The sequence below is a fragment of the Streptomyces sp. NPDC085944 genome (assembly GCF_040686295.1).
In the GTDB taxonomy this organism is placed as follows: Bacteria; Actinomycetota; Actinomycetes; order Streptomycetales; family Streptomycetaceae; genus Streptomyces; species Streptomyces salinarius.
This window is the reverse complement of record NZ_JBFBJX010000026.1, coordinates 1-55,222: the sequence shown is the minus strand read 5'-3', so window position 1 is coordinate 55,222 and position 55,222 is coordinate 1. Positions and strand designations below refer to the sequence as shown.

Here is a 55,222-nt window from a genome sequence, read left to right as displayed (position 1 = left end):
ACGTCCAGGTTGCTCACTCCCCAGCAGCGGATGGCGCCCTCCCGCTCCAGGGACTCGAACGCCTCGACCGTCTCCTCCAGCGGAACGGCTCCACGCCAGTGCAGCAGGTACAGATCGATCCGGTCCGTGCGCAGCCGGCGCAGGCTCGCCCGGCACGCCTCGGCGACTCCACGGGCGTCCGCGTGGGAGGGGAGCACCTTGCTGACCAAGAAGACCTCGTCCCGCCGGCCGGCCACCGCCTCGGCCACCACTTCCTCCGCCGCGCCGTCCCCGTACATCTCCGCGGTGTCGACGAGGGTCATCCCCAGGTCCAGCCCGGTGCGCAGGGCCGACACCTCGGCCGCGCGGCGCCCGGGATTCTCCCCCATCCCCCAGGTGCCTTGACCGAGCGCCGTGACCTCAACCCCGCTGGGAAGGACGACCGCCCGCGGACCCGCCATGGCTTCCTCCTGGATGTAAAGGCGGCCAAGACCGTCAACCACCAAGTGCATGCCGATGTCAGATCGGAATGGAACCCTCTCAGACAGGAATGGGATTCTCCTGCGGCACGCCCCTGGATTCCCCGCTGGGGCCCGTGGTTCATTCGGCAAAAGTCGTCAGCGTCGCGCTGCCGCCGCTGCCGCACCCGAGGACGCCGGGCAGTCGGTCCGAGGGAACGGAAGGCGAGGTCTTGTTGACCCCGGAGAAGACGAGGCCGCGGGTGGGGTCGCGGAAGACCAGACCTTATTGCCGGAGGGCCCGGAAGACGTTCCGAAGGACGATGTGGATCGAGCGGACCCGGTCGATGACCCGTAGACGCATCTGCTGTCAACGGTCGTGGTCGCCCTGCAGCATGCGGCGACGCTCTTGCTCGCGTTTGGAGTAGGCGGCTGCCCGGATCGCCTCGTCGGTCTCCAAGCCCGATCCAAGGGCGCCGCCCACCGTGGCGATCGAAGCGACGAACCAGGACAGCGTCCAGTACTCCGCGGCATCCAGCGGGATTCGTGTGAAGGAGGCGAACACCCTGTCGTTGAGGATGAACAACGCCCACACGACGGGACCTCTTTCGGTGTCCCGAACAGCACACGTTCAGCACATATGAGCACGGGAAGCCCCGCGAAGACGTGAGAAATAGGGCGTCGTGATTCCCCGACCAGGGCCTGTTCCGCCAGTATTCCCGCAGGTCACGACCCCGCCCATAAGGACCTCCTAAAGCGGGTATCGCAGGTTCGAATCCTGCCGGGGGCACCATGCAGTACCGCTCTGACCTGGGGTTTCTCCCCCGGAGAGAGGTCCTGTTCGGCCTCGGACTCGTCGTCCGGGGCCGTTTGCCTGAGCGGAAGGGCCGCCAGGCTCCGGTATTTCTGCTTGAAGATCAGCACCATCCGGCACACACTTCGGTCGGGATCCTCCGCATCGTCGGGCTCGGACTCCGCTTCGGGTGCGGCGTTCTCGGAGAGGCCTTCTCGGAGAGGCCGTCTCCAAGACGCGGATGCGGTCAGGAACCGCAGCACCTCGGCCGGACACCTAACAGGCTGACGCGGAGTCGACGCGGGCTCCCGCGGCTGTTCCCGGCCGGCGTCATACCGGGCCGAGTTGACAGTCGATGCGGCTGATCAGCTCGGTGCGACGGGCGCGCAGCTCGGCGGGTGCGCAGGTGAGAGCGATTCGGTGGGCTTCGACCAAGGGGCCGAGCTCGGGTGGGGGCTCGACCACGCCGGAGAAGAGCGGCGCCATCCACGCGGCTGTCGGCGCCTGCGTCTCCACTCCGCCCGGCGAGGCGGCCGGGGCGGGCGGAAGGTGGCCGGCCTGTCCGTGGACCATGCGGGCGGTGAGGATGGCCGCCTCCCAGACGCGCATGCTCTCCAGGCGTACTTGCGAGGCCAATTCATCGCGTAGCGCGCACAGGTCGCTCCACGCCCGCTCATGCTCGCGCAGGGCATCGCCGACTCGCCGTACCAGCCAGGCATACGTCAGCCTGGCCCGCAGCAGGCCACGGCGGGCCTCGGCCGCGCTGTCCGCGTAGGGGTTGTGGGCGACGACCTTCATCGCCACGGCGGTGATCGCGAGCACCAGCATCAGTACGGCGACCCAGCCGGGCGCGTAGCGGGCGCCCTCGACCTCCTCCGTTCCCGTGTCACGAGCCCTCAGTACCGCCCACACGGTGACCGAGGACAACACGGCGGCCAGGTAGAGGGCAGGCAGGGCGAGCGAACCGAGCAAGGACAGTCCCGGGCGGCGGTCGCGCAGAGCGTGCAGCCACTCGCGTACCCGGTGCAGCGGGGCCGCGATCGCGTGGCCGGACAGCATCAGGGCCAGGGCAAGGACGACACCGGGCAGGAAGGAGACCGTCTGCTCGGCCCGTGAGACCGCCTCCTCACTGGTGGTGAGGTACTGGAAGACCCGCATGAAGTACCACGCGTCGAACAGGGCCATGGCGGCGATGACCGGCCAGCGCAGGACCCGTATCCACATCTCGCGGCGGCGCCGGTCGTGGGCGCCGTCCTCCGCGTGGCGGGATTCGACTGCCGCGTGGGCCACTCGGCTCGTCCGGAGAGAGGCTGCGGCCTCGAAACGAGCCAGCGACTGCACCGCCTCCTCGGTCCGTGCGTGGGCGTCGATCGTACGGGCCCGGGCAGCGGCGAGTTGCTCGCGGTTGTGGCCGACGAGCTCGGCGACCTCGCGGGCCGCGCGCAGCAACATCCGCATCTCACCGTTGTCCAGGTGTTCCGGGTCCCGTTCCGGACCGTGTTCCGCGCTTTTCACCAGGTGCCGGATATCGCATCCACAGCCGTGGTGGCAGGGGATGCCTCGATGGGTCTGGGACATGGACGACGTCCTTTTCTGCGATGTGCTTCTCGAACGGCTGCGGGCGGAGTCGGGTCGGTCAGCGGCGCACCGTCACGGTGATTTCCACACGGCGGTTGCACGCCATGGCCGCGTAGTCCGGTACGCCGTCGTGGTACTCGGGAGTGCAGCTGGGCCGGTCGTCGGAGTAGCCACGGGCGGACGCCACCGCGGTCCCGCGCTCGCCGAGGGCGGACCGGACGGCCCGCGCGCGGGCCAGCGAGAGCCGCCTGCCGTGCTGTTCGCTGCCGCGGGAGTCGGTATGGCCGGAGACGGCGACCGAGACGGGATCGAGGTCGTCGATGCCCCGGGCGGCGTCGTCCAGCGCGCTCTGTGCCGACCGGGACAGCTCCGCGCTGTCGGTCGCGAACAGTACGGAGCCGGGCAGGATGATCGTGGTGGTCCGCCCGGACCGCTGCTCCGCGACGGCCGGGAAGGTCACCTCCGGTTCCGTCTTGCCGGCCCGCGTGTCCCTTCCCGCCTGGCGGACCCGGGCGGTGGCGGCCACCTCGCGGCTACTACGCGGATGCCGGCCGACGGGGAGGGGCGTGAGCGAGATCAGCGTTCCGGACGGATGGCAGACAGTACGCTGAATCCAGCGGGATCGGGCCCGCAGCACAGTGTCCGGGAGGTGCTTCATGGCGGCCGAGATGGTGGCCCCGGCGTGGATGCATGAGCAGATCACGGCGGAGGAGTACGAGTCCTGGTCCGAGGAGCAGTGCGCCGGCATCGAGATCGTGGACGGGATGGTCGTGGTGAGTCCGAGTGCGTCCAAGCGGCACAACCGGCTGGCCCGGATTCTGGCGAACGCCCTGGACGCCGCCGCGGGCCCGGAGTGGAACGCCGACACTGACTTCGACGTCCGGCTTCAGGACGTCCCGCTCACCAATCGCCGCCCGGACGTCATCGTGTACCGCGCAGACACGATCGACATCACCCCCACCCGCCCCGAGCACGTGCTGCTGGTCGCGGAGGTGGTGTCACCAGGCTCGGAGACCACCGACCGGATCGTGAAGGTCGACCAGTACGCCAAGGCAGGCATCGGCTTCTACTGGCGGATCGAGCAGGCCGCGACAGGCGTCCCTCTCGTGTACACCTACGTTCTCGACCCCGCGACGAAGACCTACCGAGACGGAGACATGCTCACCGGCATCCTCAAGGTAGCGGCCCCCTTCCCGGTGGAGATCGACCTCGGCCAGGTCTGACCACGCGCTGCTCAGCAGCCGCCGGCGCGTGAGCGATGCGTGAGCGGACGGCCCGGTACAGGGCGGCATGAGCCGGATCACGTGGCTCGCCGCGAGCTTCTGACCAGAGGAAACAGCACCGCGCGGCAGCACCAGGCACTCCCCGGCAAGGATTCGATCCCACTCCTGAAGCGGGAGTCGCAGGTTCGAAATCCTGCCGGGGGCACCGGTTCAGAAGGGGTCCACCTACGCATTCTCGGAGGTGGGCCCCTTCTGACATCCACGTCTGACATCAATGCGTGCGGGCGTCCGCCGTCTCCGGTGTCCTCACCTGATGTCGCAGACTCACACCGTCAGACGATCTTCAGGATGCGTCGACGTAGGCGTGGTGGGCGTCGCAGACGGTGCAACGGAAGAGCATGGCGGTCATCCCCTCGCCCAGGTGGGTCAAGAGGCGCTCAAGCCGGCTTTCGTCGTGGTGGCCGTCGAGGCGCAGGTCGGCACGCAGCTGGTCGAGGGCTTCGGGATGCTCCGCCAACTCCGTGTACCCGACTTCGCCCACGAACGCACTCGCGTCGCGGCAGTGGACGAGCCAGTGCGGGTCCTGCCAAGCGTGGAATCCAGGTGTGCGGCGGGTGACCTCGTGCAGCACGTCGTCGCTCACGCCGTCGAGCCCGTAGGAGTCGGTGAATTCACCTTCGAAGCGTTCAGCCGCGCTGCCATCGGCGATGCACCAGGGGCAGAAGCGTCCGCTGACCTCTTGCGCGGAGTAAAAGGTTGCCGTGTAGATCCAGCCCGTGCTGCGGCCGCAGCAGGCGCACGACTCGGCGGACGCGCGGACGGCCCCGCTTGCCAGGGGGTTCGGGTGATACCGGAAGCATGGCAGGTCGGCGCTCATCGCAGCTTCTTGATCTGTGCGTCGGTGGCCATGCCCACTGATCCCATGAAAGACAGCGTGTCAGCGGGAGGACCGTGCGGGCCCCGTTGGCATGCCCCCGATCCGCCCCCGCTCCGTCCTCTCGACGGCCCCGTCAGGCCCCGGCCTCCGCGCCCACCGTCACGTGCTCGCCCGGGACGCACCGCAGCAGGCGGGCGCTGTGGCCCCGGCGGTCGGCCTCCGTGAGGAAGTCGAGGAAGTCGAGGAAGTCGAGGAAGTCGAGGAGCGGGGAGCGGGGAGCGGGGAGCGGGGAGCGGAAGACCGTGTAGTCGTCGTAGTGGACGGGGATGGCCCGGCGCGGGCGCAGGAGGTCGAGCAGGTCGGCGCCCTGTTCGGCGTCCATGGTGACCACGAGACCGCCGGGCAGGGTCGTGCCGCCGAGGTGCAGGACGGCCAGGTGGATGTCCGGGTGGCATACGGCGATCTCGCGCAGGCCCTCGTACATCGGGGTGTCGCCGGAGAGGTGGACGACGAGGCGGGTCTCGCCCGTGCGGTCGCCGAACTCCAGCAGGCTGCCCATCACCGGCGGCAGCAGGAACCGGGCGGGGCCGGGCGGGTGGCGGCCGGGGAGCGAGGTGACGCGGACCGTGGAGTCGCCGTGGCGCAGGGTGTGGGTCTCCCAGGTGCGCAGTCCGGTGGCCCGGCGGAAGCCGTACAGGCCCTGCAGGACGCGGGAGCCGTGCGGGGTGGTGACGAAGGGCAGTCCCCGGTCGATGCCGCGCCGGGCCACCCGGTCGAAGTGGCCGCCGTGGAGGTGGGAGAGGACGACGGCGTCCAGGTCCTCGTGCGGCAGTGCCGTCACGTCTACGGCCGGCTCGGTGACCCGGCGCGAGACCAGTCCGTAGCCGAGGTGCACCCGCCGGCCGCGGTGGAGGAAGTTGGGATCCGTCGGGAGCGTCAGGTCCCCGTAGCGGATCAGCAGGGTGGCGTTGCCGATGAACCGGATGTCCGCGGCACCGTCGGGCGGCTTCGCCGGGTTCGGTGCGTTCGGCGACCGCGTCGCGTTCGGCGGGTTGGCTGAGTGGTGCGGCACGGTGGGCTCCCTCCGTCGCTCGCGGCCTCCCTCGGACGCCCCGGGTGCTCGAAGACCGCGGGGCCGCACCCCCGGGCGCCGGGACGGGTCCGGTCAGGCCCGATCGCGCGTCCCCGGGCCCAGGCGCACCGCCGAGACCAGGAAGAAGACGCCGCCGAGGAAGGCGTACCCCGCGAGGCTCCCCAGCGACGGATCGTCGGCGCCCGCCTGCGTGGCGAACGAGACGCCGGCGAGTGTCGAGACGGCACCGCTGACGATCATCGGCCACTGACCGCCCAGCCGGCGGCGGACGGCGCCCGCGACGAGCTGGACGATGCCCGCGGTGACGGCCCACGCGCCCCAGACGCGCAGGACGGCCGGGATGCCCGAGGTCGCGGCGAGGGCGAGTGCGAGGACCGTGAGGGAGCTGATCGCGATGTTCGCGTACAGGGGCGCGGTGGGGCCGTCGTTCGCCCTCGCCGAGCGTACGTCGACGATCGCGGCCGCGACGTCGAACAGCGGGTAGACCAGCAGGAGCGTGGTGCTGAGCGGGCCCAGCGTGTCGGCGGTGGCGAAGAGCAGGGCGGCCCATGCGGCGGCGAACGCGAAGCGGACGAAGTAGAGCCTGCGCAGGGTGGCGGGGACGCCGGTGGGCGGGGCGGCGACGGCGGTGTCCATGGGGATGGCCTTCCGTGAGGGAGAACGTTCGGTCTCGTTGCCGTGCAGTCAAGAGCCTTCCCGCCTCCGCTGTCAAGACCGAACGTTCTACCTCGCCACTTTGATACGGTGGGTCCATGAGCCCGAGCACAGAAGCCCGCACTCCCTCCGAAGCGCGAGACCGGCTGCTCGGCACCGCCACGAGGATCTTCTACGCGGAGGGCATCCACTCCGTCGGCATCGACCGGATCACCGCGGAGGCGCGGGTCACCCGGGCCACGCTGTACCGGCACTTCTCGGGCAAGGAAGACCTCATCCTGGCCTACCTCGACCAGGCCGACCGGGGGATTCGCGGGCAGGTGGCCGCGGCCAGGGGCAGTACCGACTCGGCCGCCGGGCAGGTCAGGGCCGTCGCGCGGTCCATCGTCGACGGGATCCGGTCCCCCGGCTTTCGCGGCTGTGCCTTTCTCAACGCCGTGGCCGAGTACCCGGACCCCGCCCACCCGGTGCACCGGGCCGTACTGGCGCACCGGCAGTGGTTCCTGGACACCGTCACGGAGCTGCTGGCGCGGGTCGGCGGCGGTGACGGCGAGGCCGCCGGGCGGCACTTCGTCATGCTCCGGGACGGTGCGATGGCGGCAGGGTGCCTCTTCGATCCGGAGCTGGTCTCCGACACCTTCCTGCACGGCGTGGAAGGGGTCCTGAGGGACGCGTCGGAAGAATCTTCCGCCTGACGTCCTCCGCCGTGTCGAGATGCCGCGTCCGGCTCCGTCCCAGGGGTGAGGGCGGCCACAATGGGCCGCACCAGAACCGAGGAGACGTCGCATCATGGCCAAGTACCTGCTGCTCAAGCACTACCGAGGCGCCCCGGCACCGGTCAACAACGTGCCCATGGACCAGTGGACGCCGGAGGAGATCTCGGCGCACATGCAGTACATGAACGACTTCGCCGCCCGGCTCGAGAAGACCGGCGAGTTCGTCGACGGGCAGGCGCTCGCCCCCGAGGGCACCTGGGTGCGCTACGACGGCGAGGGCAAGCCGCCGGTCACCGACGGCCCGTTCGCCGAGACCAAGGACCTCATCGCCGGCTGGATGGTGATCGACGTCGACACCTACGAGCGCGCCGTCGAGCTGGCCGGGGAGCTGTCGGCCGCCCCGGGGGCGGGCGGGAGGCCGATCCACGAGTGGCTGGAGCTGCGTCCGTTCATGGGCGAGCACCACCCGACCGTCACGGAGTGACCCCGCCGATGGACGAGGCTCCGATGGACGAGGCCCTGATCCGGAGCCTCACACCGAGCGTGCTGACCGTCCTCGTCCGCCGCGGGGCCGACTTCGCGGCGGCCGAGGACGCGGTCCAGGAGGCGCTGGTCGAGGCGGTCCGCAGGTGGGCGGACGACCCGCCGCGGGACCCGAAGGGCTGGCTGGTCACCGTGGCCTGGCGGCGGTTCCTGGACGCGGTTCGCGCCGACACCGCCCGCCGTCGGCGCGAGGACCGCGTGGAGGAGGAGCCGGCGCCCGGGCCCGCCCCGGACGTGGACGACACGCTCCAGCTGTACTTCCTGTGCGCGCACCCCTCACTGACCCCGTCCTCGGCGGCCGCGCTCACCCTGCGCGCCGTCGGCGGGCTGACCACCCGGCAGATCGCCCGGGCGTACCTGGTGCCCGAGGCGACCATGGCGCAGCGGATCAGCCGGGCCAAGCGCACCGTGTCCGGCGTACGGTTCGACCGGCCCGGTGACGTCGCCACCGTGCTGCGCGTGCTCTACCTGGTCTTCAACGAGGGCTACTCCGGCGACGTCGACCTGGCCGCCGAGGCCGTCCGGCTCACCCGGCAGCTCGCGGCCTCCGTCGACCACCCCGAGGTGGCGGGGCTGCTGGCGCTGATGCTGCTCCACCACGCGCGGCGCGCGGCGCGGACCGCGCCCGACGGCAGCCTGGTGCCGCTCGCCGAGCAGGACCGCGGCCTCTGGGACACCGCGTCGATCGCCGAAGGGGTGGCGATGTTGCAGGCGGCGCTCGCCCGGGACCGGCTGGGCGAGTTCCAGGCGCAGGCCGCGATCGCCGCCCTGCACGCCGACGCGCCCACCGCCGGGGAGACCGACTGGGTGCAGATCGTGGAGTGGTACGACGAGCTGGCCCGCCTGACCGGCAGCCCCGTCGTACGGCTCAACCGCGCGGTGGCCGTCGGGGAGGCCGACGGGCCGCGCGCGGGTCTGGCGGAGCTCGCCGGGCTGGACGAGGCGCTGCCCCGGTACACGGCGGTGGCGGCCTACCTGCACGAGCGAGACGGCGACCTGGACCGGGCGGCGCGCTTGTACGCCGAGGCGGCCCGCAAGGCGTCCGACCTCGCCGAGCGCGACCATCTGACCCGCCGGGCCGGGCGCCTCAACTCCCGGCGTCGTGCGGGCCGGTGACCGGCCGGGTGGGGGCGGGGGCCGGTGAGGGCGCACCGGCCGCCCGGTCCGGGCGCGCGTTCCGGTCCTGTGCCCGGCCGCCCGGGTGGCGCAGCGCGCAGAAGTAGCGGTGGCGACGGCGACGGCCATGCCGTAGAAGACCCACTGGTTGGCCTCGGCGAAGTCGAGGCGGAGGGCGGGCACCGCGTCCCGCATGGCGGTCTGGGTCGGGCCGTCGCCGGTCGGGGCGCGGGTGTCGGCGTTACCGGTGATCGCCTCGGTGACGTCCCGGGCCATGGAGTGCCGGGCGTCGGGTGGTACGCCGCCGCGGGTGCGCAGGGTCTCCCCGACCCGGTCGGTCATGGAGTGCGCCAGGGTGCCGAAGACGGCCAGGCCGACGCCGGCGGCGTAGTTGCGGACGGTCCGGGTGATGCCGGTGACCTCGCCGTAGGAGGAGTCGATCGAGCGGTTGACGGCGTCCGTCGACGCGGGGGCGAGGACGGAGCCGATGCCCGCGCCGGCGAGGGCGGCGTAGGGCCACTGGTCGTGCGTGCGCATCGGGGACGGCGCGATCGTCGCCGCCGGGTCGCTCGTCACCGCCGACGTACCGCCGTACACCGTAAGCGGGCCCCGAAGCTGTAAGCGGGCCCCGAAGCTCGGCTGGTGCCGGGAGGGCAACCCGCACACCTGGCTCGGCATGGCGTCCGCCGGTGCGCGCCACGCCTGAGCGCCGTCACGCCGGGGCGACGGAGACCCCGCCCTGGTACCGCAGCAGCAGCATCGCCGCGTCGTCGTGGTGGGGTCCCGCCGCGTGCCGTACGAGGTCCTCGCGCAGGGCGTCCAGGGCGCGGTGGGCGTCGGGGTCCTTGAGGAGGTGGGCGCGTTCGGCGAGCGGGTAGAAGCCGCCCCGCTCGTCGCGGGCCTCCGTGACGCCGTCGGTGTAGAGGAGCAGCTGGTCGCCGGGGAGGAAGGGCACCGGGAAGGGTTCGGGGCCGGGGCCGCCGTGCGCGGCCAGGCCCAGTGGGAGGGCGTGCTCGGGCGGCTCCGGGAAGTCGGCGGTGCCGTCGCCGTGGACGAGCAGCGGCGCGGGATGGCCGTAGTTGAGCAGGACGACGCGGTGGTCGTCGCCGATCTCGGCGAGGATCGCGGTGACGAACTTCTCGTCCTCCAGCTCGCGGGCGACGCTGCGCTCCAGCCGCTCCCCCAGTTTGACCAGGTCCTTCTCGTCGTACGCCGCCTCCCGGAAGGCGCCCAGGACCCGGGCCGCGGTCTCCACGGCCGCCAGGCCCTTGCCCTGCACGTCGCCGACGATGACCCGGACGCCGTGCGGCGAGGCCACCACCTCGTACAGGTCGCCGCCGATCCGGGCCTCGGCGACCGCCGAGGTGTACGAGACGGCGGCGTGCAGCGGGCCCGCGGTCAGCGGGACCGGGCGCAGCAGGACCCGCTGGGCCACCTCCGCGATCGAGCGCACGCTGGCCAGCTCGGCCTCGCGGCGCGAGCGCATCACGGCCGCCGCGATGCCGACGCCGGTCACACCGGCCACCGACACCATCGCGGTGTAGCCGCGGGGCCGGTCGAAGAGATCGTTGTACATGCCGAGGCCGACGCAGAGCAGCAGCGCGGCCAGTCCGATCACCGCGGTGCGCCGCCAGCCGCCGACCAGTCCGGCGAAGGCCGGTCCCAGCGACACCAGCGGCAGCAGCCCGACGCCCGGTCCGGCCGTGACGTCCACGACCGCGACCACGGCCATGGCCGCGACGGGCATCCAGGACAGCACCACCGCGGAACCGGACGGCGTCTTCTCAACGGTCATGACTACTCCGGTGTCGCAGCGCTCAAGAGCCGCCCTCTCCCTGTCCTCAGGCGCCCTCCCCAAGCTTCCCAGCCTAGGCAAAGGTCCGGGCACGCAGGAGTTCCCGGACGGTCCTTAACCCAATCGAGGCCGAGTCCTCCTCGCCGGAGCGGCACGTCACACGGACCGCGCCGCCGCCCGCGCCGGCAGCAGCCCGCCGTCGGGCGCGTTCCGCCGGCTCGCCACCGTCAGCGCGAGCGTCACCGTGAGGGAGGCGAGCGCCATCACGGTCATGGCCGTCGCCGGTGAGGTCAACTGGGCCACCGTGCCCGCCAGGGTCGCGGCGACGCCCTGCATGGTGAGCATCCCGGCGGAGTGCAGTCCGAGGGCGTGCCCGGAGAGTTCGTCGGGGGTCGCGGCGATCAGGCGCTCCTGCTGCACCAGGGTGGCGCCGAAGCCCACGGAGGCCACCGCGACCAGGACGGCCGTCAGGGGCAGCGGCGGGCGCAGGAAGAGCACGAGGTACGGGGCGGCCAGCAGCGCCAGGAGGGGGACGCCGAGCCGCGGGCGCAGCCGGGCGGGCAGCAGCCGGCCTACGGTCAGGTCCCCGGCGAGCATGCCCAGCGCCCCGCAGGCGAACAGGGTGCCCGCGGCGCGCGGGTCGTAGGAGACGAACAGCGACTCGCAGCCCACGACGAGGCCGTTGGGAACCCACAGGGCCAGGTACACGTGGCGGCGCGGACGGGCCGACCAGAGCAGGGAGTTGGCCCGCCACGTGGCCCGGACGGAGGGGCGGCCGGAGACCCGGGGCGGACGGCGGGTCAGGCGCAGGGCGAGGGCGGCCGACGTGCCGTACAGACCGGCCGCGAGCAGCAGGCACAGGCGCGGCGACAGCAGGGCCACCAGGACGCCGCCGGTCGCGTATCCGGCGATCTGCATGAGGCCGCTCATCATGTTGAAGAGCGAACGCCCGGTCAGATAGCCGTCCTTGGCGAGGATCTCGGTCAGCAGGCCCCAGCGGACGCCGCCGCCGAGCGAGGCGATCAGCCCCTCGACGAACACGATGAGGAGCATCGCCCACACCGGCAGGCCGGGCAGCGCGAGGGCCGCGGTGGCGGCGGCGAAGGAGAGCGAGAGGCCCGCCAGCGTCGCGCGGGGCGGCAGCCGGTCGGCGCCGGAGAGGAAGAAGGTGGCGCCCAGCACCTGGGCGAGCGCCGGGCCGAACATGCTGACCGCGGAGAGCAGCGGTGACTCCGTCGCCCGGAACACCAGGGTGCCGAGCGCGAGCCCGCTCACCGTCTGGGCGGCGATGTTGGCGGCGGAGGAGAGGAAGAGGGGGCTGAACCCGGGGGTGCGGAAGAGGGCCGCGTAGGTCGTGCGGGGTGTGTCCGGCATGCGGGGAGTGTGGGGTGGGCGGGAGACCGGCCGTTATTGTTTCGCGCGGACGCGAAAGGTCACGAGGGGTACGGAGAGGACGGGCGGATGGGCTGGTGGGAGATCAACGCCGACACCCTCGCGCGCGGCCGTTTCGTCGTGTCCCCGCTCGACGAGACCCTCGCCTGTCTGAAGCTGCTGCACGCGGGGATCGCCGGGCATCCCGGTGAGCGGGCCTGGCTCGACACCCACCGGCCCGCCCATCTGCGCCGGATGGCGGCCGACCCGGTGACCGCACTGCTGGTCGCCTCCGGCCTGGGCCGGGAGTGGAACGCCGACTTCCTCACCCCCACCCCGGTCGAGGGCCTCGGTTTCGAGGAGGGGGTGGCGCGGATCCGGGCGACCCGCCCCGACGAGGCCCGCGCCGACCTCACCGTCTGTCTCGGCGGCCCGCTCCCGGCCGTGCTGGACCGCGACGACCTGCCCGAGCGGGGCGCCGCGCTCCTGACGGAGGTCTGGACGCAGGCGGTACGGCCGGACTGGGACCGGCGCCGCCGGGTGCTGGAGGCGGACGTCGTCGCGCGGACCGCGCGGGTGAGCCGGGGTGGCTGGGCGGCCGTACTGGACGACCTGCGGCCCGGCACCCGCTGGCTGGGCGACAACCGGCTCCAGATCAACCTGAACCCGTACCCGCCGCGCGAGCTGTCCGGGGCCGAGCTGATCCTCGCGCCGATCACCCCGCAGCGGCACGGCTGGGTGGCGTGGGAGGAGCCCGAGCGGTACGCCGTGGTCTACCCGTGCACGGGCGCCCTCGCGGACGACGGCGCCCGGCACGTGCCCGCCGCCCTCGGCGCGCTGCTCGGGCCGGGCCGCGCGACCGTGCTCACGCTGCTCGGCACCCCCATGAGCACCAGCCAGCTGGTCGGCGTGACCGGCCAGGCCCTCGGCTCGGTCGGCCGGCACCTGCGGGTGCTGCTCGACGCGGGGCTGGTGGAGCGGCGGCGCGCGGGCCGCTCGGTGCTGTACTCGCGGACACCGGCCGGGGAGGTGCTCGTCGAGGCGGGAGCGGGCGCGCCGGGTGCCGGGGTACCGGACTAGCATCCGGTCCATGACGACCTCACCGAACACGCGAAGCGACGACAGCCTCCCCCTCGACGTCGAGATCGGCGCCCTCCAGGGCGGGACCGCCGACCTCTCCCAGTACGCGGGCCGGGTCGTGCTGGTGGTCAACGTGGCCTCCAAGTGCGGGCTCACCCCGCAGTACGCCGGCCTGGAGCGGCTGCACGAGCGGTACGCGGAGCAGGGGTTCACCGTGCTGGGCGTGCCCTGCAACCAGTTCATGGGCCAGGAGCCGGGCAGCGCCGACGAGATCGCCGAGTTCTGCTCGGCGACGTACGGCGTCACCTTCCCGATGACCGAGAAGGTCGAGGTCAACGGGGAGGGCCGGCACCCGCTGTACGACCGGCTGACCGGCTTCCCGGACGACGAGGGGCACAGCGGGGACATCCGCTGGAACTTCGAGAAGTTCCTGATCGGCCGGGACGGCAAGGTCGCCGCCCGGTTCGCCCCGCAGACCGAGCCGGAGGCGGCCGAGGTCGTGGCGGCCGTCGAGGCGCGCCTGGCCGGTTGACCTTGCCCCTGGGTCAAGCCGAAGGGTCTGCGTCACCGGGCGGAAGAGCCGCCCGGTGACGGAGGACGACGGCGTGGACGACGGCATGGACGACCGGGGGGGGACGTGCGCGACGACGCGTTGCTGACGATCGGCGCTCTCGCCGCGCGGGCCCGGCTGTCGGCCAAGGCACTGCGGCTGTACGACCGGCTGGGCCTGCTGGCGCCCGCCCACGTGGACGAGGCCACCGGCTACCGGTACTACCGCGCCGGGCAGGTCGAACGCGCCCGGCTCGTGGCCCTGTTGCGCCGGCTGGACATGCCGCTCGCGCGGATCGCCGAGGTGGTCCACGCGGACGGCGACCGGTCCGCCGGTCTGCTCGACGCCTACTGGGCGGACGTGGAGGCCCGGGTGGCCGGGCAGCGCACGCTCGTCGAGTACCTCCGTGGACGGCTGACGGGAAGGGATTCCGACGTGCAGGGAAAGTTCGTGGTCGAGACGGTGGACGTGCCCGAGCAGGTGGTGATCAGCGAGACCCGGCACCTGCTGGCGCACGAACTGCCGTCGTGGATCGGTGCCTCGCTGGGGCGTTTGGAGGAGGCGGCCCGGGACTGCGGGGGTGTGACGGCGGCACCGTTCGTCGCCTACCACTCGGACGTGTCGGCGGAGAGCGACGGCCCGGCCGAGTCCTGCGTGCCGGTCGGCGACGAGGCGGCGGCGCGGGGATGGAGCGAGGAGCGGGGGCGGGCGTGGCAGACGCGGGTGCGGGTGCGGGTGGAGCCGGCCGGACGGCTGGCCTACACCCGGATCACCAAGGCCCAGGTGGCCTATCCGCAGATCCTGGCCGCCTTCGGGGCGGTGGAGGAGTGGATCGCCGCGCGGGGCCTGACGGTGACGGGACCGTGCCGCGAGGTGTACTTCGCCGACTGGGAGGCGGCGGGCCCGCAGGACCCGGTGTGCGACGTGGCGTTCCCGGTGAGGTGACGTGACGTGAGCTGACGGGCGCCCTCTCGGCAAGGTCGGCGAACTGGTCGAGAGGGCTCCGTCGGCGGACCGGGCGTACGGCGCGTGGCGGTGCTACTCCTTGACCGACGTCACGAAGGCGTTCCACGCGTCGGCGGGGAAGGCGAGGACCGGGCCGTCGGTCACCTTGGAGTCGCGGACGGCGAGCGCCGCCACGAGCGGGGACCGGACCTCGACGCACGCGCCGTTGCCTCCGGAGTAGGAGGACTTGGTCCACGATTCCTGGGCGCCCTGAAGAATTGCCATGTCTGCTCCGATGGCGAGTCGCGAGTGTGGTTTACGCCAATGACGTGTGATCTTTGGCGTGATCGACGCTACTCGCTGGCCTCCCCGGTCGGAGCGGCCATTCACCCGGTCGGATGGCATATTCCAGGTGAGTCTTCCAGTGCATCGTGGGAGCCGTGTACTATGCCGCCCCCCGCTCAGCGCGCGTACTCCTTCGCCACGTCCTCGATGCGCTGCCGCGACTGCTCCACGTTCAGGGCCTGCGCCCGCAGGTGCTCGTACATCACCGTGTACTTCTGCACGTCCGGCGCCTTCTCCAGGTACAGGTCGCTGGTCACGCCCTCGATGTACACGACGCTGGAGTCGGCCGTGTCGGCGAACTCCAGGATGGAGTACTGGCCGTTGATGCCGGGGTGCGCCCCGACGTCGAAGGGCAGCACCTGCACGGTGATGTGCGGCAGCTGCGACATCTCGGCGACGTGCTCCAGCTGCTCCCGCATCACCTGCCTGCCGCCCACCACCCGGCGCAGGCTGGCCTCGTCGAGGACCACCCACAGGCGCAGCGGGTTGTGCTCGGCGGAGATGCGCTCCTGGCGCCGTATGCGGACCTGCACCCGCTTTTCGACGTCGGCGACGGACGTCTCGGGCAACGCGCCCTGGATCAGCGCCTCGGCGTAGGGCCGGGTCTGCAACAGGCCGGTGATGATCTGGGGTTCGTAGGTGCGCAGCGACTCCGCGTCGGTCTCCAGGCCGATGTAGACGCTGTACGGGATGTCCCCGAAGGCGTGCCACCAGCCCTGCTGACGCGAGTCCTTGGCCATCTGCATCAGCGAGTCGACGATCCGCTGGTCCTCGACCTCGTAGACCCCGCACAGGTCGCGGACGTCGCGCTGGCTGATGCTGCGCCGCCCGTTCTCCAGGCGGCTGATCTTCGACTGGGAGACCAGCAGCCGCTCGGCGACCTCCTCGGCCGTCATGCCCTTCTGCTCACGGAGCCGGCGCAGCTCCTGGCCCAGCCGACGCCGCCTTACGGTGGGATTGACACTCGACGCCACGGGACGTGCACCTCCGGCTGGGTGACTCGTACTTGCCACTTTGTGTATCTGCTGTTGAGCAGACTGCCACCAAGGTGCTTGCTACCGCTGGGAAACGGTCGATATGCGCCGCGTACACGCCAGTTCGGCACACCACCCCCGGGTGCGGCCGCGCGGGGCGGCGGAACCTTTCCTCTGTCCGGGCGGGCCGGACGTACGGTCGGTTCCGCCGCCCCGCGCGGACCTGCGGCTCCCGTGACCGGGCTTGGGGGCTGGCGGTGCGGCGTCGTGTGCGGCTGTGGTGCGGTGTACTCGCGGACGGCAGGGTCTAGTGGACTGCCGCTCGCGCCATGGATCCGTGACGCGGTTGCGCCGGAACACCGCGGGCGGGTTCCGGGGCGGTCCTCGCCCCCGGTCCCGGGGCCTGGCGGCCGGCCGGGGCCGGACTGCGGCGTGGCTGTGCCGCAGCGCCGTTCTGGACGTCCATCACCGCGTGCGCCACCAGGCCGCCCATGGGGTCGTGCCTGATGAGGTCCCGCAGCCGGGACCGCGACGAGCGTCCTTCGTTGCCCGGGTAGAGGTGCTTGCCGAGTCCGACCGCGTGGGCCAGCGCGGCAAGTGCCGCGGTCCGCGGGTCCGGCGGTACGCCGGTGCGGATCGCCGAGTCGAGCCGGGCCTTGATCTCCCTGCTGATCGCCGTGTCCGTCGCCTGGTAGCGAGTCGTCGGCAGCACCCCGCACATCTGGCCCTCCACGGCATGCACCATGCCGCAGCGCTCCAGATGCGAGAGATAGGTCTGGCGAAGCCCCAGGCGGGGTCCGCCAATCCAGTTGACCGCCCGTACCGGAGCGCCGCGCCTTCGCAGCAACTCCAACGCGCAGTCCAGTGTTGGATCTCCTGTCGGCCGTGGGGCCACCACGGCGATACGATCCCCGTCTGGGGCTATCCGTCCGGCCAGCGCCAGCTCCACCAGCTGTGCTCCGGCCAGACCGAGGTCGAGCGACTGCGGCTGTGCGGTGGTACCCGTGGTCGGGTCCAACGCCAGCAGCAGAAGCTCCTCCGGAAGTGTTCTGCGGCTCCTGCCCATCCATGCCTCCCCGCGTGGATGACAGACAGGGTGACCCCTCTCACATTGGTCTGTCGAGGGTGCGTGACCGCTTCGTAGTGGAACCAGTAGGTATGTCGTTCTCGTCTTCCGCGTGGGTTCCACCCGTACACAGGACACTGGTAGATGGTTTCGGTACGGGTTCGGTAGCGCGCACAGGACGTGCGACGCATGGAGGAGGCATCGGTGGCGGGCGAGTCCCCCGACAGGTCGAAGCAGCGCGAGTCGTCGGAAGAACCGACGTCGGGGAGCGCGGGTCCGGTTCCCGAAGCCAGGACCGGGTCGAGCCAGGCGCGTGATCCGCGGCTAACGGTGACGCGGGAGGAAGCGAAGCGCTCCGCGGACTCCGGTGGCGGCGTCGACACGGCGACGCGGGTGCTGTCGGTCCGCGACACCGAGTCGGACGCGGACGCCTCCGGCGAGGACACCGACGCCACCGGGGCGCCCGAGGCGTCGGCCGGCACCGGGGCGCCCTCGGACGCGTCGGACCCGACCGCCGCGCCGGAGCCGTCCGACGCCTCCCAGGACGACCGCGAGGAGGAGCCTGCCCCCGGGAACGACGGTCGCCTCCGGGACGTCGTCGCGGCCTGGGTGGCCACCGCGGACGAGCGCGCCGCGGCCAACGCCCGGCCGGCGGACGGGCGGGAGGCGGAAGACGCGGAGCAGACTCCGCAGGGCGGCGGCGACGGCGACGCGACCGAGGCCGGGACTGCCTCCCCGGCCGAGGGCGCCGAGGACGGCAAGGACGACGAGGACGGCCCGCGGCGGGAGACCGCGCAGCCTCGGGAGGCCTCCGGCCACACCGCCGACTCCGAGGCCGACGCGACCCCGGTCAAGGACTCCGCCACGGACACGACCTCCGGCTCCGACTCGGGCTCCGACGCGCCCGCAGCCTCCGGAAAGGGCTCGGACACGGGCTCGGCCTCCGGGCCGGGCTCGGCCGTCGGCTCCCATGCCCGCTCCGGCTCGGACACGGCTTACGGCACGGACTCGAGCTCCACCCCGGACCGAACCGCCGGCACGACCCCAGCCTCCGGCCCGGACACGACCACGGACACGGACACGGGCAGGGGCTCGGCCTCCGGGCCCGGCTCGGACACGGGCTCCCATGCCCGCTCCGGTTCGGACACGGCTTCCGGCACGGACTCGAGCTCCACCCCGGACCGAACCGCCGGCACGACCCCAGCCTCCGGCCCGGACACGACCACGGACATGGGCAGGGGCTCGGCCTCCGGGCCCGGCTCGGCCGCGGGCTCCGGTTCCCGCTCCGGCTCGAGCCCGGCCTCGGTGTCCGGCTCGGACACTGCGCCGGACGCAGGCACGGACACGGACCCGGTTACCGGATCGGAGACGGACGCGGACCGGGCTGTCGGCTCGGACGCGGTGCCGGCTGTCGGCGCGGGGCCGGAGCCGGACGGGGGCTCGGACTCGGGCCCGGCCTCGGGTGAGGCCTCGGGGGCGGATTCGCGGCCGGGGACGGTTTCCGGGGCGCAGACGGTCTCGGGGCGGGGCGGGGATGCCGGCAAGGGCGACGGCGCCCCGTCCGTCGATCAGCCCACCGCCGTGTTCAAGACGCCGCGCAAGCCCGCCGTGGACCAGCCGACGACCATGCTGAAGCTGGGGAACGCCGCCTCCGCCGCCGAGAAGGCCGGGCAGAAGGGCGACGCCCCCGCGCGGTCCGAGAGCGACGCCGAGCGGACCAGCAAGTTCGTGGCGCTGCGCAACCCTGACGACCCGGCGAACCGCCAGCCCCCGCAGCCTCCGCAGGCCGCGCAGTCCGCGCAGACCTCCGAGGCGCCCAAGGCTCCGCAGGCGCCCCGTACCGGGGTCACCGCCGCCCGGCCGCACGTCGGGCCCGACCGGACCACGCAGCAGCCGCTGCCGCCGAAGCCGCCGCTGGACCTGCTGGCCGAGCTGACGAACACCCCGCCGCCCCCGGAGACCCCGCTGCGCACGACGATGCGCCGGGTCAAGATCTGGACGCCGCTGGTCCTCCTGCTGGTGATCATCCTCGGCGTCGTGCAGTCCATGCGCCCGCTGCCCGCGCCGACCCTCGACCTCACGGCGCAGGACAGCTTCACGTTCGAGGGCGGCAAGCCGCAGATCCCGTGGCCCGAGAGCGGTCAGGCCGCGCTCGACGTGCAGGGCATCGGCTCGTTCGGCTCGTCCGGCGACCAGAAGCCGGTGCCGATCGCGAGCGTGGCCAAGGTCATGACCGCGTACGTCATCCTGCGCGACCACCCGCTCAAGAGCGGCGCCGAGGGTCCGAAGATCAAGATCGACCAGGCGGCGGAGGACCAGTCGGACGCGGGCGACGAGTCCACCGTCAACGTCTACGCCGGTGACTCGATCTCCCAGCGCGAGGCCCTCAAGGCCGTCCTGATCGCGTCCGCGAACAACGTGGCGCGGCTGCTGGCCCGCTGGGACGCGGGCTCGGAGAAGGCGTTCGTGGCGAAGATGAACGCCGCCGCCAAGGACCTCGGCATGACCAACACGACGTACACCGACCCGTCCGGGCTGAACAACACGACGGTGAGCACGGCCGTGGACCAGGTGAAGCTGGCCAAGGAGGCGATGAAGTCGCCCGCCTTCCGCGAGGTCGCCGCGATGATGTCGTACAACGACTACAAGGGCGTCAACCACGGCAACTGGAACCATCTGGTCGGCCACAACGGCGTCGTCGGCATCAAGACCGGCACCACCACCTCCGCCCTCGGCAACCTCGTCTTCGCGGCGAAGAAGGAGGTCGGCGGGGAGACCCGCACCATCGTCGGGGCCGTGGTGCGCCAGCCGGACGTCGGCGGGGGCATCCTCGACGCCGCGCTGGACGCGAGCGACGAGCTGATCCGGGCCGCGCAGGACACCCTGCGGTCGTCGACCGTCCTGAAGAAGGGGAGCGTCGTCGGGTATGTCGACGACGGCCTCGGCGGCCGTACGCCGGTCGTCGCCACGAAGGACGTCAAGGCCGTCGGCTGGGGCGGACTGACGGTGAAGCTGACCTTCGACGCGGACGAGGTGCCGCACACGGCGAAGGCCGGCACCAAGGTCGGCAGCCTCACGGTCGGCGACGGCGGCACCAGCGGCGCGGTGAAGGTGCCGGTGGCTCTGGGCGAGGACCTCGTCGAGCCCGGCTTCTCGGACAAGCTGACCCGCCTGGGCTGACCTCCGGCCCACCCGGGCCGATGCGTCGCCCCGCGCCCCCGCGGCCACCCGGCCGCGGGGGCGTTGGCGTGCCAGGAGGCCCGGGGAGGCCCCACGAGGCCCCGGGACGGTCCCGAAAGGGAGGAGGAACTGTCCGGGGCCGCGTGCTAGCGTCACGAAACGGGGCAGTCGCCGGTCGTGGGAACGGGACACGGCCCAAAGAAGAAGACGGGACACGGGGAGTGCCTTCAGGTGGCCACTGCGGAGCCGACACGCGCCGACGACGCCGATCCGGGCCAGGGAGCCGGCCCGCGACCACGTGTACCCGAACCCCGCACCCACGGGGCCGACGGTGAGCCCCGGGCTTCCGAGCCTCGTCCCTCCGGGCCCCGGCCTGCCGAGTCACCGGCTGCCCGGTCCGCACCCGTCGAGCCGAAGACTCCGTCGGCCGTGAACACCGCCTTCCTGGCCCTGCGCGAGCGCATGCTGCGCCACCCCGTGCTGTCCGTGACGGCCCTGGCCGGGGTGCTCCACATAGTGTGGTTCTTCACGTTCGCGAACAGTGGCGGCGATCTCGCGGCACAGGACGCGTGGGCCGAGTTCGTCGGCCGGCACCCGGACTCCGCGTACAACCTCGCCTGGTACGGCGGCATGCACCCGGTGTCGTACAGCGTGATCTCGCCGTACCTGATGTCGGTGCTCGGCGTGCGCACGACGATGATGATCGCGGGGACGGTGTCGGCCGGGCTGCTGACGATGATCCTGATCCGCAGCCGGGTGGTCCGCAATCCGCTGTGGGCGTCGCTGGCCGGACTGTTCGGGCTGCTGGCCAACGCGGTGTCGGGGCGGGTGACGTTCGGGCTCGGCATGATGTTCGGGCTCGGCGCGGTCGCCGCCGTCTTCTGCTGGCCCTACCGCTGGCGGTACGAGCGCTGGGCCAAGGGACTGTGCGCGGCGCCGCTGGCCGCCCTGTCGACCATGGCCTCGCCGGTGTCGGGGCTGTTCGTGGGCCTGGTGGCGGTGGCGCTGTTCCTGCAGAAGCGCCGCCCTGGTGCGTGGTCGCTGGGTCTGGCGCCGAGCGCGGTCGTCGCGCTGTCGGCGGTGCTGTTCCCCTTCTCCGGCACGCAGCCGATGGGGTTCGGCTCGGCGCTGCTGCCGCTCCTCTACGCGGGCCTGGTGTGCTGGTTCGTGCCGAGCACCTGGAAGACCGTGCGGATCACGTCGGCGGTCTACGGCCTGTCGGTGCTGCTGGTCTGGCTGATCAGCTCCCAGATCGGCTCGAACATCACGCGGCTCGCGATGCTCTTCGCCGGGGTGGCGCTGGTGGCGGCGCTGCCGTTCACGGTGCCGAAGTCGCGCAAGTGGTACGCGCTGGTGGTCTCGCTGGTCGGCTTCGTGGGCTGGATCGGCTTCAAGTCGGCCGACGACGCCATCCACACCCAGCCCGCCGCCTCCTGGGCGCGCGAGCTGGCGCCGCTCGTCAACGAGCTGCAGAAGGTGGGTGCGGAGCAGGGCCGGGTGGAGGCCTTGCCGGCCCGCTCCCACCGCGAGGCCTCGGCGCTCGCGCCGTACGTGAACCTGGCCCGCGGCTGGACCCGGCAGGCCGACATGGAGCGCAACCCGCTCTTCTACGACGACACGCTCAACTCGGCGAACTACCACGAGTGGCTGAAGCGCTGGGCGGTGCACTACGTGGTGCTGCCCAAGGGCGAACCGGACGGCGACGGCGGCAAGCGCGAGCGGGAGCTGCTGCAGCGGGGTCTGCCGTACCTGCAGCAGATCTGGGGCGACGCCAACTGGCAGCTGTTCAAGGTGACCGATCCGACGCCGTTGGCGGAACCGAACGCGGTGGTCCGGCGGGCCGAGCAGGACGAGTGGGTCATCGACGTGCAGGAGCCCGGCCGCGTCCTGGTCCGGATGCCGTACTCGCCGTGGCTGAGCCTCGTCGACGAGGAGGGCAAGAAGCTGAAGCCGCCGCAGGAGACGGAGGCTTCCAAGAGCGCCCCGGAGGGCACGCCGAAGACGTACGACAACGTCAACGGCTGTGTGACGGAGACCGAGGAGACCGCCGACGGCGACGTGTGGACGACGCTCGTCGCCCCTCAGGCGGGCACGTACCGGCTGGCGGCGCCGTACGGGCTGAAGCGGGGCACGCCGTGCCCCGACGAGCTGAAGTAGCCGGAGCGGCCGAGAGCAGCGGACCGGGCGGCCCCTTCGGGGGCACCCCTTCTCGTTCACGTAGGTGAACGTAGGTCAGCAAGTCGAACCTTTTTACCTCCTCTTGACCTTCCCCTTCCTTGTCGTGCCCACGTCGGCGCACCCACGATGAGCGGGCACTTCGCGGCCTGCCACGCCCCTACCCCGCTCAAGCGAAGTGCCAACCGGCTGAGCGGAGTTCACAAGGCGGACCCCGGAAGGGGGCACATGAACGGTCTCGACTGGTCCGTGCTCATCGGCTACTTCGCCGTCATGGTGGCGATCGGCGTGTGGTCGCACAAACGCGTGGACGACGTCAGCGACTTCTTCACGGCCGGCGGCAGGATGCCCTGGTGGCTGTCCGGCATCTCGCACCACATGTCGGGCTACAGCGCGGTGATGTTCACCGGCTACGCCGGCATCGCCTACACCTACGGCGTCACGTCCTTCGTGACGTGGTCGTTCCCCATCGCGCTCGGCGTCGCCATCGGCTCCAAGCTGTTCGCGCCGCGCATCAACCGGCTGCGCTCACGGCTGCACGTGGCCTCGCCGCTGGAGTACCTCAAGAACCGGTACAACCTGCCCACCCAGCAGGCGCTGGCCTGGTCCGGCATGCTGCTGAAGATCGTGGACGTGGCCGCGAAGTGGGCGGCCATCGCCACGCTCCTGTCGGTCTTCACCGGCATCTCCCTCAACCAGGGCATCCTGATCACCGGTGTCATCACGGGCATCTACTGCACGATCGGCGGCCTGTGGGCGGACGCGCTGACGGAGCTGGGCCAGTTCGTCATCCAGCTGCTGGCCGGTGTCTCGATGTTCGTGGCCGTGGTCCTCAAGCTCGGCGACCACGGCGGCTTCTTCGGCGTCTGGGACGAGCCCGCCCTCCAGGGACACGGAAAGCCGCTGGTCGGCCCGTACGGGACGGTGTTCCTGCTGGCCTTCCTCTTCATCAAGCTCTTCGAGTACAACGGCGGCATGCTCAACCAGGCCCAGCGCTACATGGCCACGCGCGACGCCCGCGAGGCGGCGCGCGGAGCACGGCTGTCGGCGGTGCTGTGGCTGGTGTGGCCGGTGGTGCTGTTCTTCCCGATGTGGATGTCGCCGCTGCTGGTGGAGTCGCAGAAGGCGGACGGTTCCGACTCCTACGCCCTGATGACCGAGCAGTTGCTGCCGCACGGGCTCCTCGGGCTGGTCATCGTCGGCTTCTTCTCGCACACCATGGCCATGTGCTCCTCGGACGCCAACGCCATCGCCGCGGTGTTCACCCGTGACGTGGCGCCGGTGCTGTCGAAGCGGGCCCGGGGCTGGGGGCGGCGGTCGGGTCTGCTGGCGGCCCGGCTGACTACGGTGATCTTCCTCGGTCTTTCGATGGCGGTGGCGACGCAGGTCGACTCGCCGACGTTCAAGGACATCATCACCGTGGTCATCAAGTGGGTCGCCGGTCTGATGGGCCCGATCGCGATCCCGATGATGCTCGGACTGCTGCGGCCCTTCCGCCGCTCGGGCCCGACGGCGGCGCTCACCAGCTGGGGCCTGGGCCTGGTCGCGTTCTGGCTGGTCAACTACCCGATCAACTGGAACGTGGACGGCGGGGTACCGCTCGAGTACCAGGTCTCCGTCCCGCTGGCGGTCTCGCTGGTCCTGTACGTCGTCGTCGGCTACCTGAGGCCGGAGGACACCCCGGAACGGCTCGCGATCATCGAGCGCGTCAACACGGACGGGGACGGCGACGACGCCTCCGGCGCGGCGGCCGCGATCCCGACGCCCGCGGGCGGGGTGGACGGCGCGGTGGGGCGCAGCCGGGTGGGCGACTGACCCTCCGTCCGGCAGGCGTACGACCGGTGTCCGGCCGGCGGCCACGGTGCGTGGGCGCCGGCCGGACACCCGGCCGCGTCCACCGCTAACGCAGTTCCTGGATGCGGATCTGGTTGCCGGCCGGGTCCCGGAAGGCACAGTCCCGGATGCCGTACGGCTGCTCGGTCGGCTCCTGGACGATCTCGGCGTTCCCGGCGCGCACCTTCTCGAAGGTGCCGTCGAGGTCCTTGGTGGCCAGGAGGAGCCAGCCGTAGGTGCCCTTGGCCATCATCTCGGCGATGGTGCGGCGCTCGGTGTCGGTGACGCCGGGGTCCACGGCGGGCGGCGAGAGCAGCAGCGAGACGTCCGGCTGGCCGGCCGGCCCGACCGTGATCCAGCGCATCTTGCCGTTCCCGACGTCCTTGCGGACCTCGAAGCCGAGGACGTCCCGGTAGAAGGCGAGGGACGCGTCCGGGTCGTCGTGCGGGAGAACCGTGGTGTGAATGCTGATGTCCATGGCAGGCACGCTAGCCGCGCCCCGCGGGGCGGCGCTTCTCGAAACGTGACGGTTCCGCCGAGGGTTTCCCGCGCTCCCATGCGACCGCGACGGCCGGCGGCCACGGTCGTGGCGCGTCCCGGTGGCCGAGCGCACCCGGCCGCGTGAGCGCGCCGGGCCACCGGGCTCCCGGAACGCCGGGCGGTGCGGTGCCGGCCGCGTGGGCTCGTCGGGGCGCCGGGCCGGGATCACGCTCGCGGGTACCGCGTCAGCCAGGCGGGGGACGAGCTTGCCGGGCCGTGGAGGGCGGGGCCCTGGGTCATTTCCATGGCGAAGTCGTCGGCCAGTTCCAGGAGGGTCGGGCGGCCCTCCAGCTCCGCCACCCAGGCCGGGGGCAGGGCCGTCTCGCCGTGCAGGGCGCCGAGCAGGCCGCCGGTCAGGGCGCCGGTGGCGGCCGAGGGGCCGTCGTGGTTGACGGCGAGGCGCAGCCCGTGCCGTACGTCCTCGCCGACCAGGGCGCAGTACACGGCGGCGGCCACCAGGCCCTCCGCCGTCCCCGCGCCGATCAGCTCGGTCACCCGCGCCGAGGTCGGCAGCCCCTGCCGTACCGCGCCGAGGGCGTGCTGCAGGGCCGTCGCCACGGGCTCGTGCCCCGGCCGGGCGACGAGCAGCGCCAGGGCCCGCTGCACGGCGGCGTCCAGGCTCTCGCCGCGCGCCAGCCCGTGCACGACCACGGCGTAGGCACCCGCCGCGAGGCAGCCGGTGGGGTGGCCGTGGGTCTGCGCCGCGCACTCCACGGCGAGCTGGGCGACCAGCTGCGGCTCCCAGCCGACCAGGAGCCCGAACGGCGCCGAGCGGGCGGCGGCCTCGGGGCCGCGCTCGTCCGGGTTCTTGGGCGCCTCGGGCGTGCCCATCGTCTCGTCGCCGAGGCCGAGCAGCAGCGCGCGCGGGGCGTTTCGGCGGACGTACAGCCACTCCTCGTGGGCCAGCCAGCCGTCGTCCTTGCGCCGCAGGTCGGGACCCCAGTCGCGCTGGGTGGCGACCCAGCGCCGGTAGGCCCGGTGCAGGTCGGTCGGCGGGTGCCAGGCGCCCGTGTCGCGCCGTACCTGGGCGCGGATCAGCCCGTCCACGGAGAACAGGGTGAGCTGGGTGAGGTGCGTGACGGCGCCGCGCCGGCCGTGGGCCGGGGCCAGGTCGGACAGCCCCTCGGCGCCGTGGGCCTCCCGGATCGCGTCGAGGGCGAGGGAGTCGACGGGCGCGCCGAAGGCGTCCCCGACGGCCACGCCGAGCAGCGTTCCGCGCACCCGGCTGCGGAAGTCCTGCTGCTCGGCCCGCCCCCAGACGGCGCCGGTCGTCCCGCCCACCCGGACCTCCCCTCGGCACTGCGCGTACGTACGACGCCCAGCACTGTATGCGAACGGACGCGGTCGGTTCAGGGCCGCGGCGGGCGGGATCGGTGTGGAAACGCTCACGGCCGAAAGTGGTGGCAGGTACACCCGGTTTCCGCCGTCCGGGCCCATCGAGCGGGCGGCGGGTTCACGGACGGAGCCTCGACCCGTTTCCGGCCTGGGCCGCCGGGCGGCTCGTCACCACCCCGCGCGACCTCAACCGCTTCTTGGCCGCCCTGCCCGGCGGCGAGGTCCTGGGGACGGCCGAACTGAAGGAGATGAGGACCACGGTCCCGGAGGCCGAGGGCGCCCCCGCGCCCGGCACCGGCTACGGCCCGGGCCCCTTCCGCACCCCCCTGTCCTGCGGCGTCGAGCTGTGGGGCCACGGCGGCTCCGTCCACGGCTACCAGACCTACGGCGGCGCCACGCGGGACGGCCGCGCGGCCACGGTGGCGACGACGGCGCTGTCCGGCTCGGTGGCCGCCGGGGGATGTCGCCGACGGAACGCTGCGAAGAGATCACGTTACGGGCCCTGCCTACGGGCGGGGCCCTCGGCTTCGCAATAGTGCTGCCATGACCAAGAACCCCCGCAGCACCCTTTTACTCGCCTCGACCGTGCTCACCGCGGTCCTCGCCCTCTACATCGCCCTCGTGGCCCTCGGGAACATCACGGACTTCGACAACAACCAGCAGTACGTGCACCACGTCCTCGCGATGGACACCACGTTCAAGGACGACGACCTGATGTGGCGGGCGATCACGAGCAAGGGGCTCCAGGACACCGCCTACGTGGCGATCATCGTCTGGGAGACCGCGGCCGCGCTCGTGCTGATCTGGGCGACCTGGCTCTGGATACGCCGGCAGCACGCCCCCGCGCGGCGCTTCACCACGTACGGCACGCTCATGCTGATGCTGCTCTTCGGCGCCGGGTTCCTCGCGATCGGCGGGGAGTGGTTCGCGATGTGGCAGTCGGAGGACTGGAACGGGCTGGACGCGGCGACGCGGGTGCTCCTGTTCAGCGGCGTCGTGCTGATCGTGGCGCACCTGCCGTCCGGCGAGGCGGCGGAGGCTAGGCGACCACAGTGACCGTCGTGCCGGACGTGCCGAACTCCCAGAGCGCGTCGCCGTCCGCCTTGGGCAGCCGTACGCCGCCCGTCTTGGCACCGTCGGCGGGCGGCGGCGGGGAGGAGCCGTCCACGGCGTTGGAGAAGGCGACCCAGACGCCGTCCTCCTGGGTGAAGTACATGATCTGCTCGACCCGCACCCCGTCGGAGCCCGTCGTCGGGTCCTGGCGGCGGGTGCCGACGCTGTACTTGCCCGGATCCGGGTCGACCGTGCCCGGCCAGACCTTGAACGACCGCCGGGTGGCGTCGCTGGCGTCGACCAGCCACACCCGGTCCTGGCCGACCGAGTAGACGACGCGCCGCCCGGTGCCGGAATCCGCCGGCACCGGGGCCGGCGCGGTCTCCTTCGGCTTGGGGTCCGCCGACGCCGACGCCGACGCCGACGGGCGCGGCTTCGTCGCCGCGGCGGTGGGGTGGGGTCCCTGGTCCGCCTGTACGGCCAGGACGGTCACCGCCGCTACCGCGCCCACGGTCAGACCGGAGACCCACGCCCATGAGGGAAGTCGGGCAGGCACGGGCACGCATCTCCTCAGCTACGAGAACCCCGACACACCGGGGGCCCGATCATCGTACTGCGCACCCGCCCCGCCTCCGAAGCGTGCGCCCGCGCCTCAGTCCAGGACCGGCAGCAGCTCAGGCAGGTGCCCGTCCGAGTCCCGCGCCGCCCGCTGCCGCTCCTCGGGAACCGGGCCGTAGAGCGTGGTGCGCGGCCTCGCGGGGCGGCCGGCGGCGTCGGCGACCGCGATCAGGTCCTTGACCGACTTGTAGGAGCCGTAGGACGAGCCCGCCATGCGGGAGATCGTCTCCTCCATGAGGGTGCCGCCCAGGTCGTTGGCGCCGGAGCGGAGCATCTCCGCCGCACCCTCCGTGCCCAGTTTCACCCAGCTCGTCTGGATGTTGGGGATGTGCGGGTGGAGGAGGAGACGGGCCATCGCGGTCACCGCGCGGTTGTCCCGCAGGGTGGGGCCGGGCCGGGCGATGCCCGCCAGGTAGACCGGCGCGTTGGTGTGGATGAAGGGGAGCGTCACGAACTCCGTGAAGCCGCCCGTGCGCCGCTGGATCCCGGCGAGGGTGCGCAGGTGGCCCAGCCAGTGGCGGGGCTGGTCGACGTGGCCGTACATCATCGTGGAGGAGGAGCGGATGCCCAGCTCGTGGGCCGTCTCGATCACCTCGGTCCAGGTGGCCGTCGGCAGCTTGCCCTTGGTGAGGATCCAGCGGACCTCGTCGTCGAGGATCTCCGCCGCCGTGCCCGGGACCGAGTCCAGGCCCGCCTCCTTGGCGGCGCCCAGCCACTCCCTGATCGACATGCCGGTGCGGGTGGCGCCGTTGACGACCTCCATCGGCGAGAAGGCGTGCACGTGCATGCCGGGGACGCGCTCCTTCACCGCCCGCGCGATGTCGAAGTACGCCGTGCCGGGCAGGTCGGGGTGGATGCCGCCCTGCATGCAGACCTCCACCGCGCCCACGTCCCAGGCCTGCTGGGCGCGGTCGGCGACCTGGTCCAGGGAGAGCGTGTAGGCGTCGGCGTCCGTGCGGCGCTGGGCGAAGGCGCAGAAGCGGCAGCCGGTGTAGCAGACGTTGGTGAAGTTGATGTTGCGGGTGACGATGTAGGTGACGTCGTCGCCGACCACCGACCTGCGCACGTCGTCCGCGATGCCGCACAGGGCGTCCAGCGCCGGGCCGTCGGCGTGCAGCAGGGCGAGCGCCTCGTCGTCCGTGAGCTTCGTCGGGTCGTCGGCCGCCGTGGCGAGCGCGGCGCGCACGTCGGTGTCGATGCGCTCGGGGGCCATGCCGGGGGCGGCGGCCTCGCGCAGGGCGCCCCAGTCGCCGTACACCTCGTCGAAGTCGTCGCGGCGGTCCGACGTACGGCCCTCGGTGTCGATGGTGGCGTGCAGGTCGGTGCGGCCGGTGGCGGTGAACGCCTCGTCGGGCTCCTGCCAGGCGTGCCCCTCGACCACCGCGTCCTGGCGGGCCAGGCCCGTGACCGGGTCGGCGAGCGCGGCCACGTGCGGGCGCAGCCGCGGGTCCAGCCAGGGCTCGCCGCGCTTGACGAACTCCGGGTAGACGCACAGCCGTTCGCGCAGCTCGTAGCCGACCGCGCGGGACTTCGCGGCGAGTTCGTCGATCTGCGGCCAGGGGCGCTCGGGGTTGACGTGGTCGATGGTGAGCGGGGAGACGCCACCCCAGTCGTCGATGCCCGCGCCGATCAGCCGCTCGTACTCGGCGTCCACCAGGTTGGGCGGGGCCTGCAGGCACGCGGACGGTCCCATGATGTGCCGGGCGACGGCGACGGTGGCGACCAGCTCGTCCAGCTCCGCGTCCGGCATGCCGCGCATCGCCGTGCCGGGCTTGGCGCGGAAGTTCTGGATGATCAGTTCCTGCACGCCGTGGTAGGCGCGGGAGATTCGGCGCAGCGCGAAGAGGGACTCGGCCCGCTCCTCGTACGTCTCGCCGATGCCGATGAGGATGCCGGAGGTGAAGGGGACCGAGGAGCGTCCGGCGTCCTCCAGGACCCGCAGCCGTAGGGCCGGTTCCTTGTCCGGCGAGCCGTGGTGCGGGCCGCCCGGCTCGGACCACAGGCGGGTGGCGGTGGTCTCCAGCATCATGCCCATGGAGGGCGCGACGGGCTTGAGCCGCTGGAAGTCCGTCCAGGTCATGACGCCCGGGTTGAGGTGCGGGAGCAGGCCCGTCTCCTCCAGGATGCGGATCGAGATCGCGCGGACGTAGGCGATCGTGTCGTCGTAGCCGTGCGCGTCCAGCCACTGCCTGGCCTCGGGCCAGCGCTCCTCGGGCTTGTCGCCGAGGGTGATGAGGGCTTCCTTGCAGCCGAGGGCCGCGCCCTTGCGCGCGATGTCGAGCACCTCGTCCGGCGACATGAACATCCCGTGGCCCGCCCGGCGCAGCTTGCCGGGGACGGTGACGAAGGTGCAGTAGTGGCACTTGTCCCGGCACAGCCGGGTCAGCGGGACGAAGACGCTCTTCGAGTACGTGATGACGCCGGGCCGGCCGGCGGCCTCCAGGCCCGCGTCCCGGACCCGGGCGGCGGACGCGGTGAGGGCGTCGAGGTGCTCCCCGCGCGCCTGGAGCAGCACGGCGGCCTCGGAGGCGTCGAGGGCGACGCCGTCCCGGGCGCGTTTGAGGGCGCGACGCATGGAGTTCTCGGTGGGCCCTGCGGGGTCGGCGGGTCCGGTTCCGGAGGTCGCGGAAGTCGTCATCCTTCGAGCATACGAGCGGCGTGATCAGCACGGGCGCCGCGTCCGGTGACCCACCCGGCCGTTTCCGGTCCTCCATCCGTCTTCCCCCTTCCCTTGCACCGCGGTTCACGGCTCAATACGAGGGTTGTCCGCACCAACCCCTGCACCACCCGTGCCATGTCATCCACGACACCTGGGGAGCAGCAGCATGTGCGAGGACGTCCACGAGCAGGAACACGCCGGGATCGGCAGACGCGCGGTGTTCGTGACGGGAGCCGCCGCCGCGCTTACGTCGTCAAGCGTGAGCTTCGCCTCGGCGGCACCCCGGGAACGGCACACCAGGACCGTGCGCGGCACCCTGCCGCCCGGCTCCCCCGACTTCGTGTACATCCCGGTCGAAGTCCCCCGGGGCGTGCGCGAGATCCACGTCGCCTACACCTACGACCGCCCCGCCGTGCCGGCCGGCACCCAGGGCAACGCGCTCGACATCGGCCTCTTCGACGAACGCGGCACCGACCTGGGCGGCCGGGGCTTTTGCGGCTGGTCGGGCGGGGCGCGCACGGAGTTCTTCGTCCGCGCGGACGCCGCCACGCCGGGCTACGTCCCGGTCCCGGTGCGCGCGGGCACCTGGCACATCGCGCTCGGCCCGTACACGGTGGCCCCGCAGGGCCTGGCGTACGAGATCACGATCACGCTCACCTACGGCGAGGAGGACCGGACACCCCGTCCGGTGTACCCGCCCGAGCGGGCCAAGGGGCGGGGGCGCGCCTGGTACCGGGGTGACTGCCACCTGCACTCCGAGTACTCCGACGGCCGCTACACCCTCGCGCAGATCGCGGAGCTGGCGCGGGCGGCGGGCCTGGACTTCATCAACTCCTCGGAGCACAACACGCACTCCGCCCACGCGCACTGGGCCGATCTCGCCGGGGACGACCTGCTCGTCCTGCTCGGCGAGGAGGTGACCACCCGCAACGGTCACGTCGTCGCCCTCGGCACCGATCCCGGCACCTTCGTCGACTGGCGCTATCGGGCCCGCGACAACCGCTTCGGCCGTTTCGCCCGGCAGATCCGCCGCGCCGGCGGCCTGGTCGTGCCGGCCCACCCGCACGCCACCTGCATCGGCTGCAACTGGAAGTTCGGGTTCGGCGAGGCCGACGCGGTCGAGGTGTGGAACGGCGCCTACACGCCCGACGACGAGGTGGCGCTGGCCGACTGGGACGGCATGCTGGTCGCCTCGGTGCGCGACGGGCGGGACTGGATCCCGGCGATGGGCAACAGCGACTCCCACCGCTCCCCCGACGTGATCGGCCGCCCGCAGACCGTCGTCCTCGCCGACGACCTGACCCGGGAGGCGATCCAGCAGGGCATCCGGGCCGGGCGCTCGTACGTCGCCGAGTCGTCGAAGGTGTCGCTGTCCTTCACCGCGTCCGGCGGCCGGGGCGAGCACGCCGGCATCGGCGAGCGGCTGCGCGTGGACCGCGACACCCCGGTCACCGTCCGCCTGGAGGTGACGGGCGCCCCGCGCTGCACGGTCCGGTTCGTCACCGACCAGGGCGTGCTGTTCACCGGCGATCCGCTGCCGGTGTCGGGCGCGGGCACCGTGGAGTGGCGTACGACGGCCTCGTACGCGGCGTACGTGCGGGCGGAGGTGCGGCACGAGACGGCGGCGGGCCCCCTGCCCGGGGCACTGGCGGCGTTCACGAACCCGGTGTTCCTGGGGCGGTAGCCGGCCCGGGCACCGCCCCGCCGTCGGCCAGGTCCGCGACGACCGCCGCGTGGTCGGAGGGCCAGACCCCGTCGACGGGGCCGGCGGCCCGCCGCACCGCCAGGACCCGGCCGAGTCCGCCGGGCCCGGGCGGGCCCACGTGGACGTAGTCGATCCGTGCGCTCGGCCCGCCGTCCGCGTGGGCCACGTACGGGTTGGCGGTGTCCCAGGTGCCTGAGGGCGCGCCCGGGGCCGCGTGCTCCCAGGCGTCACGCAGCCCCGCGGCCCGCAGCAGGCGGACCTCCGGCGCCTCGGGGCGGGCGTTGAAGTCGCCGGTGACGACGGGCGGGTGGGCGGTGCCGTGCCGGTGGGCGGTCACGAACTCGGCCAGAGCGGCGGCCTGTTCGCGGCGCACGGCACGGGCGGGGCCGCCGCCGGAGGTCAGGTGGACGGTGAAGAAGGGGACGCGGTGCCCGGGCGTGTCCAGCCGGGCGTACGCGGCCAGCCGCCCGTCGTCCAGTGCGGCGGGGGCGGGCAGTTTCAGCACCGCCCGCTCCACGACGGGCCGGCGGCTGAGCACCGCGGTGCCGGCACCCACCGTGTCGTCCCCGATCCGCCGCTGCCACCGCTCGGGCGCGGGCGAGGGCCACCAGGCACAGTGCAGGCCGAGGTCGCGGGCCAGCGACTCGGCGAGGTTCTCCCCTCCGTCGACGGCCCACACCTCCTGGAGGCCGACGACGTCGGGCTCCAGCTTGCGCAGCACGGCGAGAATCGCCTCGCGCCGGGCCGCCCACGGACCGAACCGCCACCACAGGTTCCACGTCACGACCCGCACACCCGCACCCCCGTCGTCTCCCGGCCCCGTTCGCATCTTCCCCGGCGAGGATTTACGGGAACATGGAGGCCCACGAGACAGGAGAGTGAACGAACGATGTCGTCCTCGTCCTCCGCGGAGACCAAGTACCGGATCGTGGCGGCCTTCCAGCGCCGGCTCAACGCCGTCGTGCGCCGACTGCCCGGCCAGACCCTGCTGGAGACCACCGGCCGCGTCTCCGGACTGCCCCGCCGCACCCCGGTGGGCGGCCGCCGCACCGGCGACTGCTTCTGGCTGGTGTCGGAGTTCGGCGAACGGTCGCAGTACGTCCGCAACATCCGGGCCGATCCGCGGGTCCGGGTCCGGCTGCGGGGCCGCTGGTACCCGGGCACGGCCCACCTCCTGCCCGACGACGACCCGCGCGCCCGCCTGCGCCTCCTCCCCCGCTACAACAGCCTCGCGGTGCGGGCGATGGGCGTCGGGACGGGGCTGCTGACGGTACGGGTGGAGCTGGAGGGACAAGGGAGCAGGGGGTGAGGAACCTGTGATCGGCGTCTCCCACGGCTGACGTGGTCAGCATGAACAAGGCAAACTGGCCTGGTTGCTCAGGATGTCTAGGGGGGACGGCATGGACGGTGTACCGCGGGTTCCGGAGCAGCGGCGTCCCGGATTCCCGGCGGAAGAGGACGGGGCGGCCGCGCTCCGCTTCGGCGTGCTCGGACCGGTGCGCGCCTGGCGGGACGAGGAGACGTTGGCCACCGGCTCGCCGCAGCAACGGGCCCTGCTGGCCGCCCTGTTGCTGCGCGAGGGCCGTACGGCGACCGCGGCCGAGCTGATCGACGCCCTGTGGGGCGAGGAGCCGCCGTCGCAGGCGCTGGCGGCGGTACGGACGTACGCGTCCCGGCTGCGGAAGGTCCTCGACCCGGGGGTGCTGGTCAGCGAGTCGGGCGGGTACGCCGTGCGGGGCCTGGCCGAGGGGGCGCTGGACCTGGCGCGGGCCCAGGACCTGGCCGCCGAGGCGGAGAAGGCCAGGAGCTCCGGGGACCTGCGCCACGCCCGCGACCTGCTGCGCCGCGCGCTGGACCTGTGGGACGGCGAGGTCCTGGCCGGCGTGCCGGGCCCGTACGCCGAGACACAGCGCGTGCGGCTCGGGGAATGGCGGCTGCAACTCCTCGAGAGCCGCCTCGGCATGGACCTGGAGCAGGGCTGTCACGCCGAGTCCGTCTCGGAGCTGACGGCGCTCACGGCGGCCCACCCCCTGCGTGAACGGCTGCGCGAGCTGCTGATGCTGGCCCTGTACCGCAGCGGCCGCCAGGCGGAGGCCCTCGCCGTCTACGCGGACACGCGCCGTCTGCTCGCCGACGAACTGGGCGTCGACCCGCGCCCCGGCCTCCAGGAACTCCAGCAGCGCATCCTGCGGGCCGACCCGCAGCTGACCGAGCCCTCCGGGCCGGCCGCGGAGACGGCGACGCCCTCGGTGCGCCCGGCGCAACTGCCGGCCACGGTCCCCGACTTCACCGGCCGCGCGTCCTTCGTCCGCGAGCTGAGCGACGTGCTGTCCGCGGCCTCCGGGGGCGCGACGACGGGCCGCGTGATGGCGGTCTCGGCGCTGGCCGGCATCGGTGGCGTCGGCAAGACGACCCTCGCGGTGCACGTCGCCCACCAGGCGCGGTCCGCCTTCCCGGACGGACAGCTGTACGTCGACCTCCAGGGCGCCGGGGCGCGGCCCGCGGAGCCGGAGACGGTACTGGGCTCCTTCCTGCGCGCCCTGGGCACCGCCGACTCGGCGATCCCGGACTCCCTGGAGGAGCGGGCCGCCCTGTACCGCTCGGCCCTGGACGGCCGCCGGGTCCTCGTCCTCCTGGACAACGCCCGCGACGCCGCCCAGGTGCGGCCCCTGCTGCCCGGCACGGACGGCTGCGCCGCGCTGGTGACGGCGCGGGTGCGGATGGTGGACCTGGCCGGGGCGCAGCTGGTCGACCTGGACGTGATGTCGCCCGAGGAGGCGCTGGCCCTCTTCACGAAGATCGTGGGCGAGGAGCGGGTCGCCTCGGAGCGGCAGGCGGCGCTCGACGTGGTCGGCGCGTGCGGTTTCCTGCCGTTGGCGATCCGCATCGCCGCGTCCCGGCTGGCCGCCCGCCGCACGTGGACCGTCTCGGTCCTGGCGGCGAAGCTGGCGGACGAGCGGCGCCGGCTGGACGAGCTGCAGGCGGGCGACCAGGCGGTGGAGGCCACCTTCGAGCTGGGCTACGGCCAGCTGGAGCCGGTCCAGGCCCGCGCCTTCCGGCTGCTGGGCCTGGCCGACGGCCCGGACATCTCCCTCGCGGCGGCGGCGGCCGTCCTGGACCTGCCGGCGGAGGATGCGGAGGAGCTCCTGGAGTCCCTGGTGGACACGTCGCTGCTCGAATCGGCGGCACCGGGCCGCTACCGCTTCCACGACCTGGTCCGCCTCTACGCCCGCGCGTGCGCGGAACGGGACGAACGGCCGCCGAGCGAACGGGCGGCCGCGCTGTCCCGGCTGCTGGACTTCTACCTGGCCACGGCGGCGGGCGTGTACGCGATCGAGCGGCCCGGGGACCGGACGGTCGCCCACCTGGAACCCACCTCCTACACGGGCCTCTCGTTCGAGGACCGGGGCGAGGCCCTGGACTGGCTCTTCACGGAGGCCCAGAACCTGCTGGCCTGCGCGCAGCAGCAGGTGTCGGGCAGCGAACTGCGCCGGGCGGTCGACCTGCTCTGGGCGACCAAGGACCTGGCCGAGTCCGGGGCCAACGCCCGGCAGTACGAGACGGCCGCGACGACGCTGCGCGACGCGGCGCGGGCGACCGCCGACATCCGGGCGGAGAGCCGGGCCAGGACCGCGCTGTCCAACGTCTTCCTGGCGGCCGGCCAGTACTCCAGGGCGGACGACGAGGCGCGGCTCGCCATCGAGCTCGCCACCGAGGCCGCGGACGCCACGCCCATCGGCTGGGCCGCCACCGACCGGGGCATCATCGCGCTCAGCCAGGGGCGTTACGAGGAGGCGGAGGAGCTGCTGACGACCGCCCGCGACGGCTACCGCGCGGACGACAACCGTCCCGGCGAGGCAAGCGCCCTGTGCAACCTCTCGCGGCTGCACGAGCGCATGAACCGCACCCACAGCGCGATCGCACTGGCGCAGCAGGGCGTGGACATCTTCCGGCAGCTCGGCCTCACACTGCGCCTGGCGAACGCCCGTTACGCGCTCGGGGTGGCGCTGCTGCGGGCGGACCAGCACGCGGAGGGCCTGCGGCAGATGCAGGACGCCCTGGTCATGTTCGGCACCAACCGCCAGCGCCTGTGGGAGGGCACCGCCCACTTCCGCATCGCGCAGCTGCACCTGGTCGCGAAGCGGCCCGCGGCGGCGGCCCAGCACGCGGAACAGGCCCTGGCGATCGGCTTCATCGGCGGCGACCTCATCCGGGGCAGCATCCTGAACACCCTGGGACAGAGCCTGAGCGCGCTGGGGCAGAGCGGCCGGGCGCGCGCCTGCTGGGACGAGGCCCTGACGCTGCTGGAACGCGCCGACGCCCCCGAGGCGTCGGAGGTGCGCCGCCTGCTCGCCTCACCCGTCGACGCCGCATGACGGGCCGGCGGCACGGGCGTTCATCGAACGTTTATGGCCACGGGCCAAGCTCTTACCCGGATCCGTCGCGTCGGGGGGCAGACGGGTCACGCACCGCGGCCACCCACCCGGGAGACCGCGCAGGCCTCTGTCCGGCGATACTCGGGGGAGTCGCCGGACAGAGGCGATCGGCACCCGTACGCAACGACTTTCAGGGGAGCAGCATGAGCGAGACCGAGAAGAAGCCGGCCGACATCGTCACCATGGAGAACCACGCTCCCGCACCGCCCGTCGGCGGCGAGGCCAGGCTCCTGGAGAACCACGCTCCCCAGCCTCCGGCCGACGAGCAGATCACGACCCTGGAGAACCACGCCCCGGCCCCGCCGGCGCTGGACCTGGACGGCGACGGCAAGTAGGCCCTTCTCGACCTTTTTCCCGCACGGGGATCGGCCGCGGCGGCGCGGAGGGGACGCCGCCGCGGCCGACGTGTGTCCGGGCTCGGCCGCGCCCCCGCGGCGCGGGGTCACGACGGTGACGTCACCGTCTCGTCCAGTTGGCACTCGTACGGGGGCTTGTAGCCGTCGAAGGGGATGCGGACCTCGCTCACGCCCCGCGCGGGGACGGTGGCCTCCTCGTGGCCGGCGGTGAGCTCGGTGCCGTACACGTCGATGAAGCGGACGGTGACGGGGAACGTGTACTCGCTGTCGTTCGGGTTGGTGACCTCGACGGTGGCGTACGGCTCGGTCTGCGTGGCGCATGCGACCAGTTCCAGGGTGGCGGACACGGCGTGGGTGCCGCCGCCCGTGCCGTCGCCGTAGGTGTCGTCGTCGTGGTCGTGGTAGCCGCTGCCGCCGCTGCCGTAGGTGTCGTCGTCGTCCTTGTAGGCGTCGCCGCCGCCCGACGTGGACGACGAGCTGTCGTGGTCCTGACCGGAGCTGCTGCAGCCGCCGCCCCCGTCGCCTCCGTGACCGTGGCCGTGCCGGCCGGTCGAGAAGCCGGTCAGGCTGAGGACCACCAGTGCCGAGATCGCCGTGTACCTGAGTGCTCGCCCCCGTGTCGTCATGACGATCACGCTAGTGCCCGGATGTCACGGACACGTCACCGGGCCGCCACGGCCCCTCACGCCGCACGGGGCCGCCTCCTCGTGGGTGCCCTCAGGTCGTACGGGCCGTCCCGGTGCCCTTCTCCGCGTCCAGCGCGTACACGCAGCGGTCCTTGCTGCACGCGTACACGATGCCGTCGCGGACGACCGGGGAACCGGTGATCTCGCCGCCGGTGGCGAGCTTCCAGCGCAGGCGGCCGTCGTCGGCCTTCAGCGTGTACAGCAGGTGGTCCGTCGAGCCGAAGTGGATGCGGCCCTCGGCGACCGCGGGCGCGCCCACGATGTCGCCGCCCGCCTGGAAGCGCCACTTGGGGGTGCCGGTGACCGCGTCCAGGGTGTACAGGCCCTTGCCGCTGCCCACGTGGACGTGGCCGGCGGCGACCAGCACCGGGTCGGTCGAGGAGCGGGCCTCGGTGGCGATGCGCCAGCGGTCGCGGCCGTCGGTGGCGTCGAGGGCGTAGACGGTGCCGAGGTAGTCGGCGAGATAGACGCCGCCGCCGGTCACGGCCGGGCCCGGCACGAAGGCGGGCGGGGCCAGGAAGACCGCCGGGGCCTCGAAGTGCCAGCGGACGTGGCCCGAGGTGACCTCCAGGGCGAGGACCCGGGTGCCGGCCGCGACGTACACGTAGCCGTCGGGCGCCTGGGTGAGGCGGACCGGGACCCCGCCGCAGGAGGCGGCGTCGCCGATCGGGTACGACCATCTCTCGTCACCGGTGCGGGCGTCCAGGGCGCGCAGGCGGGCGTCCTGCCAGACGTACGCCGTGCCGTCGTGGAGCGCGGCGCCGGCCTCGGGGGACTCGAAGTCGGTCTGGGCGCCGGTGATCTCCCACAGCTTCTGGCCGGCCGACGCCTCCCAGGCCTGGACGCCGCCGCCGCGGGTGGCGGTGAGGACGGTGCCCCGGTCGGCCTGGAGCGAGTACACCCAGGCGTCGGTCTGCACGCGCCACAGGTCGCCGCCCTCGCGGGCGTCCAGGGCGAAGAGGGTGGGCCCGTCGGAGGCGTGGACACGGCCGTCCGCGACCGCCATGGACCAGGCGACGTCCCGGGTCTTGAAGCGGCGGCGGCCGGTGGCCACGTCCAGGGCGTGCACCTCGAAGGAGGTGACGTAGACCAGCTCCTCGGCGACCCGCGGTGTGCCCCACACGTCGTTGGACATCCGGAACCGCCAGGGCCGCCACCCGGGCGGCGAGGCCTCCGCAGGCGCGGGGGCGGGGGCCGGTACGGCAGGGTCGGCGCCGTTGACGCCGGTGCGCGGGCGGGACCAGGACGCGGCGAGGGCGGACTCCGGCGGCGGCGCGGCGACGGCGGCGGCGCGCATGTCGGCGACGCGCGGCCCGGGGCCGATGGGCACCGCGGCGCCCGGCAGCCGGACCGGCCCGCCGTCGGGGGCGCCGACGGGTGCGGGCACCGCCGGGCCGTGCGAGGGCGGCGCCGGTACGGCGGGGTCGTGCGCGGGCGGGGGCGGCAGCGGGGGCGCGTGGGCGGGCCCCCGGGCGCCGGAGGGGCCCGGACCGCGGCCGCCGGCCGTGGCGGGCTTGGCCGCGGGGCGGCCGTTGCGGCGCCCCTCGATCAGGCCCACGGCCCGTTCGGGCAGCCACGCCGACGCCGTACCGCTGTCGTCGGAGCCGGAGCCGAAGAGGTGCGGGGCGAGCTGGGCCTGGAGGTCGGCCGGGTTGGGGCGGCCGGTGGCCTCCATCTGCATGCAGGACTCGATGAGCGGGCGCAGCTCGTCGGGCAGGCCCTCCAGGTCGGGGCCCTCGCGCAGCAGCATGAAGACCGTCTCGACCGGGTTCGCGCCGTGGAAGGGCGGGTGCCCGGTGGCGGCGAAGACCAGCATGGAGCCGAGCGAGAACACGTCGCTGGCGCCGGTGACGCTGCGGGAGTCCTTCGCCTGCTCCGGGGACATGTAGGCGGGGGTGCCGACGGCGACGTTCGTCATGGTCAGACGGGTGTTCGAGACACCGGACGCGATACCGAAGTCGATCACGCGGGGGCCGTCCTCGACGACGAGGACGTTGGACGGCTTCAGGTCGCGGTGGACCAGGCCGGCGCCGTGGATCGACTGCAGCGCCTCCGCGACGCCCGCGGCCAGCCAGCGCACCGCCCGGGCCGGCAGCGGCCCGCACTCGTTCACTATCTCCTCGAGGGAGGGCGCGGGCACGTAGGCCGTCGCCAGCCACGGCACCGCGGCGCGCGGGTCGGCGTCGACCACGGCCGCCGTGTAGAAGCCGGAGACCGCGCGGGCCGCCTCCACCTCGCGGGTGAAGCGGACCCGGAACAGCTGGTCCTCGGCCAGCTCCGTGCGCACCGTCTTGATCGCCACGCGCCGCCCGGACGCCGAGCGTGCGAGATAGACCAGCCCCATGCCGCCGGCGCCGAGCCGCCCCAGCACCTCGAACGGCCCGATCCGCCGCGGATCGTGCTGCGTCAGCTGATCCACCACTTGCCTGCCACCTCCCCGTACGGGCCGCGCCACCCACATATGTACGCGACCGAAGTGCAGCGTCTCACCACCGCACCTCCGTGGCGCCACGCACCCCGATTCTTCCTGTCCGAGGCGCTGGTGGCGAACCTGGCGACAATCGGGGTGTCTTACCTGATTCCGGGCAAAGATCCTCTTCGACGCCACCCCGGGTCAGCGCTGCAGCAGCCCGAACGACGCCCCCTGCCCGTCGGAGACCACGGCCACCCGCCCGTACGACGTCTCGAAGGGCGGGACCCGCACCCGCCCGCCGAGCCGGGCCACCGCGGCGATCCCGTCGGCCACGTCCTCGACGAGGAAGTGGACGAGGAAGTGCGGCGGCATCTCGGCGGGGAAGACGTCCGAGACCCGGGCACGGCCGAAGTCGGGGGAGGCGTCCGGGCCGAAGAGCGCGTCGTGGAACAGGTCGCCGTAGAAGGTGTTGGCGGCCTCCGTGTCCCGGGTGTACAGCTCGGTCCAGGCGAAGGTGCCCGGCTCGTGCCGGCGTCCGAAGCCGGTGCGGCGGCCCGGCTGCCAGAGCCCGAAGACCGCGCCGTCGGGGTCGGCGGCGAGGGCGGCGGTGCCCAGGTCGCCGACCGGGTGGGGCGGGGTCACGACCTGACCGCCGCCCGTCCGGATCCGCGCGGCCAGGGCGGCGGCGTCCGGAGTGTGGAAGTACACGGACCACACGGTGGGCATCCGGCCGTCCGTCTTGCGGACCAGCGCGGCGACCGGCTCCCCGTCCAGGCACGCCCGCACCAACTCCCCCGCCGCCCGCTCGTCCGTCTCCTCCGCGTCCTCGAAGGTCCAGCCGAACAGCCCGCCGTAGAAGCGCTTGCCCGCCTCCACGTCGGAGAGCTGTGCCTCCACCCAGCAGGGGACGCCCTCCCGGCGGGCGGGCGGACGGTCCGACGACCTCTTCTCGAATGCCCCGTTTTCGGCCATGCCTCAAAGTAACCGCGTCGCCCGCACCGCGCAGACCAGGCACACCCGTCTCTTCTCGCTCCCGCACCCCATTTGCAGTCGGCCGAATCGCGCTCGGATCACCCGTCGGTAAGCTGACGGCATGACAGGACAAGTGCGTACCGTCGACGGCCGCGTGGCCGGTCGACGTGGGCAGGCGACCCGGCAGAAACTGCTCGACTGCCTCAGCGAAATGCTCAGCTCCTCCCCCTATCGCGATGTCAAAGTCATCGATGTCGCCCGCAGGGCGGGCACCTCGCCCGCGACCTTCTACCAGTACTTTCCGGACGTCGAGGGCGCCGTCCTGGAGATCGCCGAGCGCATGGCGGCGGAGAGTTCCTCGCTGAGCGAGCTGACGGCGGGCCGCTCCTGGGTCGGCAAGGCCGGCTGGCAGACGGCGCAGGAACTCGTCGACGGATTCCTGGAGTTCTGGCGGAAGAACGACGCGATTCTGCGTGTGGTGGATCTCGGTGCGGCGGAGGGCGACAAGCGGTTCGCCAAAATCCGCATGAAGATCCTGAATTCGGTGAATTCATCCCTCACGGATTCCGTCGCCGATCTCCAGGCAAAGGGCAAGGTCGACAAGGACGTGAACCCCGCGGCGATCGCCGGGTCACTCGTGGTCATGCTCGCGGCCGCCGCATCGCACCAGAAGGGATTCTCTTCGTGGGGCGTGAAACAGGCGGAACTCAAGCCCCATCTCGCCCTGTTGATGTATCTCGGCATCACCGGAAAGAAGCCCGCCAAATAGGACACCGCGCGGCAGCCTGTCATCTCCGCCCGCCGCGTCGCCGCCCGCCGCACCTGCGTCCCTCCGCCGCGTCTCCGGCCTCCCGCCGCGCCTCCGGCTCTTCGCCGCGCCTCCGGCCAAGCGCCCTGCGCAGCCTCGCCGGCCGCCCGAACTCGGCGACCGTGCCCCGGCCCCTCCGGCCGCACCGGCACGATGTCCAGCGCCTCGAAGTTCAGCGCCTCGGCGCCCACGTCTCGACGGCCCCCGACGGGGAACAGCCGCCCGCCCGGCCGACGTTGTGCTCAGCATCCGTACCCGCACCCGCTGGAGGAGACCACATGGCCCTGACCCGCGAAGAGCGTGAGACGTTCCTGACCGAGCCGCACATCGCCGCGCTCGCGGTCGACGCGGGAGCGGGACGCGCCCCGCTGACCGTGCCGATCTGGTACCAGTACGAGCCCGGCGGCGAGGTGTGGATCATGACGGGACTGGACAGCCGCAAGAACGAGCTGATCGGCAAGGCGGGCCGGTTCTCCCTGATGGTCGACCGGCTGGAGCCCACCATCCGCTACGTTTCGGTGGAGGGACCCGTCGTCGACACGTTCGCCGCGACCGAGGCGCACCTGAGGGAGATGTCCGCGCGCTACCTCCCGGCCGAGAAGGTCGACGGTTACGTCGCCTTCGCCTCGGCGAACCACGGCGAGCAGGTCGTCGTCCGGATGCGCCCCGAACGCTGGGTCTCATCCGACCTCGGCTCGGTGTGAGCCCCGGGGCGCCCCTGACCGCAGGACAATCGGGGTCATGGGAACCGATCTTCACGAGCTGCTGAGGTCACTGCGGGTGTGGGACCCCGAGGTCACCGAGCTTCCGCCGCTAGACCCGGCCGCCGCGCCCGGCGACCCGCTGGAGCTGTTCACCCGCTGGTTCGCCGAGGCGGTCGCGGCCGATGAGCGCGAGCCGCACACGGTGTCGCTGGCCACGGCGGACGCCGAGGGACTGCCGGACGTGCGCGTCGTCGTGCTGCACGGCGCCGACGCGGACGGCTGGGCCTTCGCCACCCACGCCGACAGCCGCAAGGGCCGCCACCTCGCCGCCCGCCCGTACGCCGCGCTCGTCTTCTACTGGACGGCGCTGGGCCGTCAGGTGCGGCTGCGCGGCCCGGTCGCCGTCGCCCCGGCCGACCAGGCGCGGGCCGACCTGCACGCACGCTCGACCGGCGCACTGGCCGCCGCGCTCACCGGCCGGCAGAGCGCGGAGCTGGGCTCGACGGACGAGCTGGCCCGCGCCTCCGAGGCGGCCTGGGAGCGGGCCGGGCGGGAGCCCGACGCCCCGGTCCCGTCCTGGACGCTGTACCGGCTGCGCCCCGACGAGGTGGAGTTCTTCCAGGGCGAAGCCCGCCGGCGCCACGTACGGCTGTCCTACCGCCGGACCGAGGACGGTGCCTGGGACCGGCGGCTGCTGTGGCCGTGAACCGCGCTCACCGCGCGCCCGGCGGCGTCGGCTCCGCGTCCGTCGCCAGGCGCGCGTGCAGGTGCACGTCCCGGAAGGCGTCGTGCCGGCCGGCCTGGAACATCGCCTCGCGCAGGGTGCCCTCGGCGCGGTAGCCGCTGCGCTCGGCGACCCGGCAGGAGGCTTCGTGCCCGGTCGCGTGGCCCAGTTCCAGTCGGTGGAGGCCGAGTTCCGCGTAGGCCCAGCGCGAGGCGAGGAGCAGGGCCCGGGTGGCGACGCCCCGACCGCGGGCCTCGGGGAGCACCCAGTAACCGACCCGGGCCGTCTTCAGCCGGATGCTGATCTCGCCGAGGCCGATGTGCCCGAGCGTCGCACCGCTCTCGTCGTCCGTGATCCGGAACGACGCCGACCTGCCGTCCGCCGCGTCGCGCGCCCGCGCACGCAGCGACTCGCGGGCCCCGGCGAGATCGGTCCACAGCTTGAGCGGGGTGTTCCAGCGCTGGAAGTCGGGATCCAGGTGACCGCGCAGCCATGCTTCCACGTCGGCGTCCGAGCCGGCGTCCCAGGCGCGCAGACGCAGGCCGTGTCCGCGGGGTTCGGGGCGGGAGAGGGAGGGGTCGAGGGTGTACATGCGTGTGTGGGCCATCCGGCCATTCAAGCCCACCGGTCCCAGTCGTGACCGATCCGCAACCGATTCCGGTCTTGACCGAGACCCATCAACCCGGTGCGCGATTACGCTCGCCGCATGGCCGACTCCACAGCGTCCGCTGAACCGCCGCAGCCCGCCCACCCCGCGGGCCGCCCCGTGTACGTCATAGGCGCCGGCCCCGGCGGTCTCGCCGTCGCCCACGCGCTGCGCGCCCGCGGTCTGCGGGCCGTGGTCCTGGAGCGGGCCGACCGGGTCGGTTCCTCCTGGCGGCGGCACTACGACCGGCTGCGGCTGCACACCACCCGCCGCCTCTCCTCGCTGCCCGGCCTGCCGATGCCGCGCCGCTTCGGGCGCTGGGTGGCCCGGGACGACGTGGTGCGGTACCTGGAGAAGTACGCCGAGTACCACCAGCTGGAGATCGTCACCGGTGTGGAGGTCTTCCGCGTCGAGCGCGCGTCCGACGGGGACGGCTGGCTGCTGCACGCCTCCGGGGGCCGGGAGCTGACCGGCGCGGCGGTGGTGGTGGCGACGGGTTACAACCACACCCCGCGACTGCCGGACTGGCCCGGACGGGACACCTACACCGGCGAGTTCCGGCACGCCGCCGAGTACCGTGCCCCGGCCCCGTACGCCGGCCGGGACGTCCTGGTGGTCGGGGTGGGCAACACGGGCGCCGAGATCGCCGTGGACCTGGTGGAGGGCGGGGCCGCCCGGGTCCGGCTCTCGGTGCGCACGGCACCGCACATCGTCCGCCGCTCGACGGCGGGGTGGGCCGCCCAGTACAACGGCGTCCTGGTCCGGCGCCTGCCGGCCGCGCTCGCCGACCGGCTCGCCCGTCCGCTGGCAAGGATCAGCACGCCCGACCTGTCGGCCCACGGGCTGCCCCGCCCGCAGACCGGCCTGCTCACCCGGGCCGCCCAGGGCGCCATCCCGGTGCAGGACGTCGGCCTCGTCGACGCGGTGCGGGCCGGCCGGGTGGAGGTCGTGGCCGCCGTGGAGGGCTTCGAGGCCGGCAAGGCGGTCCTCGCCGACGGCACCCGCATCGCCCCGGACGCGGTGATCGCCGCCACGGGGTACCGGCGGGGCCTGGAGGGGCTGGTCGGCCATCTCGGCGTCCTCGACGGCACCGGGCGCCCGCTCGTGCACGGGGGCCGCGCACCGGCCGGCGCACCCGGCCTGTACTTCACGGGGTTCACCAACCCCATCAGCGGGATGCTCCGCGAGCTGGCGCTCGACGCCGGGCGGATCGCCGGGGCGGTGGCGAAGCGGGAGGCGGGGCGGGTGTCGCGGCTGCCGGGCTAGGGGGCGTCGTGTGGATCAGGCCAGCTCCGGGCGACGGTGCCCTGGTGGCTGGGCCGAGCGGGGTCTGGTGGGGGCGGCCGCAGGGCGGCGGAGGGCGCCGGGGCGCAGCCCCGGCAACCGACGACGCCGCTGGGGACACCTCCCACGCTCTTCAGGCAGCGGGGAGAGCGTGTACCAGCCCCAGCGCCCCCGGCACGATCCGAACCACACCCCCTAGTCGCGGGTGAGGATGAGCACGTCATCGGCGTCCGGGTCGCCGAGTTGCACGAAGAGTTCGGGGTCCTGTGCGGTGCCGCCGATCGTCCAGTACGTCTCCTGGCCGCACTCGCCGCCGGGACGCAGGAGGACGCCGTCGCGGTCGGTGTCCATGAACTCGTCGTCCCGTTCGAGCGTCCACGTGCCCGTTCCGTCGCACACCGGGAAGCCGCCCCACTCGTCCTCACCTCCTCGGACCGGCAGGCGGGTCAGCTCGGCCCGGCCGCCCGGTGCCAGCCGCAGCACGCTCCCGTGCGCGCCGTGCCAGGTCCCGGTGAGCTGCCGGGCGGACAGCCGAGGGGGTTCGTAGTCGTCGGCCAGGACGGCGGCCGGTATCCCGCACCCGACGAAGAGGACGAAGCTCGCGACCGCCGAACCGAGCCAGACCCTCCGCCCCCTCCACGACCGTCCGCGCAGGCGGTCGAGGACCAGCACCGGCAGGACGCCGACCCCGGTGAACCACGGGAGGGTGTCGCCGAGCGGCCATTCCCACAGCACCCGTCCCAGTACCGCCCAGGCGGCACCGATCAGTACGGACAGGGCCAGATGCCAGGCCCACTCCGGGCCGCGAAGGGCACCGGGCCGCAGGCCGGCCAGGGCGGCCGCGGGTGTGATCTGCAAGGTCGCGTGAACCAGCCCGAGCAGCGGCAGAGCCAGCGGCACGCAGCAGATGCCCAGGTAGGCGCCGCCCACGTACCCGTAGTCGTCCCTGCCCGCCTGCGGGGCGAACCACCACGCCAGCCACACGAGCGGCAACTGCCCCGCGCACAGCGCGGCCGCCCGGTTCCAGTCGTCGTTCGGCCGGACGGGCCTCCGGTCACCGGGACCCGCCGTCCTCCCCCACCCCATCGCCGCAGCCTACGACCTGCTCATGACAGCGCGGCCACCGGCGTCGCCCGCCGCCGGATCACCAGTGCCATCAGCGCCGCCGCCGCGCACAGCGCCCCGGAGGCGACCCACACCACGTCGTACGAGCCGAAGCGGTCGCGGGCCACGCCGCCCAGGAAGGCGACGAGGGCGGCGCCCACCTGGTGGGAGGCGAGCACCCAGCCGAAGACGATCGCGCTGTCGTCGCCGTAGTGCTCGCGGCACAGCGCGAGGGTGGGCGGGACGGTGGCGACCCAGTCGAGGCCGTAGAAGACGATGAAGAAGACCATCGGCGGGTGGACGCTCGGCGCGAGCAGCATGGGGAGGAAGAGGAGGGAGACGCCGCGCAGGGCGTAGTAGACGGCGAGCAGGCGGCGCGGCTCGAAGCGGTCGGTGAACCAGCCGGAGGCGATCGTGCCGGCCACGTCGAACACGCCGATGACGGCGAGCAGCGAGGCAGCGGCGGTGATCGGCATGCCGTGGTCGTGGGCGGCGGGCACGAAGTGGGTCTGGATCAGGCCGTTGGTGGAGGCGCCGCAGATCGCGAAGGTACCGGCCAGGAGCCAGAACGGGCCGGTGCGGACGGCGGAGAACAGGACCGTCAGGGCGCGCCCGGCGGCGCCGGGGACGGGGGCGGGCTTGGGCACGAACTCCTTCGCGCCGTACGGCTTCTGGCCGACGTCGGCCGGGTGGTCGTGCAGGAGGAGCCAGACGAAGGGGACGACGGCCAGGGCGGCTAGGGCGACGGTGACGGCCGCCGGGCGCCAGTCGTACGTCTCGACGATCCAGGACAGCAGCGGCAGGAAGATCAGCTGACCGGAGGCGGAGGCGGCGGTGAGGACGCCGGTGACCAGGCCGCGCCGCTCGGTGAACCAGCGATTGGTCACGGTGGCGGCGAAGGCCAGGGCCATCGAGCCGGAGCCGAGGCCGACCAGCAGGCCCCAGCAGAGGATGAGCTGCCAGGCGGAGTCCATCCACACGGTCAGGCCGGAACCGAGCGCGATCACCATCAGGGCGACGGCGACGACCCGCCGGATGCCGAAGCGGTCCATCAGCGCGGCGGCGAAGGGGGCGGTCAGCCCGTAGAGGGCCAGGTTGACGGAGACCGCGGCGCCGATGGTGCCGCGCGACCAGCCGAAGTCGTCGTGGAGCGGGTCGATGAGGATGCCGGGCAGGGAGCGGAAGGCGGCGGCCCCGATGATCGTCACGAAGGTGACGGCGGCGACCCACCAGGCGCGGTGCACGCGCCGGCGGCGGGGGGCCGGCTCCCGCCGGTCCTCGGATACTGCGGTGGCATCGGTTGTCTGGGTCACGTCACTGAGTCTCCGCAGGGGACGACGTACGGACGAGTGGCCCGAAGGACATGGTTCGCTAGGATCGGGCCATGACCTCCGGCCCCGGCGACACCTCCGACACGTCCGCTCCCTCCGGCCGCCCGCACCGCGTCGTGGTCCTCGCCCTCGACGGCCTGCTCCCCTTCGAGCTGGGCATCGCGCCGCGCATCTTCGGTCTCGCCCGCGACGAGCGGAGACGTCCGCTGTACGAGGTGATCACCTGCTCGGTCCGGCCGCCGGGCCCCGTCGACACGGACGCGGACTTCGCGATCATGGTCGAGAACGGCCCCGAGGCGCTGGCCACCGCCGACACGGTTGTGGTCCCCGCCTCCTACGAGCTGGGCCCGGTCTACCAGGAGGGCGTGCTGACCGGGGAGCTGGCCGCCGCGCTGGCCCACGTGCGGCCCGGCACCCGGCTCGTCGCGATCTGCACGGGCGGGTTCGTGCTGGCCGCCGCCGGGCACCTCGACGGCCGCCCGGCGACCACGCACTGGGCCTCGGCCGAGCACTTCCAGCGACTGTTTCCGAAGGTCCGGGTGGACGCCGACGTGCTGTTCGTCGACGACGGCGACGTGCTCACCTCGGCGGGGGTCGCGGCGGGGATCGACCTGTGCGTGCACATCGTGCGCCGGGACCACGGCACCGCCGTGGCCAACGAGGTGGCCCGGCGCACCGTCGTACCGCCCCACCGGGACGGTGGGCAGGCGCAGTTCATCGAGCGGCCGGTGCCCGATCCGCAGCAGTCGTCCACGACGGCCGCCCGCGCCTGGGCGCTCGGCCGTCTGCACGAGCCGATCCAGCTGCGGGACATGGCTGCCCAGGAGTCGATGTCGGTCCGCACCTTCACCCGCCGTTTCCGCGAGGAGGTCGGCGTCAGTCCGGGCCAGTGGCTCACCCGGCAGCGCGTGGAACGGGCCCGGCAGCTGCTGGAGTCCACCGCCCTGTCGGTCGACCAGGTGGCCCGGGACGCGGGGTTCGGAACGGCCCAGTCGATGCGGCAGCATCTGCAGGCCGCGCTCGGCGTCACGCCGACCGGGTACCGGCGGACCTTCCGCGCGGAGTTGTCCACAGCCTGTGGAGAATGAGCGCCGTCGAGGACCGGGATCCGTCCCGGACTCGTCGGCCGGCGGCGCGGCGCTGTCCGCCCCGAGCACGGCATCGCGCGCCGCCACCCGACTCCGGCGCTCCCGCCCGGCTCCCGTCGCCCCCGAGGGAACCGCCGCCGACACGACCCACACTCGTCGAGGGCTTCCGTCACCGAGCCCTCGTCGTCCCCTCACGGCGAATCGTGGCTACAAGCGTCAGGAAACGGTCACGATCCGTCAACCGGCGAGGAGGGTTTCCTCACTTGTGTACCGTTTCGCCAGGGACGCGCACGGAAGCACATCCCGGCGCACGGCCGTCACACGACCTCGAAGGCGAACCCCTCGTACGCCGCCGCGCCGCCGTTCCCGCAGACCGGCGCGCCGCTCTCGCCCCCGGAGGAGCGGTCCAGCTCGCACCAGATGCGCTTGCCGGTGCCCTCCCTGCTCCAGCCCCAGCGGTCGGCGAGGCCGTCCACGAGGGCGAGGCCCCGGCCGCCCGTCGCCTCGCCGCCCGCACAACGGGGCACCGGGGCACGGTCGCTGGCGTCGTCCACCTCGAGGCGGACGGTGGCGTCCTTGGTCTCCTCGGTCACCGCGCCCGGCAGCACCAGCCGCAGCACCGCCGAACGCCCGGTGTGGACCACGGCGTTGGTGACGAGTTCGGAGACGAGCAGGGCCAGCGTCTCGGCGAGGGGTTCATCGGCCCGTATGCCCGACCCGGCCAGGCGTGAGCGCGCCCAGCGCCGGGCGCGCCCCACTTCCGAGGGGTCTGGACGGACCTCCAGCTGCACTTGAAGCACTTGCACCGCTCACACCATCCGAACCGGCGGACACAAAGGCTCGCGCCTCATGAGGGCCACGATCGTAGCCATTTCCAGCATGGCCAGAACAACGGCCGGGGCGGGGATCACCGAACGTGAATCCCTTGTGGAACAGCATGGTTGACGGACAGTCACGTCAACAAGCGCTTCGGGCATATTCCAGCGCGAAGGAGTACCCGTGCGGCATACTGTGCGACGCACATTCCGCTGAGTCGAACAGGCGGCGGCAGACGGCCGTTCCACCCTGCGGGGCAAGGCGTACGCCGTCGGTTCCGGAGCCGCCCCAGGGGCAACTCCGGCACGGCTGGCGCTCGGGAGCACTCGCATCCCACACAAGGTACCGGAGCGTGGCGCCGACTCCGGGCCGTAACGGGTCACACGGCGGACACAACCCGGCATCAACGCTCCGTGACGCGGTTCTGCCACGATCCGTGACACGCACCGCGCGGGGCCTCGCGAGCGAGTGCCGTTACTCGGGCACGGTGAACCAGCGGGCGAAGGCCGGGACGACCTCCGCCTCCCCCACCCTGCCGTCGCCGTCCGCGTCGAGCGCGGCGGCGACCGGTCCGGCGACGTCCCCGGGCACGCCGAACGCGGTCAGCGCCCGCACGGCGTGCGCGACGGTGACCGTGCCGTCGTCGGCGGTACCGGCGACGGCGAGGGCGGCGCGCAGGAAGGGACGGGCGATCTCGGCGAACCGGTCCGGCTTGTCACGCAGCCGCTTGACCGCCCCGGTGACGAACTCCTCACGGGTGATGCGCTGGTCGCCGTCCCGGTCGGCGATGCCGGCCAGCCCCTGCCAGAGCGCCTCCGCACCGCCGTACAGCGCCTGCCCCCGGTCGGAGCGGGCGGCGACGCCGAACTCGGCGAGCAGGGCCTTGGCCGCCCCGCTGAAGTCGGAACGGTCGATGTGGCCGTTGCCGTCCTGGTCGAAGGTGGTGAACCGGGCGGCGATCCTGCGCTCGTACTCGCTGTTGACCATGGCTCTCTCCGGCCGTCTCACGTCGATGCTCGGGTACGTCCCGCCCGGAGCGTACGCCTACGCGGACAGGGGGCGCGGCTCGTCCCCGGTCGCCGAGGCGAGGTCGGGGTGGCAGTCGAAGAGCCGGCGCACGCCCAGCGCACCGAGGACGCGGTTGACGTGGGAGCCGTCGACGGCTCCCTGAGCGGGCAGTATCAGGCGCAGCCTGCCCTGGCAGGAGCGGATGAGCCGGCGCGAGGCGATGAGGACGCCGACCCCGCTGGAGTCGCAGAAGAGGACCTCGGACAGGTCCAGGACGAGGCTGTGCCGCCCCTCCGCCACCTCGTCGTGCACACGCTGCCGCAGCACCGGTGACGTCACCAGGTCAAGTTCCCCCGACACCTGGAGCACGGCCCACCGGCCCCGCTCGCCGCCGGTCACGTTGAACGTCACCACCATGCCCTTCATCCGTCGGAACGCCTGGATTCACCCGAAACGGAAGCCGTATTTACGCTTCTTGGCGGCGCGCCTGCCCACCGGCCGTTCCCGCAAACGCCGGGGCAGAAACGGAGACCGGCCAGAAGAGGCTTGTTTCAGACGCTTTCGATCCTGTTCGATCGATTTCGGTCGCACGTTAGAGGGTACTGGAGGCGCATATCACCTCCGGCCGGCCGGGGGCGCACATTGGAGCAAAGGGGCGTGCGCTGTCGGACGTGCCGACTACATTCGGGGAGAGGGTGGGCGCAGGCTGGGTCCGAGGAGGGGGTGGAGGAACGGCATGGCGAAGAGGGACGTGCCACTGCGCTGGGACCGCAAGATGCAGCAGCGGCTCGCGCGCGGCGAGGCCGCCGCCCTGGGCGAGCTGTACGACCGGTTCGCCTCGCTGGTGCACGGTCTGGCGCACCGCGTGCTCGACGACGAGCGGGCCGCCGACCACATCACGCGCGACGTCTTCGCGCACGTCTGGGAGCACCCCGACGCCTACGACCCCCGGCAGGGCCCGCTGCGCACCTGGGTCGCCACGCTCACCCACCGATTCGCCGTCCAGCGGCTGCGCGCCACCGAGACGGCAGCCCTGGTCCGGGGCGGGCCGGGCACCGCGGAGGAGCTGGAGAGCAAGGTGCGGCACGCCTCGGTCGCCGCCCGCGCCGACTACATCGTCCAGTCCATGCCGGCTCCGCTGCGCGCCGCCCTCGAGCTGGCGTACTTCCAGCGCCGCGACTACCGCCAGACCGCCGCCGACCTCGGTGTCACGGAGGACGAGGCCCGCCGCCGCCTCCGCCTGGGCCTCCAGCTCCTGTCCACGGCCCGCGACGCCGGCACCGCCCCGCACCCACCCGCGGCACCGCCCGGATACGGGGGTGCGGCATGAAGGCGTACGACGAGGACGACGGAAACGACGAACAGGACACGCAGGACGCCAGGGAAACCCGGGACACGCAGGGAAACGACGGCGACACCGGCACCGGCCCCGGCACCGGGGCGCGTGTCCCGCTGCCCCGTGCCTCCGTCGAGGACGGCGGGCGGGCGCTGCCCGACCCGGCGCCGGCCGCGCTGGAGCACCAGTTGCTGACGTCGCTGCTCGGGGCGTGGGCGCTGGCGGCCTGCTCGGCGCAGGAGGCGGCGGCCGTCGAGGCGCACCTCGGGGAGTGCGACGCCTGCGCCGACGAGGCGCTGCGCCTGCGGGAGGCGGTCACGCTGCTCCAGCGGCCGGAGACCCTCGACCTGGACCCCGCCCTGCGCACCCGGGTCCTGGACGGCTGCCTGGAGCGGCGCCCGCCCCGTATCCCGGTGCCCGAGTGGGCCGCCCCCTACGACGCCGAGACCGCCCGCCTGGACGCGCTGCTCCAGGACTTCGGGGACGCCGATTGGCAGGCCCCGGTCCGGCTGCGCTGGTTCGAGGACGACGGTGCCACGAGTCGCCGTACCACCGTCGCCGGGGTGATCGCGCACTTGATGACGGTCGACGGGACGGTCGCGGCCGCGCTGGGCCTCGACGATCCGCTGGGTGAGACCACGGCGCCCAGCCGGGCACCGGCCGCCCGCACGGAGGCGTACTGGCGGGCCTCGCTCCACCCGCCCACCCGCGCGGTGCGGGCGCCCTGGCGCGAGCAGAGTCACGACCTCGTCCGGACGGTGGCGTTCACCGGCGACTCGGGCGGGATGCCGGTCTCCTACGGCGACTTCGAGCTGCCGCTGCGGGACGCGATGCTGGACCGGGCGTTCGAGTGCTGGGTGCACGCGGAGGACATCGCCGAAGCGGTGGACTACCCGTACGAGCCGCCGTCCGCGCGCCACCTCAACGGCATGATCGACCTCGCGGCCCGGATGCTGCCGGGTGTCCTGGCAGCCCGCCGCCGGGCCGGTCTGGCCGCGCCCGGCGACCGTCCGCACCTGGTCGCCGCGGGCGAGCCGGGACGCAGCCTGCGGCTGGAGATCGAGGGTTCGGGCGGCGGCGAGTGGCTCATCCCGCTGGATTCGCCCGGCGCGGTGGGCTCCGCCGATCACGAGGTGGCCCATGTCGCCCTGGACGGCGTGGAGTTCTGTCGGCTGGCGGCGGGCCACGTGCCTCCGGCGGAGGCGGCGGCCGGTCAGGTGGGCGACCGCGAGGCGATCAGGGACGTCCTGTTCGCGGCCGCCTGCCTGAGCCGGATGTAGGGGCGAGCCCCGACGGCCGCACCGGCGGCGCCCGCCCGCCCCGGGCTCATCCCTCCGTGTCCGGGGGCGCTGCGGGGGCCGTGTGCAGGACCTCACGGGCCTGGTCGGCGGCGCGGACGATGCTCTCGGAGATGTGGCCGAGGAAGCGGGCGATGTTCTCCAGGCGCTCGGCGGCCGGGGTGCCGGACCCCAGGACGGCCACGCCCTGGCGCGCGGTTTCGGCCACCTGCAGGGTCCCCCGGGCGCTGGCGATCATGGACTGGTACCAGACGTCGTCGTCGATGACGTAGCGCTCGCGGCGCGACTCGTCGCGTTCCCGGCGGACGAGTCCCTGCTCGTCGAGGAAGGCGACCGCCTTGGAGACGGACGCCGGGCTGACCTGGAGGCGCCGGACGAGTTCGGACGCGGTGAGGCTGCCGGTGTCGCTGACGCAGAGGCACGCCATCACCCGGGCCATCATCTTCGGCGTGCCCTGCTGTATGAAGACGGTGGTCAGCGTCTCCTCGTACTCCCGCACGGCCTCGGCGTCCCGCCCATGGGCCGGCGGGGTCGCCTCGGCCCCGCGGGGGGCCGCCTGCCTGCGCCGGTGGGCGCGGCGCTCGGTGGCCCGGTGGGCGAGGTCGGCGCGGTACGCCGTGGGGCCGCCGTTGCGCATCACCTCGCGGGTGACCGTCGAGGTGGGGCGGTCCAGGCGCCTGGCGATCTCCGCGTAGGCGAGGCCGTCGGCCAGTCCCAGGGCGATCTGCTGACGTTCCTGCTGTGTGAGCCTGCCTCCCGGCATCGTGATCTCCTTCGCGCTCTCCTGATACCCGGACCATAGCGTTCACTGCCAGATCATTGCAACGCAACTCCGTCCACCGTTGCGTTACTTTCTGAACCGTTGCAACGAAATTACAGATCTGACCTGGGGTTTCTTTCTCTTGTCGCAACAAAGTCATTGATGCTTCCGTGAACGCAACGTAGCGTTTCTCACGTCAGAAACAGAGACGAACACAGGAGAGCACCATGCAGACCTTCGACACCACCGCCCCGATCTCCGCCGTCCTCGACGTCCCCGCGGGCCGCGTCCAGATCATCGCCGCCGACCGGGCCGACACCACGGTCGAGGTGCTGCCCTCGGACGCCTCGAAGGGACGTGACGTGACGGCGGCCGAGCAGACCCGGGTGGCGTTCGGCGACGGCGTCCTGCGGATCGAGGTCCCGGCGGAGAGCCGGTTCATGGGCGCCTCCGGCTCCGTCGAGGTGACCGTCCGGCTGCCCGCCGGCTCCCGCGTCGAGGCGAGGACGGCGGCCGCCGAGTTCCGCGGCGTCGGACGGCTCGGCGACGTCGCCCACGAGGGCGCGCAGGGCCCGGTCAAGCTCGACGAGGCCGCGAGCGCCCACCTCACCACCGCCGCCGGCGACATCTCGGTCGGCCGGCTGGACGGGCCCGCCGAGATCCGCGTCCAGAAGGGCGACATCCGGATCGCCGAAGCCGTACGGGGCGCGCTCGTGCTGCGCACCCGCTCCGGCGACATCACCGTCGGCGCCGCCGCCGGGGTCTCCGCCGCCCTGGACTCCGGCACCGGACACGGCCGCGTCCACAACGCGCTGAAGAACGCCGACGGCACCCCCGCCCTGACCATCCACGCGACCACCGACCACGGCGACATCACCGCCCGCAGCCTCTGAGGAGCAGCAGCCATGACCGACCTGGCCATCGCGGCGAACGGACTGCGCAAGTCCTACGGCGACAAGACCGTCCTCGACGGCATCGACCTGGCCGTCCCCGAAGGAACGATCTTCTCCCTGCTCGGCCCGAACGGCGCGGGCAAGACCACCGCCGTCAAGATCCTCTCCACCCTCGTGACCGCCGACGCCGGTGCCATCCGCGTCGGCGGGCACGACCTCGCCGCCGCCCCGCAGGACGTGCGGGGCGCGATCGGTGTCACCGGCCAGTTCTCCGCCGTGGACGGTCTGATCACCGGCGAGGAGAA

At 73.1% G+C, this 55,222-nt stretch carries 51 protein-coding genes and 3 pseudogenes (1 of these 54 cut by a window edge); 26 read left to right on the top strand and 28 right to left on the bottom strand.

Annotated elements, in window-relative coordinates; translation table 11 throughout:
- The 4 genes and pseudogenes from AB0P07_RS33850 to AB0P07_RS33835 form a co-directional block, all read right to left on the bottom strand.
- Positions 1-440 carry the 5' portion of an aldo/keto reductase gene (locus tag AB0P07_RS33850; RefSeq protein WP_365557530.1) on the bottom strand. It extends 394 nt beyond the left edge of the window, so 440 of the gene's 834 nt are visible here — the first part of the coding sequence; the start codon lies at positions 438-440; the stop codon falls past the left edge of the window.
- 367 nt (positions 441-807) lie between these two features.
- Positions 808-1,035: pseudogene (locus tag AB0P07_RS33845) on the bottom strand (hypothetical protein); the annotation flags it as partial.
- A 525-nt stretch (positions 1,036-1,560) separates the two neighbouring features.
- Positions 1,561-2,745, bottom strand: coding sequence for a hypothetical protein (locus AB0P07_RS33840; RefSeq protein WP_365557528.1), 1,185 nt, complete (start codon positions 2,743-2,745; stop codon positions 1,561-1,563).
- A 121-nt stretch (positions 2,746-2,866) separates the two neighbouring features.
- The gene (locus AB0P07_RS33835) at positions 2,867-3,334 is read right to left on the bottom strand and encodes an OmpA family protein (RefSeq protein WP_365557525.1); all 468 of its coding nucleotides are present in this window, start codon (positions 3,332-3,334) and stop codon (positions 2,867-2,869) included.
- A 130-nt stretch (positions 3,335-3,464) separates the two neighbouring features.
- Between AB0P07_RS33835 and AB0P07_RS33830 the strand changes: the two genes are divergently transcribed.
- A complete protein-coding gene (locus AB0P07_RS33830) occupies positions 3,465-4,031 on the top strand; it encodes a Uma2 family endonuclease (RefSeq protein WP_365557523.1) in 567 nt (188 codons plus the stop codon).
- Positions 4,032-4,374: 343 nt separating this feature from the next.
- Here AB0P07_RS33830 and AB0P07_RS33825 read toward each other — a convergent pair whose 3' ends face one another.
- The 3 genes from AB0P07_RS33825 to AB0P07_RS33815 all read right to left on the bottom strand — a co-directional run bounded on the left by AB0P07_RS33825 (position 4,375) and on the right by AB0P07_RS33815 (position 6,637).
- Positions 4,375-4,908, bottom strand: coding sequence for a CbrC family protein (locus AB0P07_RS33825; protein ID WP_365557521.1), 534 nt, complete (start codon positions 4,906-4,908; stop codon positions 4,375-4,377).
- A 133-nt stretch (positions 4,909-5,041) separates the two neighbouring features.
- The gene (locus tag AB0P07_RS33820; RefSeq protein WP_365557578.1) at positions 5,042-5,893 is read right to left on the bottom strand and encodes an MBL fold metallo-hydrolase; all 852 of its coding nucleotides are present in this window, start codon (positions 5,891-5,893) and stop codon (positions 5,042-5,044) included.
- Between the two features lie 180 nt (positions 5,894-6,073).
- A complete protein-coding gene (locus AB0P07_RS33815; protein ID WP_365557518.1) occupies positions 6,074-6,637 on the bottom strand; it encodes a hypothetical protein in 564 nt (187 codons plus the stop codon).
- A gap of 116 nt (positions 6,638-6,753) precedes the next feature.
- Between AB0P07_RS33815 and AB0P07_RS33810 the strand changes: the two genes are divergently transcribed.
- The 3 genes from AB0P07_RS33810 (at position 6,754) to AB0P07_RS33800 (ending at position 9,030) form a co-directional block, all read left to right on the top strand.
- The gene (locus tag AB0P07_RS33810; RefSeq protein WP_365557515.1) at positions 6,754-7,350 is read left to right on the top strand and encodes a TetR/AcrR family transcriptional regulator; all 597 of its coding nucleotides are present in this window, start codon (positions 6,754-6,756) and stop codon (positions 7,348-7,350) included.
- 94 nt (positions 7,351-7,444) lie between these two features.
- Positions 7,445-7,855: a YciI family protein gene (locus AB0P07_RS33805; protein WP_134654796.1), complete on the top strand. Its 411-nt coding sequence runs from the start codon at positions 7,445-7,447 to the stop codon at positions 7,853-7,855.
- Between the two features lie 23 nt (positions 7,856-7,878).
- Positions 7,879-9,030, top strand: a complete 1,152-nt coding sequence (locus tag AB0P07_RS33800) for a DUF6596 domain-containing protein (protein WP_365557575.1) — start codon at positions 7,879-7,881, stop codon at positions 9,028-9,030.
- Here the strand turns inward: AB0P07_RS33800 and AB0P07_RS33795 are convergent.
- Positions 9,002-9,558: pseudogene (locus AB0P07_RS33795) on the bottom strand (MFS transporter); the annotation flags it as partial. The gene AB0P07_RS33800 and the pseudogene AB0P07_RS33795 sit on opposite strands and share 29 nt — an antisense overlap.
- 91 nt (positions 9,559-9,649) lie before the next feature.
- Here AB0P07_RS33795 and AB0P07_RS33790 point away from each other — a divergent pair.
- A pseudogene (locus AB0P07_RS33790) lies at positions 9,650-9,736 on the top strand (DUF5701 family protein); the annotation flags it as partial.
- A gap of 6 nt (positions 9,737-9,742) precedes the next feature.
- On the opposite strand, the gene AB0P07_RS33785 reads toward AB0P07_RS33790, so the two are convergent.
- Both AB0P07_RS33785 and AB0P07_RS33780 read right to left on the bottom strand, forming a co-directional pair.
- Positions 9,743-10,825, bottom strand: coding sequence for a PP2C family protein-serine/threonine phosphatase (locus AB0P07_RS33785; RefSeq protein WP_365557511.1), 1,083 nt, complete (start codon positions 10,823-10,825; stop codon positions 9,743-9,745).
- 156 nt (positions 10,826-10,981) lie between these two features.
- On the bottom strand, positions 10,982-12,199 hold the full coding sequence (locus AB0P07_RS33780; RefSeq protein WP_365557509.1) for an MFS transporter: 1,218 nt from the start codon (positions 12,197-12,199) through the stop codon (positions 10,982-10,984).
- Positions 12,200-12,286: 87 nt separating this feature from the next.
- On the opposite strand from AB0P07_RS33780, the gene AB0P07_RS33775 reads away from it, so the two are divergent.
- The 3 genes from AB0P07_RS33775 to AB0P07_RS33765 all read left to right on the top strand — a co-directional run bounded on the left by AB0P07_RS33775 (position 12,287) and on the right by AB0P07_RS33765 (position 14,771).
- Positions 12,287-13,276 carry a winged helix-turn-helix domain-containing protein gene (locus tag AB0P07_RS33775; protein WP_365557507.1) on the top strand — a complete coding sequence of 330 codons (990 nt, stop codon included), beginning with the start codon at positions 12,287-12,289 and terminating at the stop codon, positions 13,274-13,276.
- A 10-nt stretch (positions 13,277-13,286) separates the two neighbouring features.
- Positions 13,287-13,808: a glutathione peroxidase gene (locus AB0P07_RS33770; protein ID WP_125630805.1), complete on the top strand. Its 522-nt coding sequence runs from the start codon at positions 13,287-13,289 to the stop codon at positions 13,806-13,808.
- Positions 13,809-13,913: 105 nt separating this feature from the next.
- Complete coding sequence (locus AB0P07_RS33765) at positions 13,914-14,771, top strand: MerR family transcriptional regulator (protein ID WP_365557504.1); 858 nt, start codon at positions 13,914-13,916, stop codon at positions 14,769-14,771.
- 93 nt (positions 14,772-14,864) lie between these two features.
- Here AB0P07_RS33765 and AB0P07_RS33760 read toward each other — a convergent pair whose 3' ends face one another.
- The 3 genes from AB0P07_RS33760 to AB0P07_RS33750 all read right to left on the bottom strand — a co-directional run bounded on the left by AB0P07_RS33760 (position 14,865) and on the right by AB0P07_RS33750 (position 17,156).
- Entirely contained in the window at positions 14,865-15,056 is a 192-nt protein-coding gene (locus AB0P07_RS33760) for a DUF397 domain-containing protein (RefSeq protein WP_030399277.1), read from the bottom strand.
- A gap of 176 nt (positions 15,057-15,232) precedes the next feature.
- Positions 15,233-16,090 (bottom strand): helix-turn-helix transcriptional regulator, encoded by an 858-nt coding sequence (locus AB0P07_RS33755; RefSeq protein WP_365557502.1) that lies wholly within the window; start codon positions 16,088-16,090, stop codon positions 15,233-15,235.
- A 307-nt stretch (positions 16,091-16,397) separates the two neighbouring features.
- A complete protein-coding gene (locus AB0P07_RS33750; RefSeq protein ID WP_365557500.1) occupies positions 16,398-17,156 on the bottom strand; it encodes a GPP34 family phosphoprotein in 759 nt (252 codons plus the stop codon).
- A gap of 204 nt (positions 17,157-17,360) precedes the next feature.
- Here AB0P07_RS33750 and AB0P07_RS33745 point away from each other — a divergent pair, with 204 nt between their 5' ends.
- The 3 genes from AB0P07_RS33745 to AB0P07_RS33735 all read left to right on the top strand — a co-directional run bounded on the left by AB0P07_RS33745 (position 17,361) and on the right by AB0P07_RS33735 (position 24,326).
- Complete coding sequence (locus AB0P07_RS33745; protein WP_365557572.1) at positions 17,361-20,336, top strand: D-alanyl-D-alanine carboxypeptidase; 2,976 nt, start codon at positions 17,361-17,363, stop codon at positions 20,334-20,336.
- A gap of 231 nt (positions 20,337-20,567) precedes the next feature.
- The gene (locus AB0P07_RS33740; RefSeq protein ID WP_365557497.1) at positions 20,568-22,493 is read left to right on the top strand and encodes an MFS transporter; all 1,926 of its coding nucleotides are present in this window, start codon (positions 20,568-20,570) and stop codon (positions 22,491-22,493) included.
- A 246-nt stretch (positions 22,494-22,739) separates the two neighbouring features.
- Positions 22,740-24,326 carry a sodium:solute symporter family protein gene (locus AB0P07_RS33735; RefSeq protein WP_365557495.1) on the top strand — a complete coding sequence of 529 codons (1,587 nt, stop codon included), beginning with the start codon at positions 22,740-22,742 and terminating at the stop codon, positions 24,324-24,326.
- An 85-nt stretch (positions 24,327-24,411) separates the two neighbouring features.
- Here the strand turns inward: AB0P07_RS33735 and AB0P07_RS33730 are convergent, their stop codons facing one another.
- Both AB0P07_RS33730 and AB0P07_RS33725 read right to left on the bottom strand, forming a co-directional pair.
- Complete coding sequence (locus AB0P07_RS33730) at positions 24,412-24,822, bottom strand: VOC family protein (protein WP_365557492.1); 411 nt, start codon at positions 24,820-24,822, stop codon at positions 24,412-24,414.
- Between the two features lie 227 nt (positions 24,823-25,049).
- Positions 25,050-26,165, bottom strand: coding sequence for an ADP-ribosylglycohydrolase family protein (locus AB0P07_RS33725; protein WP_365557489.1), 1,116 nt, complete (start codon positions 26,163-26,165; stop codon positions 25,050-25,052).
- A 47-nt stretch (positions 26,166-26,212) separates the two neighbouring features.
- Between AB0P07_RS33725 and AB0P07_RS33720 the strand changes: the two genes are divergently transcribed.
- Together AB0P07_RS33720 and AB0P07_RS33715 are read left to right on the top strand one after the other, a co-directional pair.
- The gene (locus AB0P07_RS33720; protein WP_365557486.1) at positions 26,213-26,755 is read left to right on the top strand and encodes a serine hydrolase; all 543 of its coding nucleotides are present in this window, start codon (positions 26,213-26,215) and stop codon (positions 26,753-26,755) included.
- A 7-nt stretch (positions 26,756-26,762) separates the two neighbouring features.
- On the top strand, positions 26,763-27,275 hold the full coding sequence (locus AB0P07_RS33715) for a DUF2165 domain-containing protein (RefSeq protein WP_365557483.1): 513 nt from the start codon (positions 26,763-26,765) through the stop codon (positions 27,273-27,275).
- Here AB0P07_RS33715 and AB0P07_RS33710 read toward each other — a convergent pair.
- Positions 27,259-27,828, bottom strand: a complete 570-nt coding sequence (locus AB0P07_RS33710; RefSeq protein WP_365557481.1) for a hypothetical protein — start codon at positions 27,826-27,828, stop codon at positions 27,259-27,261. The genes AB0P07_RS33715 and AB0P07_RS33710 overlap by 17 nt on opposite strands.
- Positions 27,829-27,924: 96 nt before the next feature.
- On the bottom strand, positions 27,925-30,528 hold the full coding sequence (locus AB0P07_RS33705; RefSeq protein WP_365557479.1) for a bifunctional FO biosynthesis protein CofGH: 2,604 nt from the start codon (positions 30,526-30,528) through the stop codon (positions 27,925-27,927).
- 187 nt (positions 30,529-30,715) lie between these two features.
- Here AB0P07_RS33705 and AB0P07_RS33700 point away from each other — a divergent pair, with 187 nt between their 5' ends.
- Positions 30,716-32,233, top strand: coding sequence for a CehA/McbA family metallohydrolase (locus AB0P07_RS33700; RefSeq protein WP_365557477.1), 1,518 nt, complete (start codon positions 30,716-30,718; stop codon positions 32,231-32,233).
- On the opposite strand, the gene AB0P07_RS33695 is transcribed toward AB0P07_RS33700, so the two are convergent.
- Positions 32,205-33,083, bottom strand: coding sequence for an endonuclease/exonuclease/phosphatase family protein (locus AB0P07_RS33695; RefSeq protein ID WP_365557474.1), 879 nt, complete (start codon positions 33,081-33,083; stop codon positions 32,205-32,207). The genes AB0P07_RS33700 and AB0P07_RS33695 overlap by 29 nt on opposite strands.
- 60 nt (positions 33,084-33,143) lie before the next feature.
- Here AB0P07_RS33695 and AB0P07_RS33690 point away from each other — a divergent pair, with 60 nt between their 5' ends.
- The 3 genes from AB0P07_RS33690 to AB0P07_RS33680 all read left to right on the top strand — a co-directional run bounded on the left by AB0P07_RS33690 (position 33,144) and on the right by AB0P07_RS33680 (position 37,025).
- A complete protein-coding gene (locus tag AB0P07_RS33690; protein WP_365557471.1) occupies positions 33,144-33,563 on the top strand; it encodes a nitroreductase family deazaflavin-dependent oxidoreductase in 420 nt (139 codons plus the stop codon).
- 91 nt (positions 33,564-33,654) lie between these two features.
- Positions 33,655-36,630, top strand: coding sequence for a BTAD domain-containing putative transcriptional regulator (locus AB0P07_RS33685; RefSeq protein ID WP_365557469.1), 2,976 nt, complete (start codon positions 33,655-33,657; stop codon positions 36,628-36,630).
- A 203-nt stretch (positions 36,631-36,833) separates the two neighbouring features.
- On the top strand, positions 36,834-37,025 hold the full coding sequence (locus tag AB0P07_RS33680; protein WP_365557466.1) for a hypothetical protein: 192 nt from the start codon (positions 36,834-36,836) through the stop codon (positions 37,023-37,025).
- A 107-nt stretch (positions 37,026-37,132) separates the two neighbouring features.
- On the opposite strand, the gene AB0P07_RS33675 is transcribed toward AB0P07_RS33680, so the two are convergent.
- The 3 genes from AB0P07_RS33675 to AB0P07_RS33665 form a co-directional block, all read right to left on the bottom strand.
- Positions 37,133-37,672, bottom strand: coding sequence for a hypothetical protein (locus tag AB0P07_RS33675; RefSeq protein WP_365557463.1), 540 nt, complete (start codon positions 37,670-37,672; stop codon positions 37,133-37,135).
- Between the two features lie 91 nt (positions 37,673-37,763).
- Positions 37,764-40,154, bottom strand: coding sequence for a serine/threonine-protein kinase (locus tag AB0P07_RS33670; protein ID WP_365557460.1), 2,391 nt, complete (start codon positions 40,152-40,154; stop codon positions 37,764-37,766).
- Between the two features lie 192 nt (positions 40,155-40,346).
- Positions 40,347-41,117, bottom strand: coding sequence for a VOC family protein (locus tag AB0P07_RS33665; RefSeq protein WP_365557457.1), 771 nt, complete (start codon positions 41,115-41,117; stop codon positions 40,347-40,349).
- Positions 41,118-41,238: 121 nt separating this feature from the next.
- Between AB0P07_RS33665 and AB0P07_RS33660 the strand changes: the two genes are divergently transcribed.
- From AB0P07_RS33660 to AB0P07_RS33650, 3 genes are all read left to right on the top strand, one after another.
- Positions 41,239-41,886 (top strand): TetR family transcriptional regulator, encoded by a 648-nt coding sequence (locus AB0P07_RS33660; protein ID WP_365557454.1) that lies wholly within the window; start codon positions 41,239-41,241, stop codon positions 41,884-41,886.
- Between the two features lie 317 nt (positions 41,887-42,203).
- Positions 42,204-42,629, top strand: a complete 426-nt coding sequence (locus AB0P07_RS33655; RefSeq protein WP_365557451.1) for a pyridoxamine 5'-phosphate oxidase family protein — start codon at positions 42,204-42,206, stop codon at positions 42,627-42,629.
- A 37-nt stretch (positions 42,630-42,666) separates the two neighbouring features.
- Positions 42,667-43,335 carry a pyridoxal 5'-phosphate synthase gene (locus AB0P07_RS33650; protein WP_365557448.1) on the top strand — a complete coding sequence of 223 codons (669 nt, stop codon included), beginning with the start codon at positions 42,667-42,669 and terminating at the stop codon, positions 43,333-43,335.
- Between the two features lie 7 nt (positions 43,336-43,342).
- On the opposite strand, the gene AB0P07_RS33645 is transcribed toward AB0P07_RS33650, so the two are convergent.
- Positions 43,343-43,960 (bottom strand): GNAT family N-acetyltransferase, encoded by a 618-nt coding sequence (locus AB0P07_RS33645; RefSeq protein WP_365557445.1) that lies wholly within the window; start codon positions 43,958-43,960, stop codon positions 43,343-43,345.
- Positions 43,961-44,059: 99 nt separating this feature from the next.
- Here AB0P07_RS33645 and AB0P07_RS33640 point away from each other — a divergent pair, with 99 nt between their 5' ends.
- Positions 44,060-45,265: an NAD(P)/FAD-dependent oxidoreductase gene (locus tag AB0P07_RS33640; protein WP_365557443.1), complete on the top strand. Its 1,206-nt coding sequence runs from the start codon at positions 44,060-44,062 to the stop codon at positions 45,263-45,265.
- Between the two features lie 213 nt (positions 45,266-45,478).
- Here the strand turns inward: AB0P07_RS33640 and AB0P07_RS33635 are convergent, their stop codons facing one another.
- Together AB0P07_RS33635 and AB0P07_RS33630 are read right to left on the bottom strand one after the other, a co-directional pair.
- Positions 45,479-46,369, bottom strand: coding sequence for a hypothetical protein (locus tag AB0P07_RS33635; RefSeq protein ID WP_365557440.1), 891 nt, complete (start codon positions 46,367-46,369; stop codon positions 45,479-45,481).
- Between the two features lie 20 nt (positions 46,370-46,389).
- The gene (locus tag AB0P07_RS33630; protein ID WP_365557438.1) at positions 46,390-47,700 is read right to left on the bottom strand and encodes an MFS transporter; all 1,311 of its coding nucleotides are present in this window, start codon (positions 47,698-47,700) and stop codon (positions 46,390-46,392) included.
- A gap of 71 nt (positions 47,701-47,771) precedes the next feature.
- Between AB0P07_RS33630 and AB0P07_RS33625 the strand changes: the two genes are divergently transcribed.
- Positions 47,772-48,806 carry a helix-turn-helix domain-containing protein gene (locus AB0P07_RS33625; RefSeq protein WP_365557435.1) on the top strand — a complete coding sequence of 345 codons (1,035 nt, stop codon included), beginning with the start codon at positions 47,772-47,774 and terminating at the stop codon, positions 48,804-48,806.
- 317 nt (positions 48,807-49,123) lie between these two features.
- Here AB0P07_RS33625 and AB0P07_RS33620 read toward each other — a convergent pair whose 3' ends face one another.
- The 3 genes from AB0P07_RS33620 to AB0P07_RS33610 form a co-directional block, all read right to left on the bottom strand.
- Positions 49,124-49,597, bottom strand: a complete 474-nt coding sequence (locus tag AB0P07_RS33620; RefSeq protein ID WP_365557570.1) for an ATP-binding protein — start codon at positions 49,595-49,597, stop codon at positions 49,124-49,126.
- 499 nt (positions 49,598-50,096) lie between these two features.
- Complete coding sequence (locus AB0P07_RS33615; RefSeq protein WP_365557432.1) at positions 50,097-50,609, bottom strand: EF-hand domain-containing protein; 513 nt, start codon at positions 50,607-50,609, stop codon at positions 50,097-50,099.
- A gap of 57 nt (positions 50,610-50,666) precedes the next feature.
- Positions 50,667-51,047 carry an STAS domain-containing protein gene (locus AB0P07_RS33610; protein WP_007388697.1) on the bottom strand — a complete coding sequence of 127 codons (381 nt, stop codon included), beginning with the start codon at positions 51,045-51,047 and terminating at the stop codon, positions 50,667-50,669.
- A 319-nt stretch (positions 51,048-51,366) separates the two neighbouring features.
- On the opposite strand from AB0P07_RS33610, the gene AB0P07_RS33605 reads away from it, so the two are divergent.
- Both AB0P07_RS33605 and AB0P07_RS33600 read left to right on the top strand, forming a co-directional pair.
- Positions 51,367-51,960 (top strand): sigma-70 family RNA polymerase sigma factor, encoded by a 594-nt coding sequence (locus tag AB0P07_RS33605; RefSeq protein ID WP_365557429.1) that lies wholly within the window; start codon positions 51,367-51,369, stop codon positions 51,958-51,960.
- Positions 51,957-53,246, top strand: coding sequence for a maleylpyruvate isomerase N-terminal domain-containing protein (locus AB0P07_RS33600; protein ID WP_365557428.1), 1,290 nt, complete (start codon positions 51,957-51,959; stop codon positions 53,244-53,246). The genes AB0P07_RS33605 and AB0P07_RS33600 overlap by 4 nt, the downstream gene beginning before the upstream one ends.
- Positions 53,247-53,292: 46 nt before the next feature.
- Here the strand turns inward: AB0P07_RS33600 and AB0P07_RS33595 are convergent, their stop codons facing one another.
- A complete protein-coding gene (locus AB0P07_RS33595; protein WP_365557425.1) occupies positions 53,293-54,027 on the bottom strand; it encodes a helix-turn-helix domain-containing protein in 735 nt (244 codons plus the stop codon).
- A gap of 224 nt (positions 54,028-54,251) precedes the next feature.
- On the opposite strand from AB0P07_RS33595, the gene AB0P07_RS33590 reads away from it, so the two are divergent.
- A complete protein-coding gene (locus tag AB0P07_RS33590; protein WP_365557422.1) occupies positions 54,252-54,917 on the top strand; it encodes a DUF4097 family beta strand repeat-containing protein in 666 nt (221 codons plus the stop codon).
- Positions 54,918-54,929: 12 nt separating this feature from the next.
- Positions 54,930-55,222 (top strand): ATP-binding cassette domain-containing protein (locus AB0P07_RS33585; protein ID WP_365557420.1); only part of this gene is annotated, 293 nt, incomplete at its 3' end.

Coding starts and splice junctions, on each gene's coding strand:
- AB0P07_RS33625 (WP_365557435.1), top strand. CDS start 47,772: ATGACCTCCGGCCCCGGCGACACCTCCGACACGTCCGCTCCCTCCGGC.
- AB0P07_RS33760 (WP_030399277.1), bottom strand. CDS start 15,056: ATGGCAATTCTTCAGGGCGCCCAGGAATCGTGGACCAAGTCCTCCTAC.
- AB0P07_RS33705 (WP_365557479.1), bottom strand. CDS start 30,528: ATGACGACTTCCGCGACCTCCGGAACCGGACCCGCCGACCCCGCAGGG.
- AB0P07_RS33750 (WP_365557500.1), bottom strand. CDS start 17,156: ATGGGCAGGAGCCGCAGAACACTTCCGGAGGAGCTTCTGCTGCTGGCG.
- AB0P07_RS33800 (WP_365557575.1), top strand. CDS start 7,879: ATGGACGAGGCCCTGATCCGGAGCCTCACACCGAGCGTGCTGACCGTC.
- AB0P07_RS33680 (WP_365557466.1), top strand. CDS start 36,834: ATGAGCGAGACCGAGAAGAAGCCGGCCGACATCGTCACCATGGAGAAC.
- AB0P07_RS33610 (WP_007388697.1), bottom strand. CDS start 51,047: ATGGTGGTGACGTTCAACGTGACCGGCGGCGAGCGGGGCCGGTGGGCC.
- AB0P07_RS33825 (WP_365557521.1), bottom strand. CDS start 4,908: ATGAGCGCCGACCTGCCATGCTTCCGGTATCACCCGAACCCCCTGGCA.
- AB0P07_RS33675 (WP_365557463.1), bottom strand. CDS start 37,672: ATGACGACACGGGGGCGAGCACTCAGGTACACGGCGATCTCGGCACTG.
- AB0P07_RS33735 (WP_365557495.1), top strand. CDS start 22,740: ATGAACGGTCTCGACTGGTCCGTGCTCATCGGCTACTTCGCCGTCATG.
- AB0P07_RS33815 (WP_365557518.1), bottom strand. CDS start 6,637: ATGGACACCGCCGTCGCCGCCCCGCCCACCGGCGTCCCCGCCACCCTG.
- AB0P07_RS33780 (WP_365557509.1), bottom strand. CDS start 12,199: ATGCCGGACACACCCCGCACGACCTACGCGGCCCTCTTCCGCACCCCC.
- AB0P07_RS33590 (WP_365557422.1), top strand. CDS start 54,252: ATGCAGACCTTCGACACCACCGCCCCGATCTCCGCCGTCCTCGACGTC.
- AB0P07_RS33770 (WP_125630805.1), top strand. CDS start 13,287: ATGACGACCTCACCGAACACGCGAAGCGACGACAGCCTCCCCCTCGAC.
- AB0P07_RS33695 (WP_365557474.1), bottom strand. CDS start 33,083: ATGCGAACGGGGCCGGGAGACGACGGGGGTGCGGGTGTGCGGGTCGTG.
- AB0P07_RS33810 (WP_365557515.1), top strand. CDS start 6,754: ATGAGCCCGAGCACAGAAGCCCGCACTCCCTCCGAAGCGCGAGACCGG.
- AB0P07_RS33830 (WP_365557523.1), top strand. CDS start 3,465: ATGGCGGCCGAGATGGTGGCCCCGGCGTGGATGCATGAGCAGATCACG.
- AB0P07_RS33605 (WP_365557429.1), top strand. CDS start 51,367: ATGGCGAAGAGGGACGTGCCACTGCGCTGGGACCGCAAGATGCAGCAG.
- AB0P07_RS33635 (WP_365557440.1), bottom strand. CDS start 46,369: ATGGGGTGGGGGAGGACGGCGGGTCCCGGTGACCGGAGGCCCGTCCGG.
- AB0P07_RS33615 (WP_365557432.1), bottom strand. CDS start 50,609: ATGGTCAACAGCGAGTACGAGCGCAGGATCGCCGCCCGGTTCACCACC.
- AB0P07_RS33805 (WP_134654796.1), top strand. CDS start 7,445: ATGGCCAAGTACCTGCTGCTCAAGCACTACCGAGGCGCCCCGGCACCG.
- AB0P07_RS33655 (WP_365557451.1), top strand. CDS start 42,204: ATGGCCCTGACCCGCGAAGAGCGTGAGACGTTCCTGACCGAGCCGCAC.
- AB0P07_RS33700 (WP_365557477.1), top strand. CDS start 30,716: ATGTGCGAGGACGTCCACGAGCAGGAACACGCCGGGATCGGCAGACGC.
- AB0P07_RS33660 (WP_365557454.1), top strand. CDS start 41,239: ATGACAGGACAAGTGCGTACCGTCGACGGCCGCGTGGCCGGTCGACGT.
- AB0P07_RS33600 (WP_365557428.1), top strand. CDS start 51,957: ATGAAGGCGTACGACGAGGACGACGGAAACGACGAACAGGACACGCAG.
- AB0P07_RS33730 (WP_365557492.1), bottom strand. CDS start 24,822: ATGGACATCAGCATTCACACCACGGTTCTCCCGCACGACGACCCGGAC.
- AB0P07_RS33785 (WP_365557511.1), bottom strand. CDS start 10,825: ATGACCGTTGAGAAGACGCCGTCCGGTTCCGCGGTGGTGCTGTCCTGG.
- AB0P07_RS33685 (WP_365557469.1), top strand. CDS start 33,655: ATGGACGGTGTACCGCGGGTTCCGGAGCAGCGGCGTCCCGGATTCCCG.
- AB0P07_RS33595 (WP_365557425.1), bottom strand. CDS start 54,027: ATGCCGGGAGGCAGGCTCACACAGCAGGAACGTCAGCAGATCGCCCTG.
- AB0P07_RS33640 (WP_365557443.1), top strand. CDS start 44,060: ATGGCCGACTCCACAGCGTCCGCTGAACCGCCGCAGCCCGCCCACCCC.
- AB0P07_RS33665 (WP_365557457.1), bottom strand. CDS start 41,117: ATGGCCGAAAACGGGGCATTCGAGAAGAGGTCGTCGGACCGTCCGCCC.
- AB0P07_RS33650 (WP_365557448.1), top strand. CDS start 42,667: ATGGGAACCGATCTTCACGAGCTGCTGAGGTCACTGCGGGTGTGGGAC.
- AB0P07_RS33645 (WP_365557445.1), bottom strand. CDS start 43,960: ATGGCCCACACACGCATGTACACCCTCGACCCCTCCCTCTCCCGCCCC.
- AB0P07_RS33715 (WP_365557483.1), top strand. CDS start 26,763: ATGACCAAGAACCCCCGCAGCACCCTTTTACTCGCCTCGACCGTGCTC.
- AB0P07_RS33775 (WP_365557507.1), top strand. CDS start 12,287: ATGGGCTGGTGGGAGATCAACGCCGACACCCTCGCGCGCGGCCGTTTC.
- AB0P07_RS33690 (WP_365557471.1), top strand. CDS start 33,144: ATGTCGTCCTCGTCCTCCGCGGAGACCAAGTACCGGATCGTGGCGGCC.
- AB0P07_RS33720 (WP_365557486.1), top strand. CDS start 26,213: ATGCGAACGGACGCGGTCGGTTCAGGGCCGCGGCGGGCGGGATCGGTG.